This is a genomic window from Colwellia sp. 75C3 (assembly GCF_002836255.1).
In the GTDB taxonomy this organism is placed as follows: domain Bacteria; phylum Pseudomonadota; class Gammaproteobacteria; order Enterobacterales; family Alteromonadaceae; genus Colwellia.
In genome coordinates this window covers 57672-115342 of the sequence record NZ_PJAU01000060.1, presented here as the reverse complement: position 1 = coordinate 115342, position 57671 = coordinate 57672, and the positions used below count along the sequence as shown (strand labels likewise).

Below are 57671 nucleotides of genomic sequence, written 5' to 3'. Positions count from 1 at the left end.
TAGCGAGCTTAAAACAATCAGAATTACTTAAACATAGTCATTCTATATTTCTTTAATTTTGAGCAGTTATTAGTTTGCTAATAAACTCCCAAAGGGCGAGCTTAAAAGGCTTACATGCTGCGTTATTGATTTTGAGAAGGACGCTGCATGGATACAGCTTATTAGAGGATGCAGGAGCACATCCTCCTGAATAACCATTCGCTTCAATCAATGCCTTGCCTCTAAGCCTTTTAATTCTCGCTAAGTGGTCAATTAATTAATGTACTTGGTATTACTTTGATTAAATGAGTGGCAACCTGATGCGAATAACCCCTTTGCATCTGTGAATACGATAGTCGCTACTACTAATGCTACTTTTTATTTTCTCTAATTATTTCTAACTAAATTAATTACTGCAATGGCTGGTTAAGCAACCTTGCGAGACTTCTTAAAAACTATATTGACGATCTTGTTGTTTGGCTGTGTTGGCTCTAACAAAGTATCAAAAGTAGTCGTTACTTGCTCTTGTTGAACCTGGTTTTTTGGCTGTTCTGGTTCAACCAAAGTATCACCAGAAGTAGTGCTTTTCTCTTCTTGAATCTTGTTGTATATTTCTTCACGATGAACTGAAACATGCTTAGGTGCATCAATACCAATGCGAACTTGATTGCCTTGTATAGCTAGCACTGTTACTTTGACATCATCATTGATGATCAATACTTCACTTATTCTTCTTGTTAGAATTAACATTGTTGTTCCTTGATTATTGATGAAAGGCTAACATTACAATGAGCCTCATACAATTTTGATTTAACTTTTCGGTGATTATACATCACGGTGTATAAATAAAATATACAAACAATGTGCTTATACTGTTCTAAAGTGTACAAATCTATAAATAGATTAATGCGTTAACATAAAATCAACAATCCATCAAAGCTAGCCGGTAGTTATTAGTTCACTCAACTTTTTGGTGCTGATGTACAAGCAGCCTTTTCGCCTCCTACAATTAAACGATAAAGTGTTGGCGCACAAAATCATCTGAAAGTGCGAGTAAGCTTTACCTTAATCATTTGACTTAAAAACATTCACAAACGGATTTCATCAAAAATGAAAGATCTTACCCAAGGCTCAATTCCTAAACATTTGATCTCGATGGCCTTGCCTATGATGATAGGCATGCTGATTCAAACACTGTATTTCATTGTTGATTTGTATTTTGTTGGTAAGTTAGGCCCCGCTGCACTCGCCGGACTGAGCTTAGCGGGTAATGCGATGTTTTTAATCTTCGCTCTTACGCAAATACTTAATGTTAGTACTGCTGCGCTCATATCTCATGCCGTAGGCGCGAAAGATCAACAAGACGCTAACCTCACCTTCAACCAATCGATGATGTTATCTACTGTACTTGGCGTCATTGTTTGTATCATTGGTTATATCGGAGCAGAATTTTACCTCAACCTAATATCACAAGACCCTGAAACTGTGACCATGGGCTTAGCTTACCTACACTGGTTCATTCCCTGTATGGCGTTGCAATTTATGATGGTTTCTATCAGCTCTGCGCTACGTGGAACAGGTATTGTCAAACCGACTATGGTTATTCAAACGCTGTCTATTTTACTCAATATTATTCTGTCACCTATTTTGATTGCTGGTTGGGGCTCTGGTTATGCCATGGGTATTGCCGGTGCTGGTTTTGCTAGTTCAATATCGGTTGTCTTTGCAGTAATGCTGTTATGTTATTACTTTATTACAACAAAGAGATACGTAAGCATTGATTTTTCTCTATGGCATGCTGATATACCGTGCATTAAAAAATTGCTCGCTATTGGCTTACCTATAAACCATAAGGCTATCTTTTACATCAAATAACAATAAAACCTACCTAATGGTGAATTGGTCTACCAATCAACCACAAGACTGTCTTTACATACCCCCTACAACCCACTTAAATAGGCAGTAAAGGCCGTAAAATAAAATAACGAACACATTGATATAATATTTTATTTAAGCAGCTTACACGCCCATACGTTAACCACAGGCAGTAATTTAAGTTTACAACCGATTAGCGACTAATCGAACAGTACTAAAATACCAGTTATTGTTTGCTATCACTTATTGAGGCCGATACTATCCGTTTCATTAAGCCAACCGCAGTTACAAAAGTAACAAGGCAGCGGAGTTAGGTAATAAAACCTAGCGACTTACTAAAACCACTATTAAGAGGTCACTTAGCGTAAGTTCACTAACTAATGATAATCATTAGGGTGTACTTATACTGGTGGCTTTTTTCGTTTCTGCCCACCAATCACCCACAATTATTATTAGTTCACACAACTTTGTGAGTACTTTTAAACATGAACAATCTACAATTATTACGCTCTAAAGCAACTGCTGAAAAACTTGGTATCAGTAAAGCGACCCTATACAAACGCATTCAAGCAGGATTGATACCAGCAGGTGTTAAGATAGCACTACAGACTACCGTATGGTCAAGCGTTGAACTTGATGCAGTTATCCACGCTATTATGGCTGGAAAGTCTGACGATGAAATGAAAGCGATCGTTAAACTGTTAGTTGCTGAAAGAGGTGCTAGTTAATGGCTGACTTTCCTATTATCAAAATCAAGAACCCTAAAGAATCTATATTGTTTGGTGTGGGTATTAACGACTCTACATCCCAGGTTAAACCAACAGTTAACGGTGTACCTTACGTTTGCCCTGCTTATAGAACCTGGCACGATATGCTAGCTCTTTGCTATAGCACTAAACATAAACACAAAGGTTTTATTGTTTGCCCTGAGTGGCAACGGTTTAGCGTGTTTAAAGTATGGTTTGATTTGAATTACATTAAGAACCATGCACTAACGGCTAGATTAGTATTACCTAATAACAGGGTTTACTGTCCTGAGTTCTGCTTATTCGTGCCTACGCCTATAGCAAGTATAGTTAAGGTTACCCCGAATAAATCAGGGTTACCTGCTGGCGTTAAGATTAATAAAAAGCGGTTTGCGGCTGCTTATTCTGCTAATCGTATACAAATACATTTAGGTACGTTTGATACTGAAATAGAGGCGTATAGGGCTTTCTGTAAAGCTAAATCAGAACAGGTAATAGCTGTTGCTGATGGTTTAGAGGAAACAACACTAAAGCGCGGTTTGTATCGAGTCGCTAAAGCAATTAAACACGGTGGTTATTATGCTTAATAGCTCAGTGACTAGAATTAGTAAGGCTACTACCGATAAGCCAGGCACACGTACCGATAGCAGCCAATCAAACACAAGGTATTATAACAAGTTAGAGCAATACATTGCCATGCTATTACTTGCTGGTTCTCCTGGGTTATGCCCTATCCAAACAGGTAAGGATTTAGTATCAAATGATATTAATACTTTCGCCAATGAACTTAGCAAACATGCAGCTATGACCATAGGCACAAAGCACGCTCTAAAAGGTGTTTATCCTGTTATTGATGCAATAGCATATCTAAACCGTTTAAGGGCAATGAGAGGGGCAGAACGTGCGCCCGTTGACCTAATTGTACAAGTATTAAAAGGATGGTTTATCAGTGAGTATCATTAAACCAAAACTACTACAGCACCAAGTTACAACCGATAGCCAATATATAGAGCTTTACCAGGAGTTTACGCGCTTAACTGGTAAGGCTTACCCCGTTAACCGTGATGGTGTTTTTCTATCTAAAGGTATGGAGGCAGAACAATACAACCGTAATTTATTACTGGATTATGAATTATATGCTAATGAGTTTAACAAAGCTTTGAACGCTGTCGAGGACCCAACAATAGAAACGGAATGGTTGAGAGGTTATCACCTGAAAGCGTTGGTATTAGGTCGTAAACAGCTTTCACAGTATGGGCAAGGACACCACAATTAATAAGTCATTTAGGCGAAAGCACCACATAAAACCTATTAAATTACCTGGAATAGTTATGACAGCAATAATTACAGACCCTAGAGAGTTACTGCAACTAGAACAAGCCGAAAGAAGAAAGAAAATCACCGCTATTAACGCAGAGTACGCAAGCAAAGAAACCCAACTAATACAGGAGATTACAGAGAAACTACTTGAAGAGGACCCAGAACGAATATTTTATAAACTAATGCAACAAAACTGCATAGAAATATTTGACCTGTTGCTGTGTGGCGTTGATGCTAATACAGCTTTAAATATAGTGGCTATTGTTGCCACCACTGGAAAAGATAATCATGTTGCGGCTGACTGGCTAGAAAAGGTTAAACATAGTGGACGAAAACTTCAAGAAAATCATAATTTTGCTTACAGTAGAATGCATATTTTTGGGGGTCCCATTGCTATAGCTAAAATCGAGGCAATGAAAAGGGATAATATTTATTCTGTGGCAGATGTTGCAGAGGCCACAACACTAAACAAGGCGGTTAATATTGTGGCTAAACAAGTGACAGCACACGACAGAATATTGAACCTAGAGGACCGTGTAAAACGCTTAGAAATACAATCAACAGTATCAACTGTGCGCCAGGATATAACAGACGATCGATTAACGGCACTAGAAAACAAAGACATTTCAACCTGGCAAGAAAAAGCTATTGCATTAAAACGTGATGGTAAAAATAACACGCAGATAGCTAAAGCTGTTGATAGGTCCAGGGGTGTGGTGTCTGGGTTTATGAATTCGCCTAGCGCCAAGAAAGCATTAGCAACAAAATAGTGATAGAGAAAAACCCTCTATTGTTTTAATAGAGGGAATTGCCCTTTTACCTTACACTTTTTACCTTACACCCTACGCTTACACTATTAATTTAGTCTAGCAGGGACCCGACAAGCAGCAGCTTGCTGCGCTGGCTTGTTGGGACAGCGACTATATAACAAGATCGAACCATAACAATTAACAATAGTTCCAGGTGTTATATTTATGGCTCAATTCCTTTAGTTTAATTACTTATACAGCAACGGCAGCACACCACTAGCGCGGTGCTGCATGTTGCCACAATACCGAGGTATAGAATATTGATTAGCTCTAAAGAAGTAGTAAAAGAGTATAACAAGGGCCTATCTATAGAAGAGATAGCAGCACAGTATCACCTTAACCCTGATAGCGTACACATGGCCCTACAGGTACACGGCTGCACAGTAGCACCAACAGAGGCAGAACAAGCGATAGCTAATGCCAGGGATAGTAGGACCAGTACCACAACACAGCGCGCTATAGCCTGGATGAATCACAAGGGCTATGACCAGGACACCACCACCTTAATACTATTGGCTCAGGTCATAGAGCTATTGAATAGTAAGGCTAACTATCGTGATGTTATGGCATTAGGTATCGAGGGTATGAAGTCTATTAAGCAGGTAGCAGACTTTAAGAAAGCTTTGAGTTTGTTCGAGGATGTATCAGTATGATTAGGTATACGTAATTGATAGGTATCTATTCATATATGTAGAGGCCCTATGCGTTAATGTAGGGCGTATAAATGATGCTCCTATGTATGGTATGACTAACATTAATTAGGGGTATACCCTTGCCCCCTAGGGGGTATAGCTGGGGTAAATCGAATCATTATTGTTAACACACCGCATCTGAATTTTACATGGGGCAAGTTTTTAGAACTCTACCCCCCATGAATAACTATTCATATAATGGGCTTTTAAATGTTTCAAAGTTTGATTTATACAAAATTTAGTATCAGCGTGTTAACAATACCAAAGGTTTTTACCTTCAGCATACCCCCTGGACAAAACTGTCTTACCCCTGGACATTGATGTCTTTATCATCAACGGGGGGAATGAATATATAATTTATAAAACGTGTAAAATTTAGGGACGGCTGGGTCACCATAGCAAGTGGTTTTACCTCAGGCATACCCCCTTGATTACATTGCTAGTACCATAGGTGCTGACTTGGTGCGTTAAAGACCCTAAACGAGCCATTCTAGGTAGGTAAACCATTCGAGATATATCATCATCCCAGTTCAGGTTTAAAGGGCAGCCTGTACTAGTGGTACGCTCCATTGATTATGGAGAATATAAAAAAAAGCTTTGAGGTTAACGCGCACAAAATCGTGTATCAGTGGGTTAACCATCGGAGGGGCTTACTGTGATTTATTCTAGTGGTATCCTATTTAGGCTTTATCACAATAGACCCGTTAGCCTCACATTCTACAAGAACAACATTTGTATAATAATCTTCTACATTCTTCACCAGGGACTTTTTAAAGCTTGCTGCTTGTCCGTTGTATGATTCGGTATCCAAAAGCATTTTAGTATTTAAAAAGTTAAGTATGATGTTTTTACGGTTCTCTGTTGTTACATCAGACTTCAAGTGTTCATCTATTATTAATGGGTCATAGTGATAAGCGAAAGCGACCGCCCCTGCGTACTTGCCAAGGAATTCACAATCAATACTTTCTTGTGCCTGTGCTGCTGTCGTTAAGGTAAGCGCTATTGCTGCAGATATTAATACTTTTTTCACTGGTTCATAATCCTGATTATTAAGTTATATTTATGTAGTACGGGTTTAGTGTTCGTTTTTTAGTTGCCTAACTGTACGGATAAGTTTTGTTACTTGGTCCTCAAGGTCACTTACTTTACTTTGCAACTCGCTTACCTTGCTTTCATTTTCCCAGATAGCCATGTATAACGTGCTTGTATCATAATCATTACCATCATAATCATGGGCTAGCGCTGTAAAGCTTACCGCTGCCAGGGCTAATAGTATTATTTTCTTCATGGTTCAATTCCTGGTTTAGTGGTTGTTTGCTAGTATGAATACTGCTAATTCTTCTACAGTATTAAAAGATACATACCAGGACCCATCATTTCTTTTTGCTGGTATGTTGGCGGTATGGTTTAGGCACTCTGCGCGCATATCATTAATGTTTATTAAGCGCATAAAAAATAAATTATCTTGCTTACATACTGCGTAATCAGAAATCCATTTAGCGTTACCCATAACCACACCAGGTAACTTAGGGGTAAACCCTGTTACATCATGGTTGTTAAATAGCTGCCCCTCTAAATCTATATTGCATTTACTAAATGCAAATACCGCACCGTGTAGTGCTGCGTTTAATTCTGCGCTTAAATTATTCATGGTTCATTTTCCTGGGTAGTTTGATGAAGGGCTACTTTCATAGACCTGGATAAATTGTTTATAGGCCCCTGGCTTTCATGGACTGTTTGAACTGCTGGAACTCAATAAAACTTTCAAGATAAGGGTCCTCAATAGGTCCTATTACCTCGTGAACCACTTCAGCAAGTGCAGTTGTCGCGGCTTCAGTTTCTACGGCTTCAGGCTCGATTACAGGCTCTGCAGCTATACCGATAATCACCTTCTTTTCTTTTTTCTTTTCTACCTTATGACTTGTGTAACCTGCTGCTAATTCCTTTTCTGCGTGGTCGTGGAATTTCTTATATCTAGCTCTAGTATTTTTTATTACATGGGAACCGTAATCACGGCCCTGTTCTTTTAAATCATCAGTTAATGCTTTTACACTTGGGAAGTATTGAGGATGATTTTTCTTGATAATAATATCAATTCGATTCCACACTTCACGACCTACACAACCAGCTTTAGGTTTTGGTATTCCGTTTCTCTTTTCTTGTTTTTTAGTTGTCACTTGTTGCGCCCTTACTTTTTGTTATTTATTATTCTGTTCTGCTTTCAGTTCAGCCATACGAGACTTGAACCATTCATCTTTACGCGCTTGCTCTGTATCGCTTACCCTTTGGGCCTTACCTGCTTTAAAGTTGTCACCTGTACGTTGACGTTTACCCCCTCTGCTATTGCCCCGTATTTCATCCCTTTCAACCTTGTCAGCGTATGCCTGGAAAGCTTCAACAATAGCTTTGCCACCATCATTCCTATATCCCGTTTTAGGTGCTGGTTTAATTGCGCTCTGGTGACAATGATAATGATTGATGCGCGTATCCGTATGACAGTTGAAAGCATCAAGCGAACCGCTTGTAGCGTAAGCATTTGATGTACATAGAGCCAATGAGCTTAGAGCGAGTATTTTTATTAACTGGTTCATGATTTACCTTTTAACTTTTCTGCGTGTAGTTCTCGTTTAAGCTGTCGATCTTCTGCCGCTCTTATATTCTTTTCTGACTCTATGCGGCTATCCTTTGCACCATCATTAATGCCGCTATAGCTACGGCCCTGAGTCATAGACGACCATTGATAGCCATACTGATAATCGTTATTCATTGTTTTAATTCCTTACCAGGTTAATGTCTTTTTGCTTGCTTTTAGGTCGGTTCGATACATCATGTTTAAGTTGAAATAACTACACATATCAAGAACACCATCACAGTAGGTATCAATTACCTGGTCTAGTATCTTTCGATCTTCAGCAAACATAAGCTTTTTAAATGAGGATAAGTTTTGATTTTCCATCATGCGTAACATTGAGGGCTGACACATATCAACCGCACCATTACAGTAATCCTCCTTAACTTGATAACGAATGTAAGCCGCTACTTCTTTACGTTGTACTAAGCTGTTATCAAAGTCTAACGGGTGTATAAACTGGACTGCTTGTGCTGTCATACATAGAGCCAATGAGCTAATAGCAATAAGTGATACTGACTTAATCATGATAAGTGTTCCTGTTAATTTTAGTGGTTCAAAATGCTATTGAGTTGCGTAATCATTGTGTTTCTAGCTTTCAGGTAACTGGGCCGTGTATGCATTAAATTGTCATGTACACTTATTAAATGCTCTGCATTTGCTGCAGCATGTGCCTTTCTTTTGGCAATGGACGTACTGTTTCTAGGTCGTGAGATACCTTTTAAATTATTCATGCTGCTATTCCTGGCTTAGTTAATTGCTGGTTAAATGTTTCTATTACTTTAATCAATGGCTCTAAATCACCTGGGGATATTGTTTCAGTAAATCCTTGTGGCATATCCTGCTTAGATAAATGGCTAGTCTTAAACTGGCCCTTGATTATATTTTCAAGGTTTAAGGCATCGCGGCCTAGGTCGTACCTATGGGTAAATATAATTCTATGTTTAAATATTGACGAAAATCGAATGCTCTTAATTCTTGTTACTGGGTCGAATGCTATACCGAACTTATACCCCTGAACCTCACTATTTAAGGTTATTTCTTGAATGTATATATATCCTGGTTCGTTCGGGTTAAAGCCATATTTAGCGCATTTAGCGCAGCCTCTACCCACCTTATAAGAGCCAGGTATAATTAAATATTCATGTTCTTTTTCGCACCTAATTTTTACCTTTACCGTATCGCCTTTATATTCGCTTAACTGGATTTCCCCACGACTGATAACCATATTTTTAAAATCAATTCCTGCTTTGATAGGGCAATTACCAGCGCACACCCTGCACCCCCTACCTAGCTTGATTTTATCTGGGGTAATATCGAATTCATGCCCCTTATCACACATAACATTCATGCGAGTTTTAGCGTTTACGTACTGACTTAAAGGGGTGTATCCCTTAGCGTTTAGGGTTTTTAGTGTGCTTTCTTTTGCTGAAATAGGGGAACATTTAGAGCAGGTAGCGCAGCCAGTTACAGCTTGTATATAGGTCCCTGGTGTACTTTGGAATACGTGACCCTTATCACACTTTAATTTTACTTTTGCTTTACTACTCACATAATCAGATAACTGAACATGATTTCTTAATAGTACAAGTGCAGTAAATGAGGCTTTAGCTATTTTAGGGCTTTGCATTGTGCAGTCTGGGCAACCGTGACCCTGTTTAAAAGTGTATGGTGCAACGCTGTAGCCGTGGCCCTTGTCGCATTGCAAGTTAACCTTTACCGAGTCCCCTTTATAAATAGAGGTTAATTTATACCCTCTTTCTATAAGTGATAATTCAAAGTTTCTTTTAGCTATCAATACCCTTTTAACATTCCCGTTAGCTGCAGATAGCAACGCTTGAAACTCTGTTTCACTTAGCTGGTGTACAGTGTTCACGCTTCAGCAGTCCAGCAAGCGCTAGCGCATAAACCATTAGCTATAACGTGTTCTACTCCATCAAGTTCACTTTCAACCTGATAGGCCCCTCTGTATATCGCGACACCTTCAAGTGATTCTGATTCATGCGCGCAATATCCCAATAGGTAGTTAGAGCTAAAGCCTAATGAACCAGTAAAACCGAGCGTTTCAGCGCAGCTAGTGGTATTGTGAACCTCTTCAGCTAATGAGGCTATAACGCTGCTAGTGATGCTCTGCAGCACGTTATTAACTATCAATTGCGCTTCATGCCTCAAACATGCCCATGATGAATCTAGGCCGCTAAAATCTAAATCATCTAAACCATACAAAACAGAATCATGATTCGTGAGGTCTGTATTATCCATAACTGATAATGCTTCACTGTTGTAGTCAATGGAATAATCAAAGTCATGGGGATAACTGCCGCTTATCAGTTCCATAATTTCATCCTGGTTCAATGAACAATCAATCCTTATTTTTGAACTTAGAATATTTTCGATAACGTGGTTACACAAAGAATCGTTAAGACCGTTTAACGTGATGTTGCTCATTATTTTTTACCTTACTATCTGTGTGGTTTTTAATTCCTGGATTGTATAGTGAATACTTGTAGTAACTGTAAGTAAGTGTTGAGAAACCGTAACCCATACGTAACGAATTACTATTTATTGATTTAATCGACCTTTTTGTACAAACATACAAAAACAGGGCGATAATTAACCATATGAATAACTACCCACAAATAGGGCTTAAAACTGCATAGGTGCTGCATAAGTCAGTGAATATACTATGCATATCAAGTTATTCGTTAAGTGGACATAGTGAGGGGTCATTTTAAAGGGCTGTAGCACTATGTCCGATACTGACAAGTATTGGACACGTAGTAACAGAAGTGTAACAGCGGATATTGGTGTATTATTTAATCAGTTGTGAACTTTTACTGATAACAACATATTCAGTTATATTTTAGCTGCAGGACTTTACGCCATAAGGGCGAAAAGTTTTCGACCTTACCAGGAGGTTAAGTTGCGAAACTTTCGCAACCGACTAATAAAACAGGTTGAGACTAGAACACCTGGGAAAATACAGCAATACCTTAATAATGGATTCGACAGAGCCACACAGAACCATTAAAACAATCCTTTGATATAGTTAACAGCCTTAACAATTAAGCAAACTCTATTTGCTTGTTTGGCTGGTCCCATTGAATCTATTGGGCTGTAGAGGTGGAAAATAGCCCAGGTGTTAGGGCTATGGTGTATCGAGGCTAATATTATTGGCTCACTGTTTACAGTTCATCAATGACAGGTAACTGCTCATGTACGTGTGAACCAATAAAATCAGACATACCTGTTTTAACTTCTTTCATATAACCACCATCAATACTGTGCTGTATAGTTCCTGTTGAATAGGTTTTACTTAACTTACCCTTAATACAATCAACCGATCGAGACTGCCCGTTGATTAAGTTAACCTCTATTGTAAAACAGGAATATCCATCATTTTTAGTTACGGTGATATGTGAAATTGATTTACGTATCATCTGCTTTAACTCGACCCTAGCTGCAATATCTGATTGGTTCGGTATATCTTTAATGTTGTCCCATTGTTCAGATAATGAGTTAGTATCAATTTCCGCTATTGCGTTAGCTTCGATCAATGCTGCATCTAATTCTTTTACCTGTTGCTCCAATGTCGCCATTGATTTAGCTAGGGACACAGTAAGCGCTACTTCTAATGCAATAGTATTAAACTCAGCTATCTTGTTTTTCTTAGTTAATATATCTAATTCAATAGTAGCTATTTGCTGTGAGTTATCAATTCTATTTGCTTGCTTACCAATTTCATCAGCACAAATATTAACTATAGCTTTGTCGATGTAATCCGCTCGAACAGTCCAACCTGTACAACCGTTAGTTGCTTGTTTTTTACGTGCGTGTCTACAGAAATAACTAACTACAGATTTTGTATTGATAGCCGAACCAGCAGCACCGCCACAACAAGCACAATCAAAAATACTCATTCCTGTTAACAATGATACTCTGTTGCTTTCTGTTGCTGGTATTGCGCGTGATTCGCGTATCTTAACAAGCTGGTACGCTGCAACATCTGATAATAACCGAGGGTAATACCCTTTTAATGTATGGGTCACATCATCCATTATTAATACTCTATCACCTGTTAATGACCCTTGTACGTGCAATTTTCGTATTAAATCAATACGCCAGGTAGCCGTATTTTTAGCATCGTACTTACTATCTATAATAGCTTTTACTTTCATAGGTGATAAACCATCAATTAAAAGTGCTGCTATTTCCTGGGCAATTGGAAAGTAATAACTATCAGGTTTTACCGTTCCATCTGATGTATTGATAAACCAAGGATGCGAGCCAACCGATTTAACAGCAAAGGCGAAACCATCAGGGCTGCGCTTTCCGCTTTGATGCTCGTTTATTATCTTCATAGCGTTACCTTTAGTTCGTGTAGACTTTTTAACGCTTTCCTCGTTTGCTACTGCAAAGGCTATTAAACTCATCATTAAATCAGCCATTAAACTATCTGAATCGTTAACGTATAGACGATTATCAATAGTGGTGTGAATACCTACCCCTTTAGATATGATATTTAATAATAGACTGACTGCACTAGTTAAATGCTGGCGCGATAATCTATCTAAGGAAAACATAACAATGATTGAACCAGGTTCAATATCACCAGAACTAATTAACGCTATCAATCGGCCTAATTCGTTTTCTAAATGGGACCCTTTAAAAGCTGACTTACCAACATCACTAAAAGTACGTGAATCAATTTCTAGCTGATACTTATCCGATAGTTGATTCATTACTTCAATGTCTTGCTGTTGCGCTAGTCCTGTACCGCTTGTTTGCTTGGTTGTACTAATGCGCGAATAGTTTATTAATGTTGGTTTGCTCATGGTTTAATAGCTCTGTGTGGACCAGTATGGGCAGGAATATACTACAATCAATAAAGCTTATCTAGTGGCCCATTGGCTTGCCTGCCGGTGGAGAGTTCTTTTTGATGTTTATTTATATGGCCGCTATTTATTGGTTAATTCAACCTTTTGGCGCTGATGCCCAAGCTGCTTTTGGTCTTGGATCGCGGGTAATGCAAGCGCTATTTTTACCCGCTATGGCTATTGCTTTTGCCGCACCTGCGATTGCAGGGCAAAACTTTGGCGCACAAAATTACCAAAGAGTGCGAGAAACCTTTACTTGGACTGCCATTATGACCTGCTCATTAATGGCTGTTATCACTTTAGTTTGCTTAACCCAAGCGGAATTAATGCTGAAAGGTTTTTCTGATGATAAAGAAGTGATCTTGATTAGCGTGATCTTTTTGCAAATGATTTGTTGGAACTTTGTACCCGCTGGTTTGGTTTTTACCTGTTCAGGAATGTTTCAATCGCTGGGTAATACCATGCCCGCTTTACTCAGTACCGCTACCCGTTTAATCACTTTTATATTGCCTGCTCTTTGGTTATCAAAACAAAGTGACTTTCAAATAGAACAGCTTTGGTATGTCTCTGTCGCTACAGTTTGTATTCAAGCATTGGTCAGTTTCTGCTTTCTTAGGCGTGAGTTTAAAAAGCGTTTACCCAGTAATGACTTGCCTAAATACAGTAATGGCAACCTTGAGGAAAATAACCTTAACAACAACTTATAGACAGAAAACGATTTATTAACACTCAAAACAACCATAATACAGACATTGTGGTTACTAATAAAACTGAAGCCCGTGCACACTTATCCCTTCAAAGTAACACAACAATCTTCCGCCATCCTCCGCTAAGAAACCGTAAGAATTAATAAAGCCCTTTACAAAATAGTACAGTCGAACTATTATAATAACACAGTCGTACTATTTTATTGGGTGGACATTAATATGGATTTAATTTTGGATATAACATTGGACTTAACTATAGATATAACTGTGGGCATAAATAATGAAATTTAGTTACTTTAACAAAAGTGGTTCGCGGTTTGGATTGACGTCAATCGCACGAGGAATCACCTCGACATTAAGCACATTAGCGCCGAAATTTAGTGCGTTGCTCGGCGAGACAATATTAATGAAACCTTATAGCCGACGTGAATATTATTTTGAGCATATCAAACCAGACAAAGAGCTAAACCTGCAAACATCAATGGGCATAGCCCATGTTAATTTATTCGGTTCAGGCGATAGGGTTGTTATCGCCAGCCATGGTTGGGGCGATAACAGCAACAGCTTCGATCAAATGATCCTTAGCTTAACCCGACAAGGTTATACCGTTGCGGCAATAGATCATATCGGTCATGGAAGGTCCTCTGGCAATAGTTCAAATTTACTCAGCTTTATCGAGACGCTTGAGTTACTCATTGAACAGTTTAATGAGGAACGTATCGAGGTTGACGCAATTATTGGTCATTCGATGGGCGCTATCGCTGCGCTAAACCTGCCCAATTATTTACTAGAAAGTAAGAAGGTAATATTAATCTCCTCTCCGATTAAGTTTTTTGAATTAATGTTTGAAAAAGTAGAGCAAGCGGGGATTTCAAGAAAATTACTCACCCGAGTATTAGAAAGTATTAGTCATCAACACGGCAAAAAATGGCAGCAATTAACCACTGAGAATAATCGCGATAAATTAGCCTTAGATTTAACGTTTATTCATGACCGTCAAGATAGATATGCCCCATTCGACGATGTGACACAGTACTTACAACAAGAAAAAAACACCTTAATTGAAACACAAGGACTTGGTCACAGAAGAATTTTAAGCGATACTAACGTCATTAAGAACATAACACAGGTTTTATCTGCTTAATGAGTAAAGGCTATCGAAATGAATAAAGGCGAACGCACTCGTTTAGAAATACTTAAACAAAGCATAATACACAGTAGTCAGTATGGCCTTGCCGATATAACTATTGGCACGGTTTCTAAGTTATGCAATTTATCAAGAACGGGGGTAATTTCTCACTTTGATAATAAAGAAGATATGCAAATAGCCATACTAGAATATGGTGAGGAATTATTTAGAACACGAGTGATCAAAAAAGCGTGGCGAGAAGATCCCTTAGATCACGTCATTGCTTTACTCGAAAACTGGGCCGATTGGACCAGTGAAATGTTTATAGAACATCAAGTAAGTTGCCCTTTTATCAAGGCTGTAGTCGAGTTTCAAAACAGACCATCATCAAAAGTTAGAACGTATACCATTGATCAACAAAACAGATTGATCAGCTACCTCACCCATAGAATTGTACGTTGTGTTGAACAAAATAAATTAACGGCAGACGTTGAAAGTATCGCCATTGCTTACGAACTTTACAGTCTCTATTTAGGACATGCTATTACGCAGCACACAGTGCCAATCAACGCCGCGAATACCTTATTTAAAAACAGTGTTGCTAGGCTATTGAAGCAATACCAAGTTATTAGTGATTAAGTTAACTCTACTTAAATGTTAAAACGAAAGTCAAAATAGTTTAGCGCCCATAACTAAACACCAACAAAAAATTGTCATATTTCCCCGAACTTAAACGAAAAAAAGTTAAGGTGCGATTAACAGCCTTAACTTTTTTAGTACTTATTTTACTTTATGAAGCTTTACTTAAAAAACGTACTTAAAGATGCTTCATCAAAGAAAATCTTAAGCCTATGCGCTTTTTTGAGCCTGCATTTGGCTATCAAGGTACTCATCTAAAGAGCCTTGGAAATCAATTAATTTTTTATCTTTAATATCAATAATTCGCGTTGCTAGTGATGAAACAAACTCACGGTCATGACTAACAAAAATTAACGTGCCTTCGAAGTCTTTCAACGCATTATTTAATGCATCAATCGCTTCGATATCCATGTGGTTAGTCGGCTCATCCATGATTAATACATTGATATCAGCCATCATTAACATACCAAATAACAAGCGGTTCTTTTCACCACCTGAACAGTTACGTGCTTTTTTATTCGCATCGTCGTCAGTAAATAACATACGACCTAACATGCCACGAACACTTAAATCGTTGTGACAAGGTCTACGCCATTGTGACATCCATTCCATCAGTGTTAATTCATTATCAAAGAATGAACCACTATCTTGCGGGCAATAACCTACAGAAGCATTTTCAGACCATTTAACAACACCTTCAATGTGCTCTAATTCGCTCATTAAACAACGTAACAAGGTAGTTTTACCCACGCCGTTTTCGCCGATAATAGCTAATTTAGCACCAGCTTCTAGTAATAAGTCGCCATTTTTAAACAATACTTCGCCATCAAAACCATGACTTAGGTTTTCAAGTTCTAACGCTTGACGATGCATTTTTTTGCCTGGAGCAAAAGCAATCTTCGGAGTAATACGACTAGATGATTTAACATCATCAAGTTTAATTTTATCCATTTTCTTAGCACGAGAACTTGCTTGTTTCGCTTTTGAAGCGTTAGCACCAAAACGGTTAACAAAGTCTTGTAGTTCCGCGATTTCAGCAACTTTTTTATCATTACCCGCTAATAACTGTTCACGTAATAAACCAGACTGCGCTAAGAAGAACTCATAGTTACCTGGGTAAACACGTAATTCACCGTAATCAATATCTGCCATATGTGTACATACAGAGTTAAGGAAATGTCTATCATGGGAAATGATAATCATGGTGCATTTACGTTTGTTCAATTCACCTTCTAACCAACTGATGGTATGAATATCCAAGTTGTTGGTAGGCTCATCGAGTAACAAAATGTCTGGGTTAGCAAACAAAGCTTGTGCAAGTAGAACACGTAGTTTCCAACCTGGCGCAACTTGCTGCATTGAACCGTAGTGAAAAGATTCTTCAATACCAGCTTCTAATAATATTTCGCCCGCACGACTTTCTGCGGTGTAACCGTCCATTTCTGCAAATTGGCTTTCTAAGTCACCAACACGCATACCATCGGCTTCACTCATCTCTGCTTGTGCGTAAATAGCATCTCTTTCTTGCTTTACTTTCCACAAAGGCATATCGCCCATGATCACAGTATCAATTACATTGTGTGTTTCAAAAGCAAACTGATCTTGGCCCAAAGTGCTTACTTTGTTGCCTGTACTTACTGATACATTGCCAGAGCTTGGCACTAAATCACCACTAAGTATCTTCATAAATGTTGACTTGCCACAGCCATTTGCACCAATCAAACCATAGCGGTGACCGTTGCCAAATTTAGCCGAAATGTTTTCAAATAACGGCTCTGCGCCAAATTGCATTGTGATATTACTTGTTGTGATGATAAGCCTATACTCCGAGCTAAAATTGTTTCATGGATATTTCAAGGCGCGTAGTATATCTGATTTGCTGGTTTAATGATAATGATAATTAGATTAGTTGTATAAATAATAAACTACTCAGTAATATCAGATTTCACGTGATTGGCTCGATATTTTATTGTGAGACATAGGGTTATCGTATACAGACATGTTTAGCCCACTCAGTTCGCTAAGCAGAAGTCTCAACGTTGCTTCCGCTAAGACCTGCTCTAAGCTCACTGAGGACATTAGCTTTCCCATAAAGTTCTAGGTGTACTTTTACCTGGGTTAAGCGCATAAGTCTGTCAATATTTAGGAAACTTGTTACAATACTATTTTTGATTTTAAGTAGACTATGAATAAAAGTAATGATCCACTACACGGCGTGAAACTTGAACAGATTCTAACCGAACTGGAGAAGAAAATTGGTTGGGATAAGATGGGTGAGTTACTTAACATTCGTTGTTTCACCAATAAACCGCGCCTTAAATCAAGTTTGAAATTTCTGCGTACAACCCCTTGGGCACGTAGTAGAGTTGAAATTTTATACCTAAAAACATTTTGTAGTAAGCACAAAGAAACGGGGAAATTAATCAGGGGGATACTCGCCCAGAATACAGCCGTAGCAGAAAAAACTTCCACTAAGCCCGCTGCTTTTGTGTGGCCAACATCGAAAAAAAAATAGACTTATGCCACACTGAAGACATTAATATTTGAAAATTTTTGTATGTTTTGATCTACAACGGGCATGGCTTAACAATCAAATTCCTCTAGCGGTTTCCCGATAGCTGACCTTCCCCATAGATAAAAACGTTAAGCTTTTGATGATGGCTTTTTACCAATAAGTCGTCCAGCCTCTATGTGAACTAAGCTGCCGTTGGTATTCCACATCTTAATGCTAACTAATACCACTTTGCTGCCCTAAGGTTTTAGTGCCATACCGACAGTTTTAGGACAGTAAGCGGTCATAACATAAGACCCTAATCAATATATCTAGCAGTCACGATGAGCACAAAACGGCCAGTCGCAATGTTAAGTACATAATAACTGACACTACTATTTTTTGATGGTTAGAAAATATTCCTAATTATTTTGATTGTGCCTTTTTATTCTCTAAGTCAGCAACCCCCTTCAATGCAGATGCAAATTTCGGATCACGTTTAAGTGCATTATGGTAATGTTCAATTGCTTTATCAATATTACCTGACTCCTGATAAGCTAGAGCTAGACTATCCCAAGTGTTAGCTGAGTCAGGGTACAGGTCGGTATTCATCGTTAGTATCTTGATGGCGTAAACACTATTATCTTTCATTGAACTTAATCCAGTATTGTTGAGATACCCCTCTGACACAGAAGCTTCGCTAGGACTTTCTGTCAATAGCTTTTCATATACTGTTAGTGCATCAGCATAGATACCTTTCTCAAGAATATCAGCTGCCAGATGGACATTTTTATCCAATCGAATGTGCGGCCTGTATGTACCATCACCAAGTACAAAATTTAACTGTAAAGCGTCATCATTATTAGTAAAGATTATTGGTGTAGTACGTTCTCTGCGCATGAACAAACCATCGCCAGTGTAGAGCAACTCATTCGCCTTCTCACCGGCATACCTCATAAATAATTTGCCCTGCTGATGTGTAATTGAAATTGAAGATGATGCGTTATAGCGGTAGCGACCTGTGTATTTACTAATTAACTCTTCAGGGATAGCTAATATTTCATTAACAGCATATCCATCCCAACTATAAGTATGTGCAACAGCGTTCACTACCTCATTTATAAATGCAGGGTGGTTGGAGTTAATCATCACCACAACACCGTCTCCATTATTCATGTGAGATGTTAGTTGTGAAGAAAATCCCTCATCCCAACCGCCATGGGAAAAATAACTTGAGCCTCCACGTTTACTAATACCCCATCCAAGTCCATAACCTGCATCAACAGGAGTCGCCATAGTTTCTGCCATACTTTTGCTTATAAGCTGACTTTCACCATTCAATGCTTTTTGCATTTCAATAGTAAATAAGGCTAAATCATTAGCAGTAGTCCACAAACCCGCAGCTGCCATTTCAGGATAGATATGACGCTTTCCTGGAACTGCCACACCATCAGGTAACACACCAGCCGCAGCATGTTTAAGTAAATTGGGTGGTAGCGGTTGATTATATGTACTTTGCATCATCCTTAACGGTTTTATTAGCATTTCATTTAACAAGTCATCAAATTGCTTACCAGTGACATCACTCATCATAAGCTGAGCAATAGTGTAACCACCTCCTGAATAGCGAAAACCTTCGCCAGGTAATTTATCCACTCGAACAGGCGATGAATTAGCAGGTCCAGAACCCTCAAGCACCTGCAACACAGTAGGCACTTTCTTTCCTTCTGCATAGCCACCAAATCCATGAACACTTACACCGCCTGTATGGCTTAATAAATGCCTCAATGTTACCTTGGCTTGTGCTGTGAATTTGTTATTAGGAAGTTTCCAACTCTTTAGAAATGAGTTTACATCAGCATCAAGAGAAAGTTTACCTGCCTCAACTAACTGTAAAGCACCAAAAGCTGCAAAAGGTTTGGAAACAGAACCCGCCTGAAATAGAGTCTTATTATTAGCGATTTTACCTGTTTCCCGATCTGCTAATCCATAAGTTTTAAACCAAACAACCTTGTGATCTTGAATAACTGCTATGCCCACTCCTGGCACACCATAATTTTTCATGCGTTCATGCAATGTCCAAGGCTTATCTCCTTTGAATACATTGGCAGGTAACAAGCCGTTCTCTACTGCTTTAATCTGCTTGCCTAGTTGGTCTGCCCAGATGGAAGGGGTAATTAAAGATAAAAATAATACTAAGATACGAAAATGATTCATTTGATACCTACTATAAAAGATTGTTAAGAATGAATTAGCAAAAGCAATACACTAATTTTGTTATTATTTTCTATGGGACACAATTTAGTTCTATTGAGAATATATATCAAATATGGACAGGCTCATTATGTCTCTTAATCGGACTTAGTTACTAAAAGCGTTTTCTTTGTTGCTGTATACCGCCCCATCCAAAAGACTATAAATAACGTTCAGAAGTTATAAGGGAATCATTAATTATAACGACCGTTTTATGTCTGGGAGCTGCTGTTAGTGGAGCAAGCTCTTACGTCAGCAATGCGCACAAAGTGATCATTAATAATGAGATGATGAACGACCGCTTTGGTGGCGAAGCGGACTATCTGTTGTTATAGATCTAAGCCGAAATTAGGACCGCTTAGGTGGCAAGTGTGCATATTGCACAATACTGATAGAGAACCTAAAAGAATAATTGCCCTTTAGTAGCAAAAATAAGTATTTATATTTTCCTATAAACTAGCATGACTTATAGCCGCTAAGGTACTTTGTTCATCTAACAGGGTTTCTTCCTTAAGCCAGGAGATAAATACATCTAGACGTGATTTTTTCGCCGAATTAGGATCAAAAACAAAGTATCGTTTGAAGGAAATAGGATGTTTGATATTAAACGGAATAACCAACTGTCCTGTAATCACATATTGAGAGAAAAGCGCTTGTGATGCTAAAGTAAAACCATGACCACTCAGTACTGCACTTAACGCCAAATCTCCAGTGCTAACCTCTGTCCATTTTTTATGACATCGATAGTTTTCAACACCCGCTGCCTTAAACCACGTAGGCCAGTCAATACTACCTTGATTTTCTAAGCTAACTAACCAGCACTTCAAAACATCTTGCGGCTCTTTAAAGTTATATTCTTTCATCAATTGTGGTGAGCAGGCCGGATAAACATGATCTTCAGCAATAAATTCATAAGTCATCTCATCACTGGTATCTACTTCTTTATTGGTAATAAAGCGAATAGCTAAATCGATATGACCTTGGCGCAGATCTTCAATACCATTTGAAGAAACAACTTTTATTTTGATTTCAGGATGTTTAATTGAAAACTTATACAACCTAGGCATAAGCCATAAAGAAGTAAACGCTTGAGTGGAGGTGATGGTTAAGGCACCAGCAACCTCTTCTGTTTGAATACTATTAAAGCCTTTTAACAGTGTATTAAACGCGGTATGAGTTGCCATATAAAGCTTTTCACCACTTTCGGTTAATTCCATCTTCCTACCGTTACGGGTAAACAATCTGCTACCCATAGCCGCTTCTAACTGCCTCATTTGTTGGCTGACGGCGGCTTGTGTAACAAATAATTCTTCTGCTGCTTTACTGTAACTTTGATGGCGAGCTGCACTTTCAAAGCTACGTAAATTATTTAGCTGTTTTAATCGCTTATCCACTTTAACTCTCCTTTAATCAAATAAAACCACAAGGTGCATAAGCTGAACTTATGGGGCGGTTAAATTCTTATTGTTGGTTCATTTAGGCTTTTATCGCCACAATACCTTCAAGCAACATAATGAGGTAATTTAAAATGAACACACCAACAGCTAAAAACACTAACACAGAACTAACAAAAGTACTTAAATCAGAAAACTGCTGTGAAAATATAACTAACTCTCTCAGTACTTTCAACCGAATGCTTGTTAACACTTCAAATAAGCTAGGGTTATCGAAAGCCATTTATTATAAATAGTAGTAATATCAAGCCACAGAAAATTTTTCTTCTAACAAAAAGAAAAAACACAGGACAATACCCATGAAAAAAATCAGCTATCTAACGTCTCTATTACTCTCTTGTACCTTGTTAATACCTTTAACAGGCTTTGCTGGAGTTAGTGACGTTGCCACCAAAGCTGCACAATATGCAGAATCAACATACCAAAAAGAAATGATCGAAAGCTTACGTCAATTAATGACGTTTAATACCGTAGCAATCGAAGGTGTAAACTCTCCTGATAATCCAGCTCACCAACAATTTAAAACTGAGCTGGCCAAACAAGCAAAAACGTTAGGTTTAGACTACACCGATTATGGTTATGTGGTAATTATTGGCTTAGGTGATAGCAAACAACGTGTCGGCATGATCACACATGGAGATATTCAACCTTTTAATGCAAGTAAATGGGCACAATCCCCGTTAACGCTAGATCAAATCTCTGAGCCGGGGAAACTTATCGGTAGAGGTACTGAAGATGATAAAGGGCCAATAAGTAATGCTCTATATGCAATGAAATCAATCAAAGATTTAAAAATAAAGCTAAATAAGCGTATTGAATTATATGTTTACATGGCTGAAGAGTCAGATTGGGAGCCATTGCGTCAACATATCAAGCATCACTCTCTACCACAGGTCAACATCACCCTTGATTCTGAATACCCTGTGGTAACGGCAGAAAAAGGTTATGGCACCATAAGCATGACTTTCCCTAAAACAAACGAGACATCAAGCAAAGCTTATATTAGTGAATTTACCGGTGGTTTTTTTGGTAGTCAAATTCCAGAAGACGCTCATGCAAATATTGAGAATGCGAATGAAAAACTGCTCAATAAAATAAAGCAAAGAGCTAAGTCTCACGTAGGTATGAGTTATAGTTACCAATGGCAAGCTGAACGTCTAAGCATTAGCGCACTGGGTAAATCTGCTCATTCTTCTAAACCTGAATACGGTGTAAATGCTATTACTCACTTAGCAGATCTATTAGCAGTAAATCATTGGCCAAAGAATACTAGCGGCGCTTTAGTTAATTTTCTAAATGATCACCTTGGTTTAGGTTTATATGGTAAGAAGTTTGGTGATATAGCTTATAGCGATGATTTTATGGGACCAATGTCGGTTCAACCTACCGTACTTAAAACAACAGACAAAGGTATGCAGTTAAATATCAATATCCGCCGACCGAGCGGTAAAACAACCAAGCAACTAGAAGATGAAATAAACTCAACGCTAGTACAATGGCAACAACAAAACCAAGTAAAATTAGTAGACGTTAGTAATGAAATCAATGAACCATTTGTGCAAAAAAGTGCGCCGCAAATAGAGACTTTACTCGACGTATTCTCATTTTATACCAACATAGTTGATGCAAAACCTATCTCTATTGGTGGCGGTACTAATTCAAGACTTTTCCCTAATGCAGTCAGTTTTGGTCCTTCAATGCCAGGAACTCAATATACAGGGCATTCAGAGCATGAATTTATTACCAAGGAACAGTTTGTATTAAATCTGAAAATGTACACTGCGGTACTGATTGAGTTAGCAAAATAATCCCTCTTAAAAATCTTAAAATATAACAGAATAAGCAACAAGCTTAGTCTGTTACCCCCACTTTAGACTGAGTAATTATGCGATAAATAACTCACGCTCAACTCAGTCTAAAACAGATGTATGCTAAATCACTTACAAAACCTCGATAAAAAAAATTACACCCTGATTAAGTTTTCCGTGCTATTTTAGCGTGAAATTAAATCCATACCTGTATTTAAGTAAATAACGAAAGCCGATAGCTTGTTAAAAATCAATGTCACAAATGATGTTAACTGCCTCTACTAAAAGAAATTAAGGGCTGCTTTGGTTAAGATGTTTAACTTACCTTGGAAAAATAATGATAAAAAAATCGCTTTACACGATAGTCCTCATTGGCTTTTTAATCGTGTTAATACTTACTCTGACTGCAACTCATCAGCTTTATAGCAGCAAGGTAGTTACCTTAGACAGTATGCTTAAAGAAATTTCGGGTATTGAAGTCGACAAGGCGGGTAATTTTTGGGGCATTAATGATGGCGGCAATTCAGCGCAATTACATCAAATAAAAAGAGATGGAACGGTTAGCAAATCAATCACTATTACCAATGCAAAAAATCTCGACTGGGAGGATATGACTCAAGACGACTTTGGCCATTTTTTCATTGGTGATTTTGGTAACAATGACAATAAACGTAAGTGGTTAACCATTTATAAAATTGAAAACCCGATAGATATTAAAGGCACTGAAACGGAAGCTGAAATAATTAAATTCACTTTTCCTGAGCAGTTGAACTTCCCGCCAAAAGCCTCTGAAAAAAACTTTGATTTAGAAGCCTTTGTTTTTTACAAAAAAAACTTATACCTGTTTTCGAAAAACCGGACCGAGCCTTTTGATGGTGATACCAACTTATATAGAATTGGCGATCATGCTGATAATTATCAAGCCGATTTTATTAGTAACTTTAATACCTGTACCACCCATGAAAAACTTTGCTGGATAACGTCTGCGGCGTTAAGCCCAGATAGAAGTAAATTAGTATTATTAGACTCTGAACGATTATGGCTATTTGAAAATTGGCAAGGCGATGACTTTTTCTCAGGCGATGCTTATAAAATTGATTTAGGCATAGTCACCCAAAAAGAAGCGGTGACATTTTTTGACGAGAACACCATCATATTTACCGATGAAGAGTTTAATGGCATCGGTCGAAACTCTTATATGATTAAACTCGACCAAGTCACTAAAGAAATAGTAACAAAGCAACCAATAGATTCCAGTTCATAAAAGTTACTATCCTTTTTTATCCACTAATGAAGTAGAGTGTATATACTCGTTACCAGTCAAGATGTATGTTTCAGAGCGCTTGAGCACTTTCAATTCAAGGCGCTGTGATGAAATAATGGCTATTCCTTATAAATTACAGTAACGATGAAGTGATATTGCTCAAGTACTTCTTCGATGGGTTTAAAATGACTTTATACCGCGTTAAAGAATCAAACCATAGAATGACTATGCTTAAATCATTTTCCTTGCCTAAAGTCATTTTAATTCCCACTGAAATCCTACACTTTGAAAGGTAACGAGTATATGTATCCTTTAAGCTATATCGAACCCGTATTTCGTCCACCGAGTGAATGGAAAAGCTTAATATTACAAGTCACTAATGGCTGTTCATGGAACAAGTGCACCTTCTGCGACATGTACACCAGCGAAGATAAAAAGTTCAAGCCAAAGAAAATTGACTTGATAGAAGAAGAGATTATCAAAATAGCCAAATCAGGCATTACCACAAGACGAGTATTTCTTGCTGACGGTGATGCCATGATGTTGCCGTTTAAGCGCTTAAAAGAAATTCTTGAACTGATAAAATTGCACTTACCTCAAGTAGGTAGAGTATCTAGCTATTGCCTACCACGTAACCTGGGCAACAAAACAGTAGAACAGTTAGCTGAGTTGAAGTCATTGGGCCTCAAGTTAATGTATATTGGCTGTGAAAGTGGCGATGATGAAGTGCTCGCGCTCATTGAAAAAGGCGAGACTTACCAAAGCTCATTAATCGCGCTGAATAAAATTAAAGCATCTGGAATGAAAAGTTCTGTGATGATTCTAAATGGCTTAGGTGGCCCTGAATTATCACGTCAACATGCCATCAATTCCGCTAAATTGATGAATGAAGCTCAACCTAACTTTTTATCGACCCTAGTGGTTTCTTTCCCGTTAGGTGAAATTCGCTTTGCAGAAAAATTTAGCCAAGGAAAATTAAAGCCTTTTCGCCAATTAACACAACAAGAGTTATTTAGTGAAATGGAGATATTGTTATCTGAACTTAATTTAGAACGCACTATTTTCCGCTCGGATCATGCCTCAAACTACCTAGTACTCAAAGGTGTGTTAGGTGATGATAAAGAAGCACTATTGGCTCAAGTAAGACAAGCATTACAACAACCAAGTGATGCTAATTTAAGACAGGAATGGCAAAGAGGTCTTTAAGGCTTTTCTTATATTTTGTAAATAATTAATTATGCCACCAGTGATAATTATTAATAGGCTCTGGTTGTTATGGGTGTTCCTACCTTTCATCTAGTGACATTCATACAAGTTATTATGCATAATAAAATAACGTTCAAATAAAAATGCAGTTATGGTTGCTAACCTTACTGTATTTATTCCTTTATTATTTAAAAAAGACTAACACCCCTACTTTCTTCAGGCTCCCATACACCGGTCCCTGTTTGAGCTAGTATACTTAAATTTTGGCAAAATATTTTTTTTCCTACATAATTCGATGGTTGTGGCCGACTAATTAAGTACCCCTGAATGTAAGCTACACCTAAAGATTTAAGTAAGTCTAACTGATCTATTTGTTCAATTCCTTCAGCAACAACTTTTAGTTCTAGTTGTTCAGCCATACTAACAATAGAGCACAATATTTTTTTATATTTTATGTCTTTCATTGCTTTAGAGATAAATAACTGATCGATCTTAAGTATGTCGATTGGTAAGTCTGCTAAAAGGGATAGCGAGCTAAATCCGGTGCCAAAATCATCAATTGCGATCATGATACCTTCAGCTCTTAGTTTTTCTAACTCCACAACAATATCTTTAGACGCTTCTATAAAACAGGACTCTGTGATTTCAATCATTAGTGAACTTGCCGGTAAACCTGTTTTACTTAGGCTGCTCATAACCCATGAGTATAAAGATCGATGCTTTAATTGGACACCAGAGACATTGACGGAGATTCTAGATTTTTTCATACCCGCGTTATACCAAGAAGCCATTTGACGACATGCTTCATCCAATACCCAGTCGCCTAATTCGAGTATAAGATTGGAATCTTCAGCAATAGGTATAAACTCAGACGGCGTTATATAACCTTCTGAGGAATGATGCCATCGCGCCAATGCTTCAAAGTAACTAATGGTATAACCATCAACGTGAATTATTGGCTGATAATTTAACGAGAAATTATTTGAATCAATCGCTAATCGAATTTCTTCTAATAAATAATGATATCGTCGCATTTTACTGCCCATTTCTGGCGTGTATATACGATAAACACCTCTACCTTGGGCCTTTGCACGATACATTGCTACATCAGCCATTTGCAATAAAGCGTTAGGTGTAGCAGCACTATCAGGGTAAATAGCAATACCAATACTTGCACTTATTTTAATGTTTTTATTACCTAATATGAAATCTCGTTCGAGTTCTTGAAGAACATTACTGGCAATTCGAATAGCTTCTTCTGATGATGTAAGCTCTTGGACGAAAATGGAAAATTCATCGCCACCTAAACGTGCAAGATTATATTCCAGATCTAATGATGTCTCTTTAAATTCCAATCCCTGACTTCGTATGACAGAACGAAGCCTTTCTGATACCTGAATAAGCACTTCGTCGCCAAAAGAATGACCAAAAGAGTCGTTTACTCGCTTAAATCCATCCAAGTCGACAAACAAAAGTCCACTCTTACGTCCTGTTTTTGTTGATATTTCAATCTCCCGGCTAATATGATCCATATAGGCATGGCGATCTAATAACTTTGTTAGTTTGTCACAAATATCTTCTTCTTCTCTATGTGCTTTGTGGTTTGCCGTTTGTTTTTTTAAATGATCTAGCGCCGTTTCTAAATAGATAAGTTCACCTTCATTGTTCATTTCTTGATGGTTATCATCAAAAGACTTCAATAAAGCATCTACTTTTTGGCAAGCGGGTTTCAACTTACTGCTATATTTCTTAATATTGATCAATGTGGTGCACGTTATTGATGTCAATAGAACAACAAATAAGGCTGCAATAGGCGCGACTAGGTCAACTAAAGTATTAATAAATAGTGTTCGTAATGGAATTATAACGGTGTGTTCTGATCTATGACTATTCGCAACAACGAGCGTTTCTTTATGCAAATACACATCATGAAAAAATAATATTGTGCTTATTACTTTTAAATATATTGGAGGCTCAGTTAAGGCTGATAGGCTCACATCAACTGTAATTTTATTCGCTTTGAAAAGTGATGATTCATTTTTCAAAAGAGAAGCTACAAACAACATATAACTCACAAGAATAAAAATAATACTATTAAGAAAAAATATCTTTCGTATTTTAATTGAATGATTGCTCATAATAACCTTAATAGTAGAGATAAATTAACAGAGAAAATAATTTGCTTAAGTCGTTCTCGCTTTGGCATAGTCTGATTTTGGCAATAATAAATATTCGATGTGTTAACTAAATATTTCAATCTAAATGTTATTTTATTTACTCTCATTTAATTCAACCTTTGGATGTTGGCATGTATTTTTGGGGAGTATTTTTATCAATTATGTATTCAGAAGTTAGCTAACATTATTCTGAATACATAATTAATAATAATGTTAGCTAACTTCTGTAAAGCATGAGTTAATTCCCGCAATTTTGTCGATATCTTCTGCTTGAACTAAAATAGCTTTTAGACTTTTTGTTGTTGCTGTTTCGTATGGGATAACACAAAAGCCAGCTTTATCATTAAAGGAAATAATTTGGACTAAATGACCATTATTAAGATAGACGGTAGAACCTATAGGATATAAACCTAGCATTTCGACGAATTTTAGTGTCAATCGAGCATCCAACTTTGTGTTTATATTACGCACTAAAGTGTTGACTGCTTCGATCGGTGAAATAGCTTTTCTATAAATACGATCTCGCGTTAACGCTTCATACATACAGGTGATATTAAGCATTCGTGCGTAGACACTGATATCACGGCCGCTTAAACCGTCGGGATAGCCAGAGCCATCAACATTTTCGTGATGAGACTTTATAATTTTGATAGTAAGATTAGAGAATATCTTTTCATGTGCAAGGATTTCAATCCCTACATTGGTATGATTTGTAATGAATTTCCTCTCATCTTTATTGAGAAAAGCTGATTTGAAAAGTTCTTCTGGTGCAGAGATCATGCCTATATCATGTAATATAGCCGCGGTACCAATTTCGAGCAATACAGTTTTTTTAACGCCAATATGTTTAGCGAAAGCTAGGTAGAAAATAAAGACATTCATTGATTTTTCAGACAAAGAATCATCTTTTTCTTTAAGCTTTACTAGATAGAGGTACGTTGTCGTATCATTAAAGACATCACGACTTAGTGTATTTATTGAAGATATTAATAACTTTGTATCTACCTTAACGCCTTGCTTGAGTTGGCTAAAAAATTTAATAAGGAGTTTTTTAGTTTGCTTTACTTTTATCCCTGCAGATTGTATCGATTCAGTTGGGGTTGGTTGTATTGGTGAAAGTAATTTCGTTTTACATTTATCATTGTCGATAAACACAAATAGACACTCTGCTCTGAGACGCTTCAGCTGTGTTTCATTATTGATCAGAAATGAATGACGAAAAAATGAGGTGGACAGCCAATCACGGTCTAATTTTGAAACGTGCATTCCTATGGCTAAATTGTATACGCTAGTCTTAATCATGATAATTCCATTAATTGAGACTTGCCCAGCATTAAAGCTAGAATATTCCTTTGGGCAAGCCATATCACTAACTACGATAGGTTTAAATATCGTAGTTACTATAAAATAAGGCTACCATCCCATTGGTATATTTATTATTTCTTTGCATTTTTGTAATAAAATTACGTTAGTTACAGTCTAGTAACAAATGCATTTGCGGATAGTACTACACTAAATATGAAAGGGCAATTTAAGGAAATGGAAATTATACTCTCAGAGCTCAATTTAGAACCCACGATTTTTCGCTCTGATCATGCCTCAAACTAACGAGTGCTCAAAGGCGTGTTAGGTATTGATAAAGCAATACTTTTTAGTTGCCATGAAACCGTTGAGTTTGATAAATGTTAGCATTCACTTGCTGGCTATTGCCATGTAAAATCTGATTGTTAGCTATATCAAAATGCTCAATATAGGTATAGGTTAATGTTGTAACGTCCGTATAGTGTTCCGAGTAACGGTGTTACTTAGCTTGCCCGTCTCGCTCAAAAAAAATCGAATCAACCATCAACTATACGGGTTTAAGCTAAAGTACATTTATTAGCTAATTGCTGAGTAAATATATCTTTCAGTAAAGTCAACTCATTGCTTCTAACATAATTAGGTCTAATGACTAAAGCGATAGTCCTATGTGGCCCTGGTTCATTTAAGTGAATAGCCCTAAGCTCTGATTCGTTAGAGGTTAATTGATCTAATGCCATTTGTGGCACTATCGTGGTGCCTAGCTTACCGGCGACCATTTGAATTAAGGTATGTAAACTTGCTGAATCAAAATCAGAATCCTGCTTTTTATTCTGCAGGCTACATGCAGCTAAAGCATGCTCTTTTAAACAATGTCCTTCTTTTAACAACATTAATTTATCAATTTCTAATTCTTCACTGGTAATTTCCTGTACCTTTTTTGGGCACTCATCTTTATGACATACCCAATAAAAATCTTCTTGCCAAAAATCAAAACTCATTAACCCCTCTATAGGATAGGGTAATGCAAGTATCGCCGCATCAATCTCTCCACTGCGTACCTTTTCGACCAACGCATGCGATTGCTCTTCAATTATTTTCAACTTAAAACTAGGATATTGCTTTCTTACTTCAGGCAATACTTTAGGTAAAAGGTAAGGGCCAACTGTCGGGATAACACCTAGCGTCATCGGATTAGTAAAGGCTTGTTTATTGCTTTGCGCTATCTGTAAAAGCTCATCTAACTCCAATTTCACCCGTTTAGCTTTATCAAGTATTAATTGACCGTTATGAGTAACAAATACCTGTTTATTATTACGCTCAAAGACAGTTGTCCCTAGCTGTTTTTCAAACTCGGTGATTGCCGTACTTAATGCAGATTGAGAGACATTGCATGCCTCTGCCGCTCTTTTAAAGTGTAACGTTTTTTCAATAGCTAAGGCATAGTGCAGTTGTTTTAATGAGATCATAATTTAATGATAGATTTTATTGAACATATTCTTAATATTAATAAAAAATATCGAATTAGTCATTACCAAAAAATAGAACGTTATCTTCACATTAATCAATTATTCAACTGCCGCTCTTTTTTCTATGCTTTACATGAGTTTTTTATAACTAAATTATTATCAAGTAAGGAATATACAATGTTGAAGAGAACACTCCCGATTGCAGCGGCAATATCAGTTGCTCTATCCTCAGTGGTAATGCCTGCAAAAGCGTTCACTGCTACTGAAGCAAAAACAAATCAGTTCTGGTGGCCAGAAAAATTAAGTTTGAGCCCACTTCGTCAACATGGTGCAGAATCTAACCCATATGGCGAAAAATTTAATTATGCCAAAGAGTTTGCTAGCCTTGATTTAGCCATGCTTAAAAAAGATATCCAAACCACCCTGACTGATTCAAAAACTTGGTGGCCAGCTGACTGGGGACATTATGGTCCTTTGATGATACGCATGGCTTGGCATAGCGCTGGAGTTTATCGTGTTCATGACGGACGTGGCGGCGCATCTGGCGGTCAGCAACGTTTCGCCCCGCTTAATAGTTGGCCAGACAATGTAAATTTAGATAAAGCACGCCGATTACTGTGGCCTGTTAAGCAAAAGTACGGTCGTAAAATTTCTTGGGCTGATTTAATGGTACTTTCAGGTAATGTAGCACTGGAATCTATGGGCTTTAAAACGTTTGGTTTTGCTGGTGGTAGAACTGACGATTGGGAACCCGATCTAGTTTACTGGGGACCCGAAGAAAAAATGCTTACTGACAAACGAAGAAGTAAAAAAGATGGATTGAAAGGACCCCTTGCCGCAGTAGAAATGGGCTTAATTTATGTTAACCCTGAAGGGCCACATGGAAAACCTGAACCACTATTAGCCGCTGCCGATCTTCGTTTATCGTTTGGCCGTATGGCGATGAATGACGAAGAAATAGTCGCATTAAGTGCTGGTGGTCATACCTTTGGTAAAGCACATGGTGCGAAAAAGCCTCAAAACTGTATTGGCGCTGAGCCGGCTAGTGCCCCTGTTGAGCAACAAGGTTTAGGCTGGAAAAACAAATGTGGTACCGGCGTTGGTGCAGATGCATCAGGTAGTGGTTTAGAAGGCGCTTGGACAGTTACTCCAACACAGTGGTCAACAAATTATCTAGATAATTTAATGAACTTTAATTGGGTAAAAACCAAAAGTCCAACGGGTGCGACACAATGGATACCTGACGATAAAGCGGCGGCCCATTTAGTGCCTGATGCACATATTCCCAATAAACGTCATGCTCCTATTATGTTTACTACGGATTTAGCATTAAAAGAAGACCCTCAATTCCGTAAAATTGTTGAACGATTTAGAGCAAATCCAAGTGAATTTGAAACAGCTTTTGCTAAAGCTTGGTTTAAGTTAACTCACCGTGATATGGGACCTCGTGCAAGATACCTAGGCGCAGATGTTCCTAGTGAAGTGCTGACATGGCAAGATCCTATTCCGGCAATTAGCTATAAACTGATCACCAACAAAGATATCAGTAAACTCAAAAAGCAAATAACTGATTCTGACTTAACCACGGCTGAATTAGTCAAAACAGCTTGGGCAGCAGCCTCGAGTCATCGAGTGACGGATATGCGCGGTGGTGCAAATGGCGCTCGTATTAACCTAGCTCCACAAAACAGTTGGGCGGTAAATAATCCCAAAGCGCTAAATAAAGTGTTAACTAAACTTGAAGCTATTCAGGTGAAATTTAATAAAAAGTACTCTAACGGTAAAGTATCGTTAGCTGACTTAATCGTTTTAGGTGGTGCAACCGCAATCGAAAGTGCGGCAAAAAAAGCAGGTATTAACGTTGAAGTACCTTTTGCTGCTGGTCGTGCTGATGCAACACAAGCACAAACCAGTGTTAAGTCATTCAATTATTTAAAGCCGAATGCTGATGGATTCCGTAACTACTTCAGTGAAGACAGTTATATGTCTCCAGCAGAAATGTTGGTCGATAAAGCGAACTCTCTTGGTTTAAATGTCCCTGAAATGACGGTTCTTGTTGGTGGTATGCGAGCTCTTGATGCCAACTATGATGGCTCATCTTATGGTGTTTTTACTAACCAGCCCGGTGTGTTAACAAATGACTTTTTTGTCAATTTATTAGATATGTCGACTGTATGGACTAAAGATGAGTCTAACGCCGGAGTCTATCTAGGTCATGATCGCGCTTCAGGTAAGGAAAAGTGGCAAGCAACACCTGTTGATTTGATTTTTGGCTCTAGCTCTGAATTAAGAGCCATTGCAGAAGTTTATGCCTCTGATGATGCCGATAAAAAGTTCGTTAATGACTTTATCAACGCATGGGTTAAAGTTATGCAATTAGACCGCTTTGACTTGAAATAACTTAGCGCTAGTTTAGCTCAAGTAACTAATGCCCTACACTAGGGTATTAGTTACTTTATTCGCTGCAGTATTCATTTGACTCAGTTTGCCCAGCTATTTATCTTTGCTCATAACATTCGTCGTACACCACCAATGCACTGTTCTTTTTAAAATGCAAAAGCATTAATTATCAATAACCTACTAAAAGTTAGATGCTATTTCCTTCACAAACTAATGATAGATAGATAAACCTAATTCTTCTGCGACACTTGCCACAAGATTCATACCAACCACTGAATTACCAAAACTATTTAACGGCGGGCTCCAAGTACAAATAACCCCATAACCTGGCACAACAGCAATAACACCACCACCGACACCACTTTTGGCGGGTAAACCGACAGAAAAGGCAAATTCTCCTGATTGATCATACATACCACTGGTCGATAATATCGCATTCACTCTGTGTGCATCTCGTGCGGTGCAGATGGTCTTTTGCGTTATCGGGTCGACGCCTTTGTTCGCTAAGAATAGTAAACTTTTCGCTAATTGTTGGCAGCTCATTGCGATTGAACATTGAGTAAAATAGTGACTTAATACTTCTGGAATTTCAGCTTCAATATTACCAAAACTTTTCATCAAATAAGCTAATGCTGCATTACCATTGCCATGGGTAAGTTCTGATTGATAAACGTCATTGTCGACGCGGATATTATCATTACCAGCGAGCTTTCTAACAAAAGTTATAAAGGCCAGTTTACTTGCTGAAAAGTGACTTGTTAATACATCTGATACTAATATCGCGCCAGCATTTATAACCGGATTTCGTGGGATACCCTTCTCCCATTCTAGCTGAATGATAGAGTTGAAAGGTTGACCTGATGGCTCCATTCTTACTCGCTGCCATAGCGAATCTCCGATTCGATTCATCGCCATAACCAAGCCAAAAACTTTGGAAATACTCTGGATGGAAAAAGAGCGTTGATATTCACCTGCACCAACAACTTTACCATCAATGGTTGCCACGGATATGCCGACTAAATCAGGCTTCACATTGGCCAGCGCAGGAATATAATCCGCCACTTTGCCTTGAGTATAATTATCCTGCTGAATAAGTAGTAATGCTTGCAGTTTATCTTGTAGATCAACAATATCTTTTTTCATCTAATCATTTACTATTTTACGGTTTAAGATCTGCCTATTATGCACAATATAAATGACAGGTATAGTTAGACTTATCAAAATGAGTCCTTTGAAGTGAAAAGATTTCACCACAAGGTTAATTTATTAATCACTTAACCAAAATTAAAGCCCCTTTTCTCACGACACATCAATCAATCTAAGAAAATAAGGTCAATTAAGGTAAATAAAATTAAAACGAATCGATTACTGATATAAATCAAAAGATGTAACGCTATGCTGTGTTCTACTTCATAACACTATTTTGGTAACTTATTTTGTCTTTCAATTGAGACAACCCCATGTGAATTATGATGAATAAAACGACAAAGATTATATTACTAGTATTAGCTACCTTCTTTTTATTGCTCGGTATAATGAGTTCTCAGCACTCAAAACCCTATGCTGAATTAACCGATATTAAAACCATTCAAGGCACTATATCTCAACTGCATTGTCCGCCAAAAGGTGCTGCATCATTAAGCCTTACTGACTCTGATTTAACGTACAATTTATCAATAAAATTTAGAACAGATTATTGTGATGAAAAAAAATCACCTGTGCTGTTAGGTAAAGAAGTCACCATGCAATCGGTGCAAGTCAATGGCGATTTTTATCAAGTTTATCAACTTGAAAATACAGGTCGGCTAATGTTAAGTCCTAGTGATGTCGAAGCAGATCAATCAAGCGCTACATTAGGTTTGTTTTTCTTAGCGTTTTTATTAACTGCCTTAGTCGCTTATAAAAGCCGCCCCATTAATAAGTGATCACCTTCCGTTAAATGATTAATCAGTTAAGCTGGTTAACAAACGCCAAAGTCGCGTTGCAGTCTACTGGCATCGCGATTTACTTTTCACATGTTAACTTCTCCCTACCTCCAGCAAGAAATATCGTGCGTGATACTCGGTATATTATTTTCTGAACCTGTTTATTTTACTCCACTTTTTTTCTGATCTGCTAAGATTAATTAACAGGTAATAAACAGTGGTTCTTATTGAAATGCCAACATATTTCCCCAAAGATTTCCTAGCAATAATTACGCTTGCGCTTGTCTATATTATTTCTGCCAAGATAGGTTTACTACTTGCTTTTGAACAAGAGAGTATCAGCGCGGTATGGCCACCTTCTGGTATTGCCCTAGCAGCAATACTTTTTGGCGGTTTGCGCTTGTGGCCAGGCGTTTTCATCGGCGCTTTTTTGGTTAATTTGTATCTTGCTCTCTCCTTTTCAGTGAGTTTAAGCATCGCGGTAGGCAGTACCCTTGAAGCGCTTATCGCTGGTTATTTTATTTTACGATTTGCCAGTGCCAACCCTTTCACCACAACCGCCCAAACCGTTATATTTATACTCGCATTTTTTGGTTCAACGCTAATGAGTGCTTCTATTGGTATAGGCAGCCTATTAGTCGCTGACCTAATTAACCAGCAACAATTTTTATTGTTATGGAAGACTTGGTGGGTGGGAGATTTTGTCGGGGGATTGATCGTCACGCCATTTATATTAACCTGGTTTCGTTTACCTAAAGAGGATTTCACTAAAAATCAATCATTTGAAGCTATTATTGTTTTAATAGTTACCCTATGTATTGTTAGTATCGTATTTGGACCATGGCAGGTATTATCCCTGTCGAAAGAGGTGATGATTTTTTTGTTATTACCCATTATCGCTTGGTCTTCTCTACGTTTTCATCATCATGGTGTGACTTTGATTGTACTGCTTATTTCAACTGCCGCTATCGTTGGCACAACAAATGGTTTTGGCCCGTTTATTCTAGCAAATGAAAATGAGTCACTTTTTCTTCTTCAGGCCTATATGGGAGCGGCCATGTTTACCGCTTTATTGTTAATGGCTTCTCAGGAAGAGAGGCTACAGGCTCATCGAAGCGTGCGTGTAAGTCAAAGAAATTTAGAAGAAACCGTCACAGCTCGCACCCAAGAATTAAACATAACGAATGTGCTACTTGCTAATGAAATGCATCAGCAAAACCATATCACCGATTCTTTAAAAGAACTTTTACATAATATTGATAACTCCTCAGACCAAGACTTTTATATTAACTGCGCTAGAACGTTAACACAGACCTACAAAACACAATTTTCCTTTATTGGTCTATTTTCCGATAAAACCAATACAAAAATAAAAACCATCGCGGTATGGGTAAAAGGAAGAGAGATTGAGAATTTCACTTACGATCTTAAGGGCTCTCCCTGTGCCAATGTCTTAGAACACTCGATGGAGTTCATTTGCGATAATGCCGCAAACCTTTATCCTGAAGATGAATTACTTATCTCAATGGGAATAGAAAGTTACTTCGGTTCACCCTTAAAAACAGTTACCGGCAAAGTTATTGGTATATTAGCGGTGATGGATACCAAGCCATTAACTATCGATACCTCCTTAAAGTCAGTCTTGGGTTTATTTTCAAATAAAGTTGCCCAAGAGCTACAAAGAAGAGTCATTACCAAAGAACTAGAGTTGGCTGAAAGTGTTTTTAATGAAAGCCTAGAAGCGATTATTATATGTGATGTAGAGACAAATATTATTCGGATAAACCCTGAATTTACCGAAATAACAGGTTATAACTCAACTGAAGCGATTGGCAATACCATCAAGTTCTTAAGATCAGGAGAACAATCGGAAGATTTTTATACGCGTTTATGGGACTGTGTTAAAGATAAAGGTTATTGGAAGGGCGAAATCACCAATAAGGCTAAAAATGGTGAGCTATTAATTTGTTGGCAAATCATTAAAGCCGTTAAAGATGATGCTGGTAATATTGAACAATACATTAGTATTTTTAGTGATATCACCGATAAAAAAAGAGCCGAAGAGCAAATATATAACCTGGCACATCTCGATCTTATTACCCAATTACCTAATAGGCTGTCTTTTCAAAAGAAGTTAAATGATTCCATTGTTATTGCTGATAATGCCATGCAGAAGCTAGCCGTGATGTTTATCGATCTAGACCACTTTAAACTGATTAATGATACGTCAGGTCACCCTGCAGGCGATGAGTTATTAAAACAGGTAGCATTAAGGCTTCAAAATATTATCGGTACTAACAATGTAATATCTCGATTTGGCGGAGATGAATTTACCGTATTACTTCCCTATATAAAATCGGCTGGAGAAGTGGCGGAAGTCGCTAATAATATTCTTAATTCTTTACTATTACCTTTTTCAATATTGGGTAATGAATTTACTATCGGTGCCAGTATTGGCATTGGAATTTACCCTGACGATGGTAAGGACGCTTCAACCTTACTTAGCTGTGCGGATAATGCCATGTACAGTGCCAAAGAAGGTGGTAGAGCGAGTTGTCATTTTTATACTCAACAGATGAAAATTGATACGAATGAAAGAGTGATGATGGAAAGAGAACTTAGAGATGCCCTAAAAAACGAGGAGTTTCTATTGCATTATCAACCTCAAATTGATATTCGAAGTAATAAAGTTATTGGTACTGAAGCATTGGTAAGATGGCAACATCCTATTAAAGGTTTAATCCCTCCAGACAAATTCATTCCCGTTGCTGAAGCTACAGGATTAATTGTTCCTATTGGTCAATGGGTTATCGAAGAAGCATGTCGACAACTTCATCGCTGGCGAATGGATGGATTTGAAGATTTAACCATGGCTATTAACCTCTCAGCGAGACAATTCTTTCAAAAAGAATTACTCGAAATCATCGAAAATTCCATGGAAGTGTCCGATATTCCCACGTCAAAATTAGAATTTGAAATTACCGAAAGTATGATGATGTTGAATATTAAAGACACCATTGACACACTTAATAAAATCAAAGGCATCGGCGTACAATTATCTATAGATGATTTTGGTACGGGATATTCGTCGTTATCTTATTTAAAAAAATTTCCACTGAATAAGATAAAAATTGATAAATCATTTATCGATGGAATAACTGATAACACTGACGATTTGGCTATTGTTAAAGCAATTATTGGCATCGCACACTCCCTTAACTTAACCGTCATTGCTGAGGGTGTAGAAACAATGGAGCAATATAAAATACTTACGAAATATCACTGTAATGAAATTCAAGGCTATTACTTTAGTAAGCCTTTAGCTAGCTTAGCAGCAGGTGATTTTCTAATAGAAAATAAAAGTGTACTCGTTAATTTAGCTCATTAATTTAGACCCTGTGACAAAATCTAAACAGCCTTAACTATGAGAGGTAAGGTAATGCTAAACATGATGCCCTGCCCCTTTTTGGTTTTACATTGAATATTACCCTGCATAAGCTGAACCACTAGGTTATATACAATACTAAGCCCAATGCCCAAGTTTTTATTTCCCATATTAGTGGTATAAAAAGGTTCAAAAACATCGTTCACCATAGTTGCATCAATTCCCTTGCCGTTGTCTTGATAAATAATTTCGATATGACCATTTATTTTAACAATTTCAATATCTATTTCAGGGGCTAAGGTATCCTCGAAAGCATGGTCAATAGAGTTAGTAATTAATTGGTCAAAAACCTTATTCAAGGCTTCAGGAAATCCTAATATCAATACTTTGCTTCCTGATATATTTATTACTGGTTTACTTTTTTTAAGCGCCATCAAAATTAAATCAGCCTGCTTAGATATATGGTCGAATATTTCAAACTCTTGTTGTGACTCTGCCTCTAAGTTATCTGAAATCATTTTAAATTGACTTATTAACCCCGCGACTTTATTCATTGAATTTGAAGAAAGTTCACAGCCTTTATTTAAATCAGTAAGTAACGAGTCTATTGCTGACTTCTTAATGCCTCCTGCCGAAATTAATTTCTCAAAACATTCAACTTTTTCATGAATATGAGACACACCTGTGACAGCAATTCCTAAAGGGGTATTGACTTGATGAGCCATTCTAGAAACTAACGTTGTTAAGGCCGACATTTTTCCAGCCTTCACTAATTTTTCTTGAGTCTCCTTTAACTCAGTTAACGTTAAATACAAATTGGTATTTGATTTTGCGATAACTTTTTTACTTCGTTGTACTGTCCATAAAAAAATAGTCAAGATAATGACAAGACAAAAACCAAAAGTCATAATGATCTTGGCTTTTTGTCGATCACTATTTACTTGTAAATCTTTAATTTTTGCATTATTTTCTAGTTCTAATATATTGAGATCTTTAGAAATGGCTTTAGAAGTATTGAGGTAATTCGCTAGTTTAGTGCTTGTTTTACGCGAAACGACTTGCTCTGATGCTTGCTCATAAAGTAAGGATGCTTGATAAGCATTTTGATAATCATTCTTCATTGCGTATATATTTCTTTGAAGGCGGTAAGCTTCAGATAAATTTGTATTATTGTTTTGTCTTTTAGATCCCTCTATTACCGCACCGATTTTATCTTCGGCTAATAGAATTTGGTTACTTTCAATGTAAGTTTTCGCTAAAGCCAATTGACTGACCAATACCCCTTTAACAAAACCCGCTCGCTCTCTTATTTCAATTGCCTTATTGAAAGCAACCTCGGCTTGCTGATATTGTTTTTGTCCATAATAGAGTAGACCTAAATTTTGATAAGAATAGGAAGAGTGAAATGTCAGATTATGTTCAAGCCTTATCTCCAATGATCTATCTAACAACTCAAAGGATTTTGTATATTTTTTTAAGCCTAAGTAAGCCTCACCTAAATTGTTGTAGTTTGTCGCTAAAATAATAAAATCATTTTGCGTCAATGCAAATGCTAAAGAGGATTCTAAATAGGAAGTCGCTTGTTTAAAAAAACCTAACTTAATGAAGATATACCCTATATTTCCTTCACTGGTTGCTTGGAAACTTCTAAATTCGTCAATACTTTTAACGACGTCATAGGCATCTAAATGAGAGCCAAGAGAATCTTCAATGCTATCCATATGCCAAAAAACAATCGCTTTAGTGTTGTAGTAATGCCATAAAAAAACCTTATTGCTCTCACCGTCAGCTATTTCCTTAATTCTTTCAATGTTATCAAGCGCTAGCTTATGATGGTTTAAATAAGTATTGGCTACCACTTCATGTTTAATCAACATCACTTTTTGCGCAGTCGTTAATTGTGCATTATTTTTTCTGATTTTCTCGATTGAAATAAGTGCCTCTTCAGGATTTGAGACAACTAAAGCTTCTATTACGGCTAACTTATCTACAGACGCAACCGTATTGTTAGCCCAAATAAATGAAGTAAATAAGAAAAGTGAGATGATTAACAATGACTGATTAATCCGCAGCATTAAACAATAAACCACTAAAGACAGGAATAGAATTTAATTATAGTTGTTAATTGGCCGAAAGATGGCCTAATCGTGAGTTTGACACCAAATGGTAAATTATTAGTATAATGGGCAGCAGAGCAGACTACGTTAAAAATGTAGTCACTGATAGAAGGAATGGATGCTCTACCTTTAAATCACTACACCAATGCTTTCATTTCTTTTGACGTATACAAATATGCGCCATTTCGACCATGCTCTTTGGTGTAATACAAAGCGCCATCAGCTGACTTGATACAAGTATCCCATTTGCTCAGCAGCAATGTTCTATCGGGAATATGACAAATCCCCATCGACACTGTGATACTCAATGGGCCTGCGCTTGTTATAAAAACGTGGCTGCGAATTAGTTCAGTTAATCGTAATAGGGCATGTTGTAATTGCGTTTCAGTTTCATGACTAATAAGCGCAAGAAACTCTTCTCCACCCCATCGCACAACGATATCTTGTTCTCGCATAGACTGAGTTAATCGTTTAGCTATTTCAACAAGGACCTCATCACCAACATCATGGCCATAACTATCATTTACCTTTTTAAAGTAATCAATATCAATAATCACCAAGCTACACTTACCTGACTTTTTAGCTTCTTCAAAACGCTGCTCTTCTAGGTACCTGCGATTATATAAATTGGTCAGGTGGTCATTATAAGATTTATCATAAAGCTTTTGATTAGAGGTATTTAAAAAACTATTTGAACGTCTCAATTTAGTCACGTGTAACACTAAATAGAGGGTAATAATAATACCTAGAATAGTGGCAATAATAGCGAAAAGTAATGACGTATTCTTCTTAACAATTAACTCTTGCTGAAGCGTATTTTCAGTAGTGAGAAAGTGGATTTCTTGTTCTTTTACCTGGCTTTTAAATTGATGTTCAAGTACCAAGATATCTTCATTTTTTCCGTGGCATTTCTTTTCATTTCAAAAGTATGATACTTTTCAAAGCAGTAAAGAGACTGCTGATAATTCCCCAGATGTTGATACGACTGATACAAATTTTGGTATATATTAACTTTACACCTTTCCTTTATGTAGTTTTCCTTTGAAGTTTGCTTAGCAGGCTAAGTTGTTAGATCACCGCTAACTTTAATCAATTAACGGTAATCTAATTATTATGCTATTTCAGCGTAATGGCTTAGGGTCTGTTGATCTTTCGAGATTACTTTTACAGCAGTTTGTTTGAGATGTAGGCAAGGCAGAGCACATGAAGTGTAGCTAGCTACATGAATGTGCGATAACGCTGTATACATTTCAAACAAACGCTGCCCTTTGGGTTCATTTAAAACGGCTTTACTCATTGTTGCTCGTTTTTTAGATAGAATAACTATGTTACAAAACTCGCGCCGCGATTAAAACCGTTTTAAATTGAATAAATTTTAACCCTGAAAGGTCAACAGACCCAAGTTAAAATTGATAGATAAATGTTAACTCTGCTTCTATTTCAGAATCAGCGCCAACTTTAATTAATGGGCTATCGCTTATATCAGAAGTGTACACTTCATAATGAACGCCAAACGCTACTGACATATTTTCTCTAATAAGGTAAGTACCATTAGCACTTAACCCGTAAGACTTTAAACCACCATCAATAGCATATTCACTATACCCGGAGTCAATTGATTGTTGCTTTGATACGCCAAACTCTGATGTTAAGTGTTGACTATTACCAAAACTTATATCAGCGCCCACTTCAAAAACAAAATTCGCTTGTTCAATGATTCGGTAATGTGCAGATAAAAAGCCTACATAACCTTTATCGGTATCTCCGCCAGCATAACCTTGACCAACTAATGAAATAGTTAATTTATCCACTGGTTGCCATGAAATGCCTCCACCAATCTCTATTTGATCATCTATTTCACCCATTCCATCTAATATTCCTTCTTCAGATGACTCTTCATCACGGCCGTCTTCTAAGTTGATCCAACCCGTATAAAACAAGGTTTCACTGCCCTGATAAATAAAGCGGTTATTAAAAATGTTAGTTTGAAATTCCCAATTATCTTTGCTAAAAGCAATTTCTACATACGGAGTTAGCTCCATTTCAGTTTCATCAGAGCCGTGGTAAAGCGCTTCATATTCCAAACCAATACCTGCAGCATATCTCCAGCCTTCTTTGTTATTAAATGCCGCAGAAGGTCCAACAAGCTCTTGGGGTAAAGAGCCAATATCATTTGTCGCTGATACTACTTTTTCATCAGCAAAGCTTGATACTGATACGGTTGCTAACACTAGGGGTATAAATAGTTTTTTCATAAGATTCTTATTGCTCAATAAAGTTGAACACATCTTACCGATTCAATTGTCAATGATATGTCAATGCCTGTTTTATAGTCAGTGACAATGGATTCAATACATGTCCTAACTAATTTCGTTGTGTTTCAATCCGTTTAAAACTATCATTTATTTAGTTGAACCTTTGCTTTCCACCTTTACAAATTTATTGGAGTTTTATGAAATTTGTTTTATGGTTAGGGATCTTGATAAATGGACTTAGCTTTTCCTGTTTAGCCGAAAAATATCACATAGGTATGGAAGTTTTCCCGCCATTTGTTAACGCACAAGGAAATGGCTTAACCATAGATATGTTACACGACATTGAAGATATTTCTGATCTTGAATTTGAAATTGAGTTAATGACGTATGCACGTGCAAAATATCAATTAAAAAACCATCAGATTGACATTATTGGTCATACACCTAAAAACTTAGAAACCCCTGAATTTTATAAATATGCGCAAGAGCTTGATTGGCTCATAGATACAACCTCAGACATTTTTGCATTTGATCGCCAATATTTTGATTTAAGTAACCTTAACAAAGATCGAATAGGTACAACGTTAGGTAATGCTGATTTCTTTGCAAAAAAAATGAATATTACACGAGACAAGTTTATTGAAACGGCGACTATGGGTCAGTTAATCGATATGTTCGTGAAAGGTAGAATTGATGTTTTAGTGTTTGAGCGTATTTCAGTTATGTCCTTGTTACAAGAACAGAAAGTAACAGGTGTTTATTATCAATCTATAGGTAAAGTACCCGCAAGCCTTGGCGTAGCTAGAAATTCATCCGGAAATAAGTTAAAACATAAACTTGATGTTCTCATAAAACAACTGCCACTTGATGAGATTTTCTCTGGCTATTTCAAATACACTAAATTACCAAGTACAGGTGAAGTGCCCATCGTTATGTAGTGTTTATTATCAGACTTAGTGGGTCGTTACGTTTACTAGGTTTCATCCGCAATTAATCTTTAAGACTATTACCCATCACTCGATATCTGCTAACATCAGACACCCTCTGAGAAGTTAAAATACTTTCAGTAAACTTAAATAAAACATAAGAAATTTGATATGAATAATAAGAAAAAAATCATTGCGAGCTTATTTGTAATACTAGCACTTTCTGCTTGTAGTGGTGGAGATGAGGCAATTAAAAAGGCAAATGAATTTATTACTCAACAAGCCGTAGATAAAACAGATACCGCTTGGAAAACCAAGTTAAGCCAGCCACCATTACTTACCTTTACTCCAGGTAAAGATTATTTTTGGGAGCTGCAAACAAGTCAGGGCAACCTCACGATAAAGCTGTTAACCGATTCTGCACCTATGCATGTTTCTAGCACCGTTTATTTAACTAAATTAGGTTTCTATGATGACTTGATTTTTCATCGTGTTATTCCCGGTTTTATGGCGCAAGGTGGTGATCCTACAGGAACGGGTGCTGGTAACCCGGGTTATAAATATGATGGCGAATTTATGGATAATTTTGATGGTGAATTAGGTCATAACGCAGCTGGCACGTTAAGTATGGCAAATGCTGGCCCCGGTACTGATGGTAGTCAATTTTTCTTAACCTTTAAACCGACGCCTTTTTTGGATGGTAAACATACTGTTTTTGGTCAAGTGGTTACTGATTTAGAAGATAGCTTAACTAAAATTGAAGCGTTAGGCAGTCGAAGTGGTCGAACGAAAGAAGCGATTAAAATTATTAAAGCGACAATTCGCATAGCTGACAGCAAATAAACAATTAAACTTAGCTTAGACTGCGTAATGCTCACATAAAAAAGGAGATACAGTTATGTATCTCCTTTTTTATTTTCTTTAAATTTAATTACATTAACTGTGATTTAAAAGCATCTTTATAACGTCTTGATAAATTTAATACCTTGCCATTATCGAGCTTAACTTCGCTATCGCCACTACTTAAAGGCGTGATTGATTCAATGTTATTTAAATTAATCGCATGGGAGCGATGAATACGACAAAAACCTTGTTCTTCTATTTGAGAAATTAATTGCGTCAGCGTTGAACGGGTTGGATATATTCGCTCTTTAATATGTAAATTTACATAATTCCCTGACGATTCAAGCCATTCAATTTCTTCTACTTTGACAATGAATTCTTTGCCTAGTTTTTTTACCAGTAAACGATCAAACCGTTGGGTAATACTCTCTTCTTCACCTACAGCAATGGGGTTAGCTTCACCTTGAAGGCGGCTAACAATAAAACCATAACCTTTGATGAATAGTAAAATAAAGATGAAACTCCATAAGTCTTTACGAAACTCATAAAAAAACTCAATCCAGATATCGCCAAAATTATAATCAAGCGCCTGCGACCAATAAACAAGCTTTCGTATCGCCACCATAATGACAACATGTGCCAGTGAAAAGAGGAGTGAACTAAACAAGTAAATAGCGACAAAGATTTTTATTTTAGCCCAATCAAAGGCATGGTTTTTTAATAACCATACACACGCAGGTATCAAAACCATGGTTGCCATTGCACTGCTAAATTCCCACACGAAAGGTTCCCATAATTGAAAACCTGGCTCACCCGAACGATTAGCTTCCATGATCACCGAGGTAGCCAAGATGACACTATTAATTAATAAATAGCAAAATATGGCGACGACTTCGTAGCGAAATTTATATTTTTGATAATGTTGTAATTTATTCATGTTTATAAAATAGCACAACAGCAATTAAAGCAAAACATTTCATCCCTCTCAGCCACCGCTTATCCCTATACATTGTTTATTAAGCCTTTTTGACTTTTTATAAATAACTACCCTGTCATCATTCACCTAAATCATTTATCTATAAAGGTGAACAAATGGCTGTTCAATCTATCAAGTTATTAGCAAAATATTTTATTCCTGCATCAAAAGACATGCCCGAACGCCGTTACGATCTCGACTGGTTACGTATTCTTGTTTTTGGCTTACTGATTTTTTATCACATTGGTATGTTATATGTGGAAAATTGGGGCTTTCATTTCAAAAGTGCTTATCAATCCCAAACCCTTGAGAATTTCATGCTCATTATTGAACCTTGGCGCATGGCATCGTTATGGATTATTTCGGGCATTGCTATTCGATTTATTCTCGTTAAAGTGTCCTTAATACGGTATGCCTTTGTGCGAAGTTTACGCTTGCTGTTGCCATTATTATTTGGTGTTTTGGTCATTGTTCCACCGCAACTTTATGTTGAAATGACAACGAGTAGCGCACTAGATTTGTCATATTGGCAATTTTACTTAGCATTATTTACCGATAACAGTGCACTATTTGAAAAGTATCAGGCCGGTATTTGGCCACATTTAGATGTAAATCATTTATGGTATTTACGTTCTTTATGGCAATATTCGTTAGCATTAATCATACTTTTACCTTTACTCAATTCATCTTATGTAACAACCGCAAGTGACTGGCTTTTTAAGCAACATATAAGCGTAATGGTTTTAGTACTCAGCTTACCTATCATTTTTATTCAATTAAATTGGCCATTAGAGACTAGCCGTTATCCGTTAGGTTTCACCTTTTTGATCTATGGTTATTTAATTGGCTGGCATGCAAGCTTCTGGCAACAATTAAAAGTGAATATAAAAGCCTTATGTCTCACTTTTATAATGTCACTGATACTGTTTATCACTTTCTATAATACCGTCTGGCTATCAATGGACGATTCTACTCCTGCTTGGCTAATTACAGTTGGTATGATTATTTACAGTTTCGTTCGTGTTTTAGGGGTATTAATGGTATTGGCACTCGCTTATAAATACTTAAATAAAAAATCATCTTTATTGGGGTATTTTAACGACGCGGTTTACCCTTTTTATATTGTGCATCAAACGATTATTATTGTACTTGCCTATAACTTAGCACCACTTTCTTTAGGGCCTGTTATCGAACCTATAAGCGTTATTGTACTCACCATTTTATTATGTTTTATTTGCTTTGAAGTTATTCGCCGTGTCGATATTTTAAAGCCATTATTTGGGGTGAAAATTAAGAAAGATTACAGTAATAGCTTGAGAAAAATTGGCTACGCTTTGGGTAGCTTACTCATTATCCCTATCGGTTTAGAGGTTATGATTTAGCGGTTATGTTTTAAAAGTGATGAACATGACTTGTCGTTCTGCTTAGTATCTACATGGCGCCCATAAACAAAGGGATCATAATGATGTTATACCAATTCCGATAAGTTTCTGATCTTGTTGTACGAAGTAAAAATATTTCAGGGCAAGGCGCTTGATTGAGCAATAGCTGGCTATTGGGATTGAAAGCAACGCCGTCATGGAGAATTTTAGCCAGTACAAGTGGTCAATAATTTAACGGAATTGGTATTATGTCCCTTTTATTCTATGAACCCCCTAAAATGTTTACAATTCAAACAGAACATCACTGCGGATTATATATTTAATGCCGTCAGTAATAGGCACTGAGCTGTGTATGCAATGTAAAGGATGCATACCATGAGGGAAACATAAAATACCGCCTGCAGGAGTTCGAATATCAACATTTTTGACGTTATCATTGCGCATTGCCGGTTGAGTAGCATCATCAGCATTAACTAAGAAGCGCGTTTCTCCCCCTTTAAAATCTTCACTTAAGAAGATTAAAAACGTCATTTGGCTATAACGATCAGGGTAAGCATTAGCAACCAACTCATTGTTGATAACACGACTACCTGGCCAAGAGCCATCAGAGTGAGGTTTGAAATAATCTTCAGCCTTATAACGATAGAAGCGAAAACGTGCATTGATACCCAAGGCTTTACTGCCGCCAAAAATAGCTTGTCGATCATCCATTAAATGGGCAATACGTTGCCAAATAATGCCATCGGTTTGTTCATCAACTATCCAGGTTAAGCTATCGTTATGACGAACACTACGTGGCAGCGAAACAGCGGCATCGGGTAAAAACTCCAACTGTTCACTAATACTAATTAACTTTTCGCACTCTTCTTTACTTAATACATTGAGTAACTGAAAGGCACCGGGTACTTGCGCTAATTCGTGTCGTTCAATACTGCTTACATCAAATTGTTCGCTCAAACTTGCTGGGTTTACTTTACGATTACCCCATGCAGGCAAAGCTGGATGCTCTGCGCCAGGCTCTAATGCAGCGACAAAAAAGTCAGTTGTTTTATCTATTTTTGTGTTCATATTTTTCTCTATTCTTTACTTATTAATGACTTATCAATGACGCATCAATTACTCGTGTAAGTTAGCCGCTCTACTGATTAGTAGAACTTAGGTAGATACCTTATTTACTGATAACTCTCACCTGAGAAAACTGGCGATGACCCGCAGCTGTTCCATGAAAACCGAAACCACTTTGCTTAGCGCCGACCCAAGGGCCAAGGCCACCAGCACCTTGGTTGATTGCCACCATGCCCGCTTCCATTTGCTCAGCAACAGCTTTTGCGCCAGCGCCACCAAATACCACAGCACCTAAACCGTATGGACTAGCATTAGCACGTTCAACCGCTTCAGATAGTTCCATAAAGCGACTAATAGCGACTACAGGACCAAAGGTTTCATCTTGCTCTAACAGCATATCGGGAGTGATACCGGTCACAACCGTAGGTTGTATATAAGGCAACGCATATTGATGCTTTCCTAATAAAAATGTCGCACCTTTCGTTTGAGCATCTTCAAGTTGAGACAACACCTTAGCATGCTGTTTTGGATTAACAATTGGACCAATATTGACATTTTTTTGATCCCAAGGACCCGCTTGATAACGACGAGCTAACGCAACCACTTTTTGCTCAAACTCATCCGCTACACGTTCATCAACATAAATACGCTCGGTAGAAGTACACATTTGACCGGTGTTTTCAAAAGAGCTCGCGACTGAAAACTGAACGGCTTCATCAATATCAGCACCTGCCATAACGATGAGCGGATCATTACCGCCTAACTCCATCACTAAACGTTTAAGTCCTGAGGCGGCACTTGCCATGATGTGTTTGCCAGCAGCGAGAGACCCCGTGAAAGCGACCATATTGATGTCGGCATTAACCAAGGACTTACCGGTATCTGCATCACCATGCGTTATTTGTAATACATTTTCAGGCAGCACCTGATTTAATGTTTTAACAAAAAGATCGGCAACCAAGGGCGTTTCTTCCGAGGGTTTTAACACTACACTGTTACCCGCAACTAATGCTGGTAATAACAAATTATTCGCCATCGCCAAGGGATAATTCCAAGGTGAGATAACCGCAACTACGCCTAATGGTCGATATTGCATCTCCCCATTGCGTCCCATCGATTCACTCTGTAGTGCTTGTGCTATTTCCTGAGTAAAGTAATCCGCATTCTGGACAGTGCCACCGACTTCGTAACTCGCTCTTCGATAATCTTTACCCATTTCTTTACTGATCAATAATGCTAGTTGATCTTCTACCGAAGTAAGGCGCTCGTACGCCTGCACTACTTTCTGTTGGCGTTGTGCAAGAGACAATGCCGCCCACGATTTTTGTGCTTTTTTTGCACTAAGAATTACAGCGGGCATATCTGCTGGTTCTGTAATAGGAACATCACCCAATGGTGTTCTGTTAATAGGATCATAAGAGGTAAGTAATGGCATAAAAGGTTTTCCTAAAATTGCGCTAACGTTCATATGAATGTTAACTGTTAACGTCAATGCATATTGATTGGTAACGACTATGTGCAGTATTATGCTAGAGTGGTTTATTAAAGCAACCAGTATACTTTTAGTAACCACTCTATTTAAAAGAAACATATAATGAAAATTGCAATAAAAACAGCGAATAATGTAAAAGAAATAAATTCAGAAAACTGTCAGCAACCTTGCCTTATTGAGCGCGGCATGCGTGTTTTAGGCGGAAAATGGAAAGCGTCTATTCTCTGGCATCTAAAAGATGGCCCTGTCCGTTTTAATGAATTATCTCGCATGTTAGGTGGCGCCAGTAAGAAAATGGTCGATCAGCGCCTTAAAGAATTGGAAGCGCAAGGTTTAGTCACCCGTGAAGTGATTTGCGATCGTCCTATTGCCGTCGCCTATGAAATCACCGACTTTGGCCGAACTGCCTTAGATATTTTAGAGAAACTCAAAGATTGGACTGAAGATAACGGTCTTTAAACACGCTTGTGATGAAAAGGGAATCACTACTCCCTCCCTTTCAATCCTGCCCCTCCTAAATTCCCTAATGTAAAAACACTTTATTTCAATGAAAACGATGATTAATGACTATTATCAAGGTAAAATTTAAAGATGGCATTACTCTTTTATGCTTTTCTCTTTTCAGCTTTAATTTTAGTCAAGGAATACTCATTCATGCACTCTTCAGATAATATTGTTAAACAAAGTCATACATTTTTTAGCGTTAAAAAATTAATTATGCTCTGCTCATTTCTCCCTATTATTGCTAACGCCGCCGTTGCGAATCCGATCATTGCCGACCAAGACTTTGCCCAATGTAAGGTTAATTTAGTGGAACGCGCTGAAAAATCGGGGTTTTCTTCTTATATCACTGAAACGGTTATTGGTGAACTTTCCCCGATAAAGCGCGTAATTGCGTTAGATAAAAAACAACCTGAATTCACCCAGACTTTTGAGCAATATATTAAAGCGAGAGTTAGCGATTATCATGTCCGAGTAGGTAAGAAAAAATTAATAAAAAATAAAAAACTGTTTGATACCTTAGAAGAAAAATATGGCGTGCCACGTCAATACTTAGTGTCTTTTTGGGGATTAGAAACCGTTTTTGGTAAACACAAAGGTAAAATGTCGGTACTTAACTCTTTAGCGACTTTAGCTTGTGATGAACGCCGTAGTGAGTTTTTCACCCTAGAATTATTAAACTTGTTCACTTTAATAGAAACAAGACAGGTTTCTGTTGAACAGCTACAGGGCTCATGGGCTGGTGCCATGGGGCATATGCAATTTATGCCAACAGCATTCTTAAAGTATGCGATTGATGGTGATAATGATGGCAAAGTAGATATTTGGAAAAGTGAGGTTGATGCCTTAACAACAGCAGCTAATTACCTAAATAAAATCGATTGGCAAGCTAAAGAACGCTGGGGCAGAGAAGTAAAGTTACCCGAAAACTTCGCCTTTGAGAAGGTTGTTTTTGACCAATATTATCCACTTAATTATTTTAAGGAACTAGGGGTTAAAAAAACGAATAACCAATCATTATCGTCTTATGATATTCAAGCAGAACTTTATTTACCGTCAGGCCATAAAGGCCCTGCTTTCTTACTCTACCCTAACTTTAATGTGATTATGACCTGGAACCTGTCGAAAAGTTATGCGTTATCAGTCGGCCTATTAGCCAATAAGTTAGTTGGCGCTAAAGGCCTTGAGTTTTTACAACAAGAACAAACTAAAGTAACACCTTATAGTGTTGTACAAATGAAAAACCTACAAAGCCAACTTAACGCATTAGGATTTGAAACAGGCGAGCCTGATGGTATTTGGGGGCCTAAAAGTAGAGATGCCATTCGCTCATTTCAACTACAGCATCAACTTATTGCCGATGGATACCCAAATAAAGAAGTTTTTTCAACTATTACCTTAGTGCTGAGTGAGGCCAAGTTTATTAAGCAAAGCAGCAATCAAGAGAGTTGACTGTTGCTTAGCTGAAAACCTTTAGTTGGCTAATTTATGCCTGACCTTATTTCCTTTTTGTTCTTGTTCTATTTGTTTTTTTAACCTGTTTCTTTTTCTTGTCTTGTATAGGCGCTTTTGAAAACTCTTTATGGAAAGGTTGTTCTGTAACCACCGGAATGACTTGCCCTATGCTATTTTCAATATTAATTAATTGCCTTATATCATTTTCTACAGCAAATGAAATGGCCATACCACTTTTCCCGGCACGAGCTGTTCGTCCTATGCGGTGTATGTAGTTTCTTGGATCTTCAGGAAGGTTATAGTTTATGACTAACGTAATATTATCAACATCAATTCCACGAGCTGCAACATCAGTTGCCACTAAGACTCTTAGACTAGAATCTTTAAAGTTTTGTAACGCTTCCTCCCTAACAGCCTGTGTTTTACCACTGTGAAGGCTAGCGGCAGTTATTGATGCTTTTTCTAGTGCCTTAACAATGATGTCAGCGCCATACTTTGTTTTACAAAAGATAAGGACTTTTTCATATTCAGGCTTTTCCAATATATTAAATAGCAAAGGTACTTTATTCGATTTATCAAGGTGGTAAACGCTTTGATTAACCAAGTCGATAGTAACCGTTTCAGCAGTAATTTGAATTTTTGTTGGATTCGTTAATATCGCTTCTGCAAGTACTTCTATTTCAGCGGGCATAGTAGCTGAAAACAATAGTGTTTGTCGGCTCTTTGGCAGTTTAGATATGATGCTTTGAACATCATTAAAGAATCCCATATCAAGCATTGTATCGGCTTCATCTAACACAAATACTTCTAACGCCTTAAAATTAATATCTCCCGTTTCAATTAAATCCAATAACCTTCCAGGGGTGGCCACTAAAATATCAAGTCCAAGCGCGATAGAATCAACTTGAGCTTGTCTTCCTACACCACCATAAACAACCTTAGTTTTAAGCCCTACACCATCAGAGTAGTCATCAATGTTTTGCATTATTTGAGAGGCAAGCTCTCTCGTGGGCGTCAGTATGAGCGAACGCGTGCTCTTAGCTTTGATATCAATTTTATTTCGTCCAAAATTATTGATAATAGGTAATGAAAAGGCCGCTGTTTTTCCTGTCCCTGTTTGCGCTATACCAAGAAGATCATTGCCATTAATAAGCGCTGGGATACATTCTTTTTGGATCGGTGTAGGCTGTTTATAGCCTTTCAGAGTAAGACGGTCAATAATTGACTCTAAAAGTGAAAATTCTTTAAATTCTGACATGCTGGCTCGGTATTCTTTAATCAATAGCCTAGTATTCTAACAGAATGCTTAAACATATTTAAGACGTATTCGGAATGACTGTTTTTTAAAGGGGTGAGATAATGACCAAATAGATGTATTGACTGTAAGCCTATAGAGCAAAGATTGTAGATTCGATATACCTTCGACCTGAGGTCAACTTTCGTATTAAAGTGACCACTTGGTACGGTAATGTCACTGCTTAAATACGACCGTTCAGATCGTTTTAATTCCTATAAAAACAGGCCTTGTTGAGGGGGCACGCACATTTATATATTAACGGCATTAAAATACAGCGATTGTATGAATTAGATATTCACCTACCAGCTAAAACTTTAAAGACTGGGTAAATACAGTATCTGTAACATTGAATAACCATGGTCATATGTATTGGACTATTCATAAAAAGAAAGTTGTTTCAACACTATATATTGATAGTAGTTTACCTGAAGAAATTAAACATAAACTTGAAAGCTTTCCCATTAATCATAAAACCTGACTGTTAAACCATCATTAACACTATCTCACTTTGTGCCCCATTGCGAGATAGAGAAATCTATAAGTTCAGGTAACTCATTGCCCTTTTTTATATGCTGAGTATGTTTACTTTTACAAATTAAATAAATTAAGGCCAAATGCTCGTTTGACATTATTTAAAACTTGATTTGATTCTTCTTGAGATTTTTGGCTACCAATTCGAAGAATATCTATCAATTGAGCTTTATCTGATATGAATATTTCCCTACGCTCTCTCAATGGTTTTAATAAATCTTGTAAGCACTCCTCTAGAATTCTTTTGGTTGTTCCATCACCTAGCCCACCTTTTTGATATCTAGCCTTCAAATCATTGATATAAGATGGATCAGAGTGAAATGCATCTAAGTAAGTAAAAACAACATTACCACTAATTTGACCTGGGTCTTCTACGTTTAAATGTTTAGGGTCGGTATACATAGATTTTACTGCTTTCGAGATGTCTTTTTCACTAGAACTTAAAAGAATACAGTTACCCATAGATTTAGACATTTTACTTTTACCATCAGAACTCGGCAAACGAGGTACTTTACTTAATAATGGGCGACACTCCACTAGGATATCATCCTGTGCGATATGATTTAATTTTCTAACGATCTCATTTGTCTGTTCAATCATTGGTAATTGATCATCACCAACAGGAATTAAAGTTCCTTTGAACGCAGTAATATCAGCGGCTTGGCTAATCGGGTATGTCAAAAATCCTGTTGGGATCGAACTACCGAATGATTTGCTTGCTATTTCATTTTTTACAGTTGGATTTCTCTGTAATCTAGCGACAGAAACTAAATTTGAGTAATACATTGTTAATTCAGACAGCGCAGGAATGGCCGACTGTAAACAAATAGTTGTTTTTGATGGATCAATGCCGACAGCCAAATAATCAGCGACTACATTTAAAATATTGGAAGATACTTTATGCGGATTGTGACCGTTATCAGTTAAGCCTTGTAAATCAGCGACCAAAATGGTTTGCTCATGCTCATGTTGCAATTTTACTCGCTGCTGAAGCGATCCAACAAAATGCCCGAGATGAAGTTGACCTGTTGCTCTATCGCCAGTTAATACTTTTTCTTTTTTAGTGTTGTGTATTGGGTTTTTCATAATATGACTCTTGATTAATATTGCTATCGGAGACATAAATTATGATATTCATAAACGGTCTTCCGACAGCTTTGAATAGGTATGATTCATCGCCGCTCTATAAAATAGAACGCCACCATGAAATTGAAATGAAGTTGAATGTAGTGTTTGTTTGCATATTTTAAGACTATCACTCAAAAAAAATAAATTCAATATAATTTAAAAGAGCATCGGTTCCATTAATTTTGAGTCAAAGAGATCATTTTCCTAAACCGCTTTGTGCTCCTTTACGCCATAGGGATGTCAAATTATTATCTACTGTATGATCATAAAACTGACCGTTTTTTTATGCTACTAAAACAAGTTAAGTATTCAAATTTAATTTGTCATTACGGTCAACTATCGTATCTGAGTGATCATTAGATGGAGTGGTTTTAACAGTTAAATTAGGTCTTTTTTGTGACAGTAGTTATCCCTCAGATTAAGCCAACGAGCCTGCTTTAGCGAAACTGTCATAATCTCAAAATTGATGTTTAAGATCGTTTGGTGGTCCGCTCAATGTAATTATTAATTATCAAACGGCTAACGTTTAGACAAAGGCGCATTAGCTAAATCTTGCGTGTATTTTGCTTCTTTTTCTAATGCTTCTAAATCTTTAATAATCAGCTGATTTCTCTTTTTATCAATGATGTCTTCTTTTTTCCAGTGCTGTAATTGTTTATTAATAACTTGTCTCACTGAACCCGTCATCCGCGCCAAAGTTTCATCGTTTAAACCATTCACTAAATGATGCTGATGCTCTTCTTCTTTAGTGCCGGTATAAAACTTAATTTTATTAATATGTTCTAAAATAATGCGGCTTAACCGTGTAGTCACATCGTGTAAAATTAGGCTGCTTGCCTGTTGTTCTTTTTCACGCATTTTTTGGGCTATGTAAGGCATGAATTGTTGGTTAAACTCTGGGTATGTCCACAACCAATGTCGCATAGTTGACAGTTGAACTGATAGTAATTTTACCCTTGTTAAGGGCGAAATTATAACCTCGTGCGGTTGATCATCTAATAACACCATCAAATCGAAACAATCGCCAGCGTAAAGCATATCTAATGTGGTTTCTCTGCCCGTATCAGGATTACTTTGTTTAATTTCTAAATTGCCTTCTATCACGACAAAAAAGCGTTTGGTTAATATCTCTGAATTAATGTAATCGCCTTGGTGCCATTCATTAAGCTGAAACTCTTGTTGGAAGTCTTCAATTAATTTCACTGGTAAATCGGCAAAAATATTAGCTTGCTTTACTAACACAGGACTTAATACTGGATTGGCTTTTTGAGGTAAATCAGTAACATTTTTATGCATAAATAAAATGATGATGGCCGTAACGTAAACGCGTATTTTAATTCTACCCCGTTGTGACTATTTAGCAAAAACTAATGTTAGTTTTTAATCACTTCACTTTAACCACTCCATTAATCTACTGATTTTGTTTAATTTCAATAATTAAAAGAGTAAATAATAAAAACTTATGCCGAGTGTCATAATTATGACAGTAGCATTTCCTGCCATTACGTATCATAGCCTTATTAAATATTTCATTAGATTCTTCATTAAATTTTTAATTAAGGAAAGGGTAATTATTATGACTAAGATTATTGGTATTGATTTAGGAACAACAAACTCATGTGTAGCGGTTATGGAAGGTGGCGTTGCAAAAATCATTGAAAATTCTGAAGGTAGCCGTACAACACCATCCATTGTTGCGTATGCAAACAATGAAACTTTAGCGGGTCAACCAGCAAAAAGACAATCAGTGACAAACGCGAGCAATACATTATTTGCTATTAAACGATTGATTGGTCGTAAGTTTGACGATAAAGAGGTGCAAAAAGATATTAAGTTAGCGCCATATAAAATTGTAAAAGCAGACAATGGCGATGCATGGGTTGAAGTTAATGGTAAAGCATTGTCCCCACAAGAAGTATCAGCGCAACTTTTACGTAAATTGAAAAAAGATGCTGAAGACTATTTAGGTGAAACGGTGACCGAAGCAGTTATTACCGTACCAGCCTATTTTAACGACTCACAGCGTCAAGCTACTAAAGATGCTGGTAAAATTGCAGGGCTTAATGTTAAGCGTATTATTAATGAACCCACCGCCGCAGCACTGGCGTATGGCGTTGATAAAAATAATAAAGCCGATCAAAAAGTCGTGGTTTACGATTTAGGTGGCGGTACCTTTGATGTTTCCATTATTGAAATATCCAATGTAGACGACGAAAAGCAATTCGAAGTATTAGCCACCAATGGTGATACCTTTTTAGGAGGGGAAGATTTTGATTTACGCCTAATTAATTACCTTGCGGATGAGTTCAAGAAAGAAAGTGGTATTGATGTTCACCAAGACCCATTAGCTTTACAACGCATTAAAGAAGCAGCTGAAAAAGCTAAGATAGAGTTGTCATCTGCACTTCAAACAGAAGTAAACTTACCCTACGTTACCGCTGATGCCAGTGGTCCTAAACACTTAAATGTAAAAGTTACTCGAGCGAAATTAGAGTCATTAGTTGATGATTTAGTAAAAAGTACCATAGCCCCTTGTGAACAAGCATTAAAAGATGCTGGTTTAAGTAAAGCGGATATTTGCGAGGTAATTTTGGTGGGTGGTCAAACACGTATGCCAAAAGTGCAAGAAGCCGTTAAAACTTTCTTTGCTAAAGAGCCACGTAAAGATGTAAACCCCGATGAAGCTGTTGCCATGGGTGCAGCAATTCAAGCAGGAGTATTGTCAGGGTCAGTGAATGATGTGTTATTACTTGATGTAACGCCATTATCCTTAGGTATTGAAACCTTAGGTGGTGTAATGACTAAGCTCATTGAGAAAAATACCACCATACCGACACGTGCGTCTGAAACCTTCTCAACGGCTGAAGATAATCAAGCCGCAGTAACCGTGCATGTATTGCAGGGGCAACGTGAAATGGCGTCAAATAATAAATCATTGGGGCAATTTAACTTAACGGATATTAACCCTGGTCCACGTGGTTCGGTACAAGTTGAAGTCACCTTTGATATTGATGCTAATGGTATTTTAAATGTGTCAGCGAAAGACAAAGCATCAGGCAAGGAGCAAAGCATTAAAATCACTGCATCAAGTGGTTTAACAGAAGATGAAATTAATCGCATGGTGAATGATGCTGAACTACACGCGGATGAAGACAAACAAAAGCGTGAGT

General features: G+C 37.4%; 52 protein-coding genes and 1 pseudogene (1 of these 53 only partly in view). 23 read left to right on the top strand and 30 right to left on the bottom strand.

What is annotated here, in order from left to right:
• Positions 1–552: 552 nt before the first annotated feature.
• Positions 553–729, bottom strand: a pseudogene (csrA, locus tag CXF85_RS23200) (carbon storage regulator CsrA); the annotation flags it as partial.
• Between the two features lie 360 nt (positions 730–1089).
• Here csrA and CXF85_RS19890 point away from each other — a divergent pair.
• From CXF85_RS19890 to CXF85_RS19860, 7 genes are all read left to right on the top strand, one after another.
• Positions 1090–1854: an MATE family efflux transporter gene (locus CXF85_RS19890; protein ID WP_232771280.1), complete on the top strand. Its 765-nt coding sequence runs from the start codon at positions 1090–1092 to the stop codon at positions 1852–1854.
• Positions 1855–2339: 485 nt separating this feature from the next.
• Positions 2340–2582 carry a helix-turn-helix transcriptional regulator gene (locus CXF85_RS19885; RefSeq protein ID WP_101230389.1) on the top strand — a complete coding sequence of 81 codons (243 nt, stop codon included), beginning with the start codon at positions 2340–2342 and terminating at the stop codon, positions 2580–2582.
• On the top strand, positions 2582–3187 hold the full coding sequence (locus tag CXF85_RS19880) for a hypothetical protein (RefSeq protein WP_101230388.1): 606 nt from the start codon (positions 2582–2584) through the stop codon (positions 3185–3187). Before CXF85_RS19885 ends, CXF85_RS19880 begins: the two co-directional genes overlap by 1 nt.
• Complete coding sequence (locus tag CXF85_RS19875; protein ID WP_101230387.1) at positions 3180–3563, top strand: hypothetical protein; 384 nt, start codon at positions 3180–3182, stop codon at positions 3561–3563. The genes CXF85_RS19880 and CXF85_RS19875 overlap by 8 nt, the downstream gene beginning before the upstream one ends.
• Positions 3550–3876: a hypothetical protein gene (locus tag CXF85_RS19870; RefSeq protein WP_101230386.1), complete on the top strand. Its 327-nt coding sequence runs from the start codon at positions 3550–3552 to the stop codon at positions 3874–3876. Before CXF85_RS19875 ends, CXF85_RS19870 begins: the two co-directional genes overlap by 14 nt.
• Before the next feature lie 55 nt (positions 3877–3931).
• The gene (locus tag CXF85_RS19865) at positions 3932–4690 is read left to right on the top strand and encodes a hypothetical protein (RefSeq protein ID WP_157829146.1); all 759 of its coding nucleotides are present in this window, start codon (positions 3932–3934) and stop codon (positions 4688–4690) included.
• 299 nt (positions 4691–4989) lie between these two features.
• The gene (locus CXF85_RS19860; RefSeq protein ID WP_101230384.1) at positions 4990–5382 is read left to right on the top strand and encodes a hypothetical protein; all 393 of its coding nucleotides are present in this window, start codon (positions 4990–4992) and stop codon (positions 5380–5382) included.
• A 715-nt stretch (positions 5383–6097) separates the two neighbouring features.
• Here the strand turns inward: CXF85_RS19860 and CXF85_RS19855 are convergent.
• From CXF85_RS19855 to CXF85_RS19805, 10 genes are all read right to left on the bottom strand, one after another.
• The gene (locus tag CXF85_RS19855; protein ID WP_101230383.1) at positions 6098–6451 is read right to left on the bottom strand and encodes a hypothetical protein; all 354 of its coding nucleotides are present in this window, start codon (positions 6449–6451) and stop codon (positions 6098–6100) included.
• A 45-nt stretch (positions 6452–6496) separates the two neighbouring features.
• The gene (locus CXF85_RS19850; RefSeq protein ID WP_101230382.1) at positions 6497–6709 is read right to left on the bottom strand and encodes a hypothetical protein; all 213 of its coding nucleotides are present in this window, start codon (positions 6707–6709) and stop codon (positions 6497–6499) included.
• A 15-nt stretch (positions 6710–6724) separates the two neighbouring features.
• Positions 6725–7072 (bottom strand): hypothetical protein, encoded by a 348-nt coding sequence (locus tag CXF85_RS19845; protein WP_101230381.1) that lies wholly within the window; start codon positions 7070–7072, stop codon positions 6725–6727.
• A gap of 58 nt (positions 7073–7130) precedes the next feature.
• Entirely contained in the window at positions 7131–7598 is a 468-nt protein-coding gene (locus tag CXF85_RS19840; protein ID WP_101230380.1) for a hypothetical protein, read from the bottom strand.
• Positions 7599–7619: 21 nt separating this feature from the next.
• A complete protein-coding gene (locus tag CXF85_RS19835; RefSeq protein WP_101230379.1) occupies positions 7620–8012 on the bottom strand; it encodes a hypothetical protein in 393 nt (130 codons plus the stop codon).
• On the bottom strand, positions 8009–8188 hold the full coding sequence (locus CXF85_RS19830; RefSeq protein ID WP_101230378.1) for a hypothetical protein: 180 nt from the start codon (positions 8186–8188) through the stop codon (positions 8009–8011). Before CXF85_RS19830 ends, CXF85_RS19835 begins: the two co-directional genes overlap by 4 nt.
• A gap of 12 nt (positions 8189–8200) precedes the next feature.
• Complete coding sequence (locus tag CXF85_RS19825; RefSeq protein WP_198555718.1) at positions 8201–8578, bottom strand: hypothetical protein; 378 nt, start codon at positions 8576–8578, stop codon at positions 8201–8203.
• Between the two features lie 202 nt (positions 8579–8780).
• Positions 8781–9884: a GIY-YIG nuclease family protein gene (locus CXF85_RS19815; protein WP_157829145.1), complete on the bottom strand. Its 1104-nt coding sequence runs from the start codon at positions 9882–9884 to the stop codon at positions 8781–8783.
• A 38-nt stretch (positions 9885–9922) separates the two neighbouring features.
• Positions 9923–10387, bottom strand: coding sequence for a hypothetical protein (locus CXF85_RS19810; protein WP_101230375.1), 465 nt, complete (start codon positions 10385–10387; stop codon positions 9923–9925).
• Positions 10388–11235: 848 nt separating this feature from the next.
• Positions 11236–12885 (bottom strand): recombinase family protein, encoded by a 1650-nt coding sequence (locus tag CXF85_RS19805; RefSeq protein WP_101230374.1) that lies wholly within the window; start codon positions 12883–12885, stop codon positions 11236–11238.
• A 77-nt stretch (positions 12886–12962) separates the two neighbouring features.
• Here CXF85_RS19805 and CXF85_RS19800 point away from each other — a divergent pair, with 77 nt between their 5' ends.
• From CXF85_RS19800 to CXF85_RS19790, 3 genes are all read left to right on the top strand, one after another.
• Positions 12963–13634, top strand: a complete 672-nt coding sequence (locus tag CXF85_RS19800) for an MATE family efflux transporter (protein ID WP_269801206.1) — start codon at positions 12963–12965, stop codon at positions 13632–13634.
• 280 nt (positions 13635–13914) lie between these two features.
• The gene (locus CXF85_RS19795) at positions 13915–14778 is read left to right on the top strand and encodes an alpha/beta hydrolase (RefSeq protein ID WP_101230373.1); all 864 of its coding nucleotides are present in this window, start codon (positions 13915–13917) and stop codon (positions 14776–14778) included.
• 18 nt (positions 14779–14796) lie between these two features.
• On the top strand, positions 14797–15402 hold the full coding sequence (locus tag CXF85_RS19790; protein WP_101230372.1) for a TetR/AcrR family transcriptional regulator: 606 nt from the start codon (positions 14797–14799) through the stop codon (positions 15400–15402).
• Between the two features lie 210 nt (positions 15403–15612).
• Here the strand turns inward: CXF85_RS19790 and CXF85_RS19785 are convergent, their stop codons facing one another.
• Complete coding sequence (locus CXF85_RS19785) at positions 15613–17217, bottom strand: ABC-F family ATPase (RefSeq protein WP_101230371.1); 1605 nt, start codon at positions 17215–17217, stop codon at positions 15613–15615.
• Between the two features lie 370 nt (positions 17218–17587).
• On the opposite strand from CXF85_RS19785, the gene CXF85_RS19780 reads away from it, so the two are divergent.
• On the top strand, positions 17588–17917 hold the full coding sequence (locus CXF85_RS19780; protein WP_101230370.1) for a VF530 family DNA-binding protein: 330 nt from the start codon (positions 17588–17590) through the stop codon (positions 17915–17917).
• A 402-nt stretch (positions 17918–18319) separates the two neighbouring features.
• Here CXF85_RS19780 and CXF85_RS19775 read toward each other — a convergent pair whose 3' ends face one another.
• The 3 genes from CXF85_RS19775 to CXF85_RS19765 form a co-directional block, all read right to left on the bottom strand.
• Positions 18320–20110 (bottom strand): serine hydrolase, encoded by a 1791-nt coding sequence (locus tag CXF85_RS19775; RefSeq protein ID WP_101230369.1) that lies wholly within the window; start codon positions 20108–20110, stop codon positions 18320–18322.
• A 485-nt stretch (positions 20111–20595) separates the two neighbouring features.
• Positions 20596–21540, bottom strand: coding sequence for a LysR substrate-binding domain-containing protein (locus tag CXF85_RS19770; RefSeq protein WP_101230368.1), 945 nt, complete (start codon positions 21538–21540; stop codon positions 20596–20598).
• Positions 21541–21622: 82 nt separating this feature from the next.
• Positions 21623–21823, bottom strand: coding sequence for a hypothetical protein (locus tag CXF85_RS19765; RefSeq protein WP_101230367.1), 201 nt, complete (start codon positions 21821–21823; stop codon positions 21623–21625).
• A 76-nt stretch (positions 21824–21899) separates the two neighbouring features.
• Here CXF85_RS19765 and CXF85_RS19760 point away from each other — a divergent pair, with 76 nt between their 5' ends.
• Both CXF85_RS19760 and CXF85_RS19755 read left to right on the top strand, forming a co-directional pair.
• Complete coding sequence (locus tag CXF85_RS19760) at positions 21900–23408, top strand: dipeptidase (RefSeq protein WP_232771278.1); 1509 nt, start codon at positions 21900–21902, stop codon at positions 23406–23408.
• 337 nt (positions 23409–23745) lie between these two features.
• On the top strand, positions 23746–24672 hold the full coding sequence (locus CXF85_RS19755; protein ID WP_101230365.1) for a hypothetical protein: 927 nt from the start codon (positions 23746–23748) through the stop codon (positions 24670–24672).
• Between the two features lie 133 nt (positions 24673–24805).
• On the opposite strand, the gene CXF85_RS23350 is transcribed toward CXF85_RS19755, so the two are convergent.
• The gene (locus CXF85_RS23350) at positions 24806–24931 is read right to left on the bottom strand and encodes a hypothetical protein (RefSeq protein WP_269801212.1); all 126 of its coding nucleotides are present in this window, start codon (positions 24929–24931) and stop codon (positions 24806–24808) included.
• 44 nt (positions 24932–24975) lie between these two features.
• Between CXF85_RS23350 and CXF85_RS19750 the strand changes: the two genes are divergently transcribed.
• Positions 24976–25878 (top strand): radical SAM protein, encoded by a 903-nt coding sequence (locus CXF85_RS19750; RefSeq protein ID WP_101230364.1) that lies wholly within the window; start codon positions 24976–24978, stop codon positions 25876–25878.
• Positions 25879–26066: 188 nt separating this feature from the next.
• Here the strand turns inward: CXF85_RS19750 and CXF85_RS19745 are convergent, their stop codons facing one another.
• The 3 genes from CXF85_RS19745 to CXF85_RS19735 form a co-directional block, all read right to left on the bottom strand.
• Positions 26067–27803, bottom strand: a complete 1737-nt coding sequence (locus tag CXF85_RS19745; protein WP_332870692.1) for a putative bifunctional diguanylate cyclase/phosphodiesterase — start codon at positions 27801–27803, stop codon at positions 26067–26069.
• A gap of 465 nt (positions 27804–28268) precedes the next feature.
• Positions 28269–29357 carry an HD-GYP domain-containing protein gene (locus CXF85_RS19740; protein WP_198555717.1) on the bottom strand — a complete coding sequence of 363 codons (1089 nt, stop codon included), beginning with the start codon at positions 29355–29357 and terminating at the stop codon, positions 28269–28271.
• Between the two features lie 557 nt (positions 29358–29914).
• The gene (locus tag CXF85_RS19735; protein ID WP_101230362.1) at positions 29915–30823 is read right to left on the bottom strand and encodes a hydrogen peroxide-inducible genes activator; all 909 of its coding nucleotides are present in this window, start codon (positions 30821–30823) and stop codon (positions 29915–29917) included.
• Positions 30824–31000: 177 nt separating this feature from the next.
• On the opposite strand from CXF85_RS19735, the gene katG reads away from it, so the two are divergent.
• Positions 31001–33223 (top strand): catalase/peroxidase HPI, encoded by a 2223-nt coding sequence (gene katG / locus CXF85_RS19730; protein WP_101230606.1) that lies wholly within the window; start codon positions 31001–31003, stop codon positions 33221–33223.
• A gap of 210 nt (positions 33224–33433) precedes the next feature.
• Here katG and glsA read toward each other — a convergent pair whose 3' ends face one another.
• A complete protein-coding gene (glsA, locus tag CXF85_RS19725) occupies positions 33434–34366 on the bottom strand; it encodes a glutaminase A (protein ID WP_101230361.1) in 933 nt (310 codons plus the stop codon).
• Between the two features lie 329 nt (positions 34367–34695).
• Between glsA and CXF85_RS19720 the strand changes: the two genes are divergently transcribed.
• Both CXF85_RS19720 and CXF85_RS19715 read left to right on the top strand, forming a co-directional pair.
• Positions 34696–35148 (top strand): hypothetical protein, encoded by a 453-nt coding sequence (locus tag CXF85_RS19720; RefSeq protein WP_101230360.1) that lies wholly within the window; start codon positions 34696–34698, stop codon positions 35146–35148.
• A gap of 217 nt (positions 35149–35365) precedes the next feature.
• Positions 35366–38536 carry a bifunctional diguanylate cyclase/phosphodiesterase gene (locus CXF85_RS19715; RefSeq protein WP_101230359.1) on the top strand — a complete coding sequence of 1057 codons (3171 nt, stop codon included), beginning with the start codon at positions 35366–35368 and terminating at the stop codon, positions 38534–38536.
• A 20-nt stretch (positions 38537–38556) separates the two neighbouring features.
• Here the strand turns inward: CXF85_RS19715 and CXF85_RS19710 are convergent, their stop codons facing one another.
• From CXF85_RS19710 to CXF85_RS19700, 4 genes are all read right to left on the bottom strand, one after another.
• Complete coding sequence (locus CXF85_RS19710; protein WP_101230358.1) at positions 38557–40608, bottom strand: tetratricopeptide repeat-containing sensor histidine kinase; 2052 nt, start codon at positions 40606–40608, stop codon at positions 38557–38559.
• 179 nt (positions 40609–40787) lie between these two features.
• Positions 40788–41534: a GGDEF domain-containing protein gene (locus tag CXF85_RS19705; RefSeq protein WP_157829143.1), complete on the bottom strand. Its 747-nt coding sequence runs from the start codon at positions 41532–41534 to the stop codon at positions 40788–40790.
• Between the two features lie 227 nt (positions 41535–41761).
• Complete coding sequence (locus tag CXF85_RS22995) at positions 41762–41947, bottom strand: hypothetical protein (RefSeq protein ID WP_198555723.1); 186 nt, start codon at positions 41945–41947, stop codon at positions 41762–41764.
• Between the two features lie 106 nt (positions 41948–42053).
• Positions 42054–42905, bottom strand: coding sequence for a MipA/OmpV family protein (locus CXF85_RS19700; RefSeq protein ID WP_157829142.1), 852 nt, complete (start codon positions 42903–42905; stop codon positions 42054–42056).
• Between the two features lie 197 nt (positions 42906–43102).
• Here CXF85_RS19700 and CXF85_RS19695 point away from each other — a divergent pair, with 197 nt between their 5' ends.
• Both CXF85_RS19695 and CXF85_RS19690 read left to right on the top strand, forming a co-directional pair.
• On the top strand, positions 43103–43843 hold the full coding sequence (locus CXF85_RS19695; protein ID WP_101230355.1) for a substrate-binding periplasmic protein: 741 nt from the start codon (positions 43103–43105) through the stop codon (positions 43841–43843).
• A gap of 159 nt (positions 43844–44002) precedes the next feature.
• Entirely contained in the window at positions 44003–44674 is a 672-nt protein-coding gene (locus CXF85_RS19690) for a peptidylprolyl isomerase (RefSeq protein ID WP_101230354.1), read from the top strand.
• 88 nt (positions 44675–44762) lie between these two features.
• Here the strand turns inward: CXF85_RS19690 and CXF85_RS19685 are convergent, their stop codons facing one another.
• Entirely contained in the window at positions 44763–45611 is an 849-nt protein-coding gene (locus tag CXF85_RS19685) for a LytR/AlgR family response regulator transcription factor (protein ID WP_101230353.1), read from the bottom strand.
• 155 nt (positions 45612–45766) lie between these two features.
• Here CXF85_RS19685 and CXF85_RS19680 point away from each other — a divergent pair, with 155 nt between their 5' ends.
• On the top strand, positions 45767–47032 hold the full coding sequence (locus CXF85_RS19680; RefSeq protein WP_101230352.1) for an acyltransferase family protein: 1266 nt from the start codon (positions 45767–45769) through the stop codon (positions 47030–47032).
• Between the two features lie 282 nt (positions 47033–47314).
• On the opposite strand, the gene CXF85_RS19675 is transcribed toward CXF85_RS19680, so the two are convergent.
• Both CXF85_RS19675 and CXF85_RS19670 read right to left on the bottom strand, forming a co-directional pair.
• Positions 47315–48100 carry an oxidoreductase gene (locus CXF85_RS19675; protein ID WP_101230351.1) on the bottom strand — a complete coding sequence of 262 codons (786 nt, stop codon included), beginning with the start codon at positions 48098–48100 and terminating at the stop codon, positions 47315–47317.
• 100 nt (positions 48101–48200) lie between these two features.
• Entirely contained in the window at positions 48201–49532 is a 1332-nt protein-coding gene (locus CXF85_RS19670) for an aldehyde dehydrogenase family protein (RefSeq protein WP_101230350.1), read from the bottom strand.
• A gap of 159 nt (positions 49533–49691) precedes the next feature.
• Between CXF85_RS19670 and CXF85_RS19665 the strand changes: the two genes are divergently transcribed.
• Positions 49692–50048, top strand: coding sequence for a winged helix-turn-helix transcriptional regulator (locus CXF85_RS19665; protein ID WP_101230349.1), 357 nt, complete (start codon positions 49692–49694; stop codon positions 50046–50048).
• A 195-nt stretch (positions 50049–50243) separates the two neighbouring features.
• A complete protein-coding gene (locus tag CXF85_RS19660) occupies positions 50244–51542 on the top strand; it encodes a lytic murein transglycosylase (protein ID WP_101230348.1) in 1299 nt (432 codons plus the stop codon).
• A gap of 46 nt (positions 51543–51588) precedes the next feature.
• On the opposite strand, the gene CXF85_RS19655 is transcribed toward CXF85_RS19660, so the two are convergent.
• The 3 genes from CXF85_RS19655 to CXF85_RS19645 all read right to left on the bottom strand — a co-directional run bounded on the left by CXF85_RS19655 (position 51589) and on the right by CXF85_RS19645 (position 55797).
• A complete protein-coding gene (locus tag CXF85_RS19655; RefSeq protein WP_101230347.1) occupies positions 51589–52803 on the bottom strand; it encodes a DEAD/DEAH box helicase in 1215 nt (404 codons plus the stop codon).
• Between the two features lie 627 nt (positions 52804–53430).
• Positions 53431–54459 (bottom strand): tryptophan--tRNA ligase, encoded by a 1029-nt coding sequence (gene trpS, locus CXF85_RS19650; protein ID WP_101230346.1) that lies wholly within the window; start codon positions 54457–54459, stop codon positions 53431–53433.
• A 561-nt stretch (positions 54460–55020) separates the two neighbouring features.
• On the bottom strand, positions 55021–55797 hold the full coding sequence (locus CXF85_RS19645) for a Crp/Fnr family transcriptional regulator (protein WP_101230345.1): 777 nt from the start codon (positions 55795–55797) through the stop codon (positions 55021–55023).
• A gap of 280 nt (positions 55798–56077) precedes the next feature.
• Here CXF85_RS19645 and dnaK point away from each other — a divergent pair, with 280 nt between their 5' ends.
• Positions 56078–57671, top strand: the 5' portion of a protein-coding gene (gene dnaK, locus CXF85_RS19640) for a molecular chaperone DnaK (RefSeq protein WP_101230344.1). It continues 320 nt past the right edge of the window; the window shows 1594 of its 1914 coding nt (coding positions 1–1594); the start codon lies at positions 56078–56080; its stop codon lies off the right edge, out of view.

Excerpts from the sequence above, each read along its gene's own strand:
- CXF85_RS19890 (WP_232771280.1), top strand. The coding sequence starts at position 1,090 with ATGAAAGATCTTACCCAAGGCTCAATTCCTAAACATTTGATCTCGATG.
- CXF85_RS19885 (WP_101230389.1), top strand. The coding sequence starts at position 2,340 with ATGAACAATCTACAATTATTACGCTCTAAAGCAACTGCTGAAAAACTT.
- CXF85_RS19880 (WP_101230388.1), top strand. The coding sequence starts at position 2,582 with ATGGCTGACTTTCCTATTATCAAAATCAAGAACCCTAAAGAATCTATA.
- CXF85_RS19875 (WP_101230387.1), top strand. The coding sequence starts at position 3,180 with ATGCTTAATAGCTCAGTGACTAGAATTAGTAAGGCTACTACCGATAAG.
- CXF85_RS19865 (WP_157829146.1), top strand. The coding sequence starts at position 3,932 with ATGACAGCAATAATTACAGACCCTAGAGAGTTACTGCAACTAGAACAA.
- CXF85_RS19850 (WP_101230382.1), bottom strand. The coding sequence starts at position 6,709 with ATGAAGAAAATAATACTATTAGCCCTGGCAGCGGTAAGCTTTACAGCG.
- CXF85_RS19845 (WP_101230381.1), bottom strand. The coding sequence starts at position 7,072 with ATGAATAATTTAAGCGCAGAATTAAACGCAGCACTACACGGTGCGGTA.
- CXF85_RS19835 (WP_101230379.1), bottom strand. The coding sequence starts at position 8,012 with ATGAACCAGTTAATAAAAATACTCGCTCTAAGCTCATTGGCTCTATGT.
- CXF85_RS19830 (WP_101230378.1), bottom strand. The coding sequence starts at position 8,188 with ATGAATAACGATTATCAGTATGGCTATCAATGGTCGTCTATGACTCAG.
- CXF85_RS19825 (WP_198555718.1), bottom strand. The coding sequence starts at position 8,578 with ATGATTAAGTCAGTATCACTTATTGCTATTAGCTCATTGGCTCTATGT.
- CXF85_RS19810 (WP_101230375.1), bottom strand. The coding sequence starts at position 10,387 with ATGGAACTGATAAGCGGCAGTTATCCCCATGACTTTGATTATTCCATT.
- CXF85_RS19805 (WP_101230374.1), bottom strand. The coding sequence starts at position 12,885 with ATGAGCAAACCAACATTAATAAACTATTCGCGCATTAGTACAACCAAG.
- CXF85_RS19795 (WP_101230373.1), top strand. The coding sequence starts at position 13,915 with ATGAAATTTAGTTACTTTAACAAAAGTGGTTCGCGGTTTGGATTGACG.
- CXF85_RS19790 (WP_101230372.1), top strand. The coding sequence starts at position 14,797 with ATGAATAAAGGCGAACGCACTCGTTTAGAAATACTTAAACAAAGCATA.
- CXF85_RS19780 (WP_101230370.1), top strand. The coding sequence starts at position 17,588 with ATGAATAAAAGTAATGATCCACTACACGGCGTGAAACTTGAACAGATT.
- CXF85_RS19775 (WP_101230369.1), bottom strand. The coding sequence starts at position 20,110 with ATGAATCATTTTCGTATCTTAGTATTATTTTTATCTTTAATTACCCCT.
- CXF85_RS19765 (WP_101230367.1), bottom strand. The coding sequence starts at position 21,823 with ATGGCTTTCGATAACCCTAGCTTATTTGAAGTGTTAACAAGCATTCGG.
- CXF85_RS19760 (WP_232771278.1), top strand. The coding sequence starts at position 21,900 with ATGAAAAAAATCAGCTATCTAACGTCTCTATTACTCTCTTGTACCTTG.
- CXF85_RS19755 (WP_101230365.1), top strand. The coding sequence starts at position 23,746 with ATGATAAAAAAATCGCTTTACACGATAGTCCTCATTGGCTTTTTAATC.
- CXF85_RS23350 (WP_269801212.1), bottom strand. The coding sequence starts at position 24,931 with ATGACTTTAGGCAAGGAAAATGATTTAAGCATAGTCATTCTATGGTTT.
- CXF85_RS19750 (WP_101230364.1), top strand. The coding sequence starts at position 24,976 with ATGTATCCTTTAAGCTATATCGAACCCGTATTTCGTCCACCGAGTGAA.
- CXF85_RS19740 (WP_198555717.1), bottom strand. The coding sequence starts at position 29,357 with ATGATTAAGACTAGCGTATACAATTTAGCCATAGGAATGCACGTTTCA.
- CXF85_RS19735 (WP_101230362.1), bottom strand. The coding sequence starts at position 30,823 with ATGATCTCATTAAAACAACTGCACTATGCCTTAGCTATTGAAAAAACG.
- katG (WP_101230606.1), top strand. The coding sequence starts at position 31,001 with ATGTTGAAGAGAACACTCCCGATTGCAGCGGCAATATCAGTTGCTCTA.
- glsA (WP_101230361.1), bottom strand. The coding sequence starts at position 34,366 with ATGAAAAAAGATATTGTTGATCTACAAGATAAACTGCAAGCATTACTA.
- CXF85_RS19720 (WP_101230360.1), top strand. The coding sequence starts at position 34,696 with ATGAATAAAACGACAAAGATTATATTACTAGTATTAGCTACCTTCTTT.
- CXF85_RS19710 (WP_101230358.1), bottom strand. The coding sequence starts at position 40,608 with ATGCTGCGGATTAATCAGTCATTGTTAATCATCTCACTTTTCTTATTT.
- CXF85_RS22995 (WP_198555723.1), bottom strand. The coding sequence starts at position 41,947 with ATGAGTAAAGCCGTTTTAAATGAACCCAAAGGGCAGCGTTTGTTTGAA.
- CXF85_RS19700 (WP_157829142.1), bottom strand. The coding sequence starts at position 42,905 with ATGAAAAAACTATTTATACCCCTAGTGTTAGCAACCGTATCAGTATCA.
- CXF85_RS19695 (WP_101230355.1), top strand. The coding sequence starts at position 43,103 with ATGAAATTTGTTTTATGGTTAGGGATCTTGATAAATGGACTTAGCTTT.
- CXF85_RS19690 (WP_101230354.1), top strand. The coding sequence starts at position 44,003 with ATGAATAATAAGAAAAAAATCATTGCGAGCTTATTTGTAATACTAGCA.
- CXF85_RS19685 (WP_101230353.1), bottom strand. The coding sequence starts at position 45,611 with ATGAATAAATTACAACATTATCAAAAATATAAATTTCGCTACGAAGTC.
- CXF85_RS19680 (WP_101230352.1), top strand. The coding sequence starts at position 45,767 with ATGGCTGTTCAATCTATCAAGTTATTAGCAAAATATTTTATTCCTGCA.
- CXF85_RS19675 (WP_101230351.1), bottom strand. The coding sequence starts at position 48,100 with ATGAACACAAAAATAGATAAAACAACTGACTTTTTTGTCGCTGCATTA.
- CXF85_RS19670 (WP_101230350.1), bottom strand. The coding sequence starts at position 49,532 with ATGCCATTACTTACCTCTTATGATCCTATTAACAGAACACCATTGGGT.
- CXF85_RS19665 (WP_101230349.1), top strand. The coding sequence starts at position 49,692 with ATGAAAATTGCAATAAAAACAGCGAATAATGTAAAAGAAATAAATTCA.
- CXF85_RS19660 (WP_101230348.1), top strand. The coding sequence starts at position 50,244 with ATGCACTCTTCAGATAATATTGTTAAACAAAGTCATACATTTTTTAGC.
- CXF85_RS19655 (WP_101230347.1), bottom strand. The coding sequence starts at position 52,803 with ATGTCAGAATTTAAAGAATTTTCACTTTTAGAGTCAATTATTGACCGT.
- trpS (WP_101230346.1), bottom strand. The coding sequence starts at position 54,459 with ATGAAAAACCCAATACACAACACTAAAAAAGAAAAAGTATTAACTGGC.
- CXF85_RS19645 (WP_101230345.1), bottom strand. The coding sequence starts at position 55,797 with ATGCATAAAAATGTTACTGATTTACCTCAAAAAGCCAATCCAGTATTA.